The sequence below is a fragment of the Acinetobacter sp. ACNIH2 genome (genome assembly GCF_002934965.1).
GTDB lineage: Bacteria > Pseudomonadota > Gammaproteobacteria > Pseudomonadales > Moraxellaceae > Acinetobacter > Acinetobacter tandoii.
Genome location: NZ_CP026412.1, coordinates 1,322,045 through 1,379,715 on the forward strand (window position 1 = coordinate 1,322,045; position 57,671 = coordinate 1,379,715).

Sequence of the window (57,671 nt, forward strand, 5' to 3'; positions counted from 1 at the left end):
ATCTGTAATTTTTGACGCTCTTGCTGTAAGTCTGCAAGTTTTTTGGCAAAATCAGTTTCTATTAGACTTTGATCTTGTTGTTGTTGTGCCTGTTTAAGTTGCCCTTGTAATTGAATCGCATCAAGTAACTTTTGATGCTCTTTCCAACTATTTTCTAAATTTGTTAGAGGCAAAATTCGTTGTCTTATCCAATCTGAACTCAGTGAATCGGGTTGCTTTACATTTAAACTTCTACAAACATAATCCACTAAATTATAAAAATTTAAAATTTGAAAACTAGTATTTTTAAAAGCATGTAATTGTATAATTGTTTCATTAAGCCAAGCGGAGTTTGTATATAAAATGCTAACGTCTACAAAAGCTAATCCATCATCATTTAAATATTTATTCACTTCATCTAATACAGCTTTTATATTCGACTGATCATTATGATGAATAAATGTGTCCTCTCCTTTTATTGGTATAATAGACCAATCTATTTGATTCTGACTTTTATAGACCTGTATTTCATTTTCCAATAAACAAAGACTTAAGTTTGTATTTGACACGTTTCCCTCAATTTTTCCATTTACACAGCTAAAGTTATAAAATATATACAAAAAAAAGAGAATGAAAATATAAATATTTTCATTCTCTTAACTTTCTATTCAGATTTATGTTTATCAAGTTCTTGATAAATCTCTTCAACTGATTTTTCAGGACTCAGATTTTGCTCTGCTTTAACAAGATCTTGCTCAACTTCATTATTTTTATCAGGATTTAACTTGTTACTAAAATATTTGGCTACATCAGAAATGTCCTTTATTTTTCCAATGATATTTTGAACACGAGTTTCAGTAAAATACCCCTCGCCTTTTAATACATTAGGAGCATCTTTTAAAATATGAACCAATAAATCACTTGTACCTTGACCTATTTTTTCTTCTAAGCCCCAAGCCTGCACGGTAATACCTGCACTCACTTTTTCACCAAAGTTAAATTTCGCTGATTTCTCTGGATCAAGCTTAAAGTTACGTAGTGTCATTATATAATCATCATAAGATGAAAAATCTGCAGGTTTAATATCAGCCTCATACGCTTGTAAAGCCATATCACCGATATCTTCTGTTGTTTCATTTTCTTTCAACAATCCCAAAACTACCAAAGCACTATCAATCACTTTAACTGCTAAACGTAACTGAGGATGGGGAATCACAACACTTAATGCTGTGAGTATTGCACTTGCTGTCGTTAGAACACTCCCTAAATCATTAATTGTCTTATTAAAAGTATCTGTCACATTACCAAATGTATTTGAAATCGCATTTCCCACTGCACTGCATGCAGACGAAAATGCACCACTTATTGCACTACCCACTGAGCTCCAAAATCCCATACTATTTTCCTTTTTAGATTGAATTTAACTTTTGTAACATTGCTTGAAGAGCCCCTGCAATGAGTCTTCCTGTATCCTGACCAAAAATCGTATCAGATGTAATTTTTTCATTTAATTGATCATGCTCATATAATCCAAATAAAAAGATAAGATACTGTTCAACAGGATATTTTGTTGGTAATTTATCTTCTATATAAGCAATCGGTGCAATGTCTAAAAATAACTGTGCAAGTGCCAATTTAATATCACTTTTTGAATCACCCCATACTTGATTCAGTTTTTCCATTTCTTTAGATAAGCGCTGCGTAATAATTAATTTGTGCCCTTGTACCTCATTTTGTGATAAGGCATACCATTTCAACCATAAATTTAAAACAAAACTACCCTCTTGAATAAATTGATTAAATTGTTCAGCTGTAATTTCTGAATCAAATACGCTTGATAACCTAGGATATAACTGTGTTCTTTGGCTAAAAATTCTTCGTTGACTATGACTTGCAATAATTTGGATATCCAAAGGTTTCGAATTGGTATTATGAAGTTGTCCAACTTGTGTACGGACGGCTTCATGCCAACCTGCACTATAAACAACTGCTTCACCCGCTTTCAACATAGGTAAAAAATCAATTTGTTCTTCGGTCAAACCAACCGTTTCACCAATCGCTTGTCGATCATCAGCAGCAAATAGACGGTGAATAATCTTTGTATTGGTATTCTTTAATACTTCTGGAGCAAGTTTATTTGGAATTTGATCCGCAATAATCAACCCTTCACCATATTTACGAACTTCTGCAAGCAGATTTGCAAATAAACTAACACCCAACTTTTTAGCACCATCATCATGACCTTGTGGTTTTTCTAATAGACGATGTGCCTCTTCAATCAATGTTAAGTGCTGGAAAGTAGGATCTGAATAATGACGCTGCTTCATTGCTTCAGCTACACGGCCAATGAGCAATCCCATCATTAATGCCTTATCTTGTTCATCTTTCAGTTCATCTAACTCAATAACGACTTTCTGATCAAGTAATTTTGATACATCAATAGAAACACGCGTATTTAGCATCCTTCCCTTACTCCCAATCGTGAGATTATCTAATCTCGAAATGAGAGAGCCTTCATACTTTTGCTGTAAATCGTCACCAAACCCCTTGCTTTTAATTACAATTTTTAATTGTTCAAGCATTTCAGACATGATCGGAAAAGCTTGTCCTTGACAATTAAATGGATTTTCAAAAAGAAAATTCTTAGATGTATGAATATCCCAACCTTTTGACTCATAACTACGAACAATCGCTTCTTCAATCAGATAAGGCATAGAAGCTTCCATAGGGAATACTGCTGCGAAAGTCGCTTTTAAGGTATCTATATGTCCGACTAATTGCTCATTTGGTAAAAGTTCAAATGGATTTATACGAAATGGCGAAAGTTGTTCATTATTTAAAGTATAAAATTGAATATCTTCATCAAGTTCATATAGACCTCGATATTCTGTTTTAGCTGGTTCAATGACTAGAAATGGCAATTTAGATTGCAGTAAGATCTGCTGACAAGTCGTTGTTTTACCAGCACCAGTAACACCACTAATAAAAATATGCTGATTAAGCAACTTTTTATCTAATAAGACTTTGCTTTTTTCTAAGATTCGACCATTTTGAATAATCCGTCCTAGCTCAAATGATGCAGAGTCTTTGGAATTTAAAGGATTAACCGCAAAATCTACATTTTTTCTTAAACGAATGCCACAAACCTCACGACTTGGCAACCCTGCCAAAATTGACAACTCTGAAGCATTTAACCAAGTTGCAAGTGCTACATGTCTAGCGGCAGAAGGGGTACTTTGCAGTAATAAAGCATCTTTATTAATATCATTTTTTTCCCAGTGAATTTTAAATAACTGATTAATATCTTTCTTTTTCATGTGCAATTTTTGCACTTGTAGTGGGCTAAAAACTGACTGATTTCCTTGAAAAGTAGATCTAACTGCTAAAACTAGACTTTCATAAGTTCTTTTATTATATGCAGATAAATAAATCGCAGTCTTAAAAAGACCTTTACTTCGTCCTAGTTCGAAACGAGGAAGCTGCTTTTCTGTAATATATTTTTCTATTCTTTCGATTTTTTTGTCTATAAATTCTCTGCTTTCTGTTGTGTTTTTCCCTTCAGATCTACTAGAAGAATTTGAAGAACCTTTAGTGTCACTTTTACTCACAGATTTACTTTCACTTGTACCACTCGAATCTGATGTACCACTACTGGTTCCATTGGTTTTACTTTCACCCTTTGTCCAACCTTTATTCTTACTGTCACTAGTACTCGTTGAACTATTATTCTTAGAATTACTTGATGACTCCCCACCACTTTCTGAAGTTTGATTTGTTATCGAATCATTTAAACCATGTTGCTTTGTACGCGATTTATTTGAACCTGTTTGATCTGTTAAACCATGGCTTATAGAAGTACTCGAGCCCTCTGTGAGTGAAGTACCTGTGTTTGTACCAGATTGGATAGACTTTTTAATACCAGGATGTAAATCAGAAGATAAATTTAAAAATTCTTCAATGGTTTGATTTATTTCATGTAATTTGGCTGGTTGTGCAACGAGCAATAATTGCCATGTTTCCCCAGTTAAGCTGCGAGCTAAACGATCAATACCTTGATTAATGTTAGAACCTTTACTTTGAGCTTGCTGATCGATTGTCAAAGAGGGAACGCCTGTTAATAATCCAAAATGCTGAGAATTATTTAATGGCGATAAAATATGATCTTGTAAGTTTTTAGAAGATACATCTTCTAATAAAATTCCAGAAATATTACCTAGTAATTGACTTTCTAATAATTTTTTTTGATTAAAAACATCTCCCTGATCTAACAATAGTACGGTTCCAATATATATTTCAATACCTGTTTCAGTACCAGATAAATAATAGACCCAATTAAAATGAACATTATTCATACTTGCAATTACATTTTCTAAATCTTGCCGTAATATAAACTGCTCTTGCGCTGATAATTCCGTAATACGGAAAAACCTTGAATTCATATTATTAATTTCAAAATTTTCATCCGCACTTAATGAATCTATTTGTTTGATTTCTTTTTTGTTCAAAAAAACTGCATCTTTAAATGCATTAATATCAAATATGGATTTTGAATATTCATCAATTACTACTTTTTCCTTTAATAACGAATCCATAAAACCTATCATCCACTCAATTTATTGATTTTTAAAAAGTCTGTTATTTCTAAGATCATACTTTTAAAGCTTTTGCCAACTCAGGCATTTCATATAATTCAAGTAATGTACTTAATGTTTTTAAGTTCTTCTTCATCACTTGCTCTTCATTATTGAAGATATCTTGATAAACTCTTGTTACTTTATCGCTAATACTCAAAGCCAACTCCTGCATCAAGGAAGGCTGCACAAAACCAACACTTTTTCTTCGATCCTTAGTCAAAATATCAAGAAGAGCTGACTCATCTCCTGTATAAGCATTAGAGGTAATCAATCTTGCTTTTTGAAATAATGGTAATAGTTCTTGCTGTGTATGCTCAGGTAAAATATCACTTAATTGATCATCAACGAGTCTTAGAATCAAAGCTTGAGATAAACTCAAACCCTTTACTGACTGTTCTATCTTTTTCCAACGCCAATTATAAGGCATACAATCTCGACGACATTCCAATGGAAATAATGTTTCCAATAAATTTAAATCCCGTTGAATCGTACGTTGAGTAGTAATTATCCCTTTACTTTGTAAATGGTTTTCAATTTCTGCTGTACTGACATATTTACTATTTAATAAAAACTGAATAATCATCCATTGACGAGTGATGACCTGTGATGACCCTTGGCTCATTTCGATCTCTTGAGAGTTCCTATGACGTAAGTATATATTTTTTTTATTCATATTTATAAGTAGCTATTTATCAAGTGCGTCATAGTTTGACTAAGTCATTGTTTATGAGCTAGTACAGCTAATTGAATTTTCATCAGATAGACTCCTTTGAAAGAATCTGAATACATCCTCAACAATCCATTACTCCTCTAGATTAGACTCTTCTACTTTATAGTTAGACATTAAGATGAGAATAAGTTTACTAAATGGTAAAATAATATAAATGTATAAATATCTATGTTGGTAATTATTGTTGATTATCTAATTAAAATTAGTGACCACAAATCAAAGTACCCTACCCTATCTTAAATTACACCACACAAAATAATAACCCCATATATATGTTATATATAGGGTTTATTGAAATACCATTTATGTTATTTAGTGTATTTTATGTCGGTGAATCTTGCCAAGGTTGGGGTCGCGAGTTCGAGTCTCGTTTCCCGCTCCAGATTCAAAAAAGCCCTAGTCAAATGATTAGGGCTTTTTATTGCTAAAAATTTAAATCTGAATAATCCATCCATTTTCATTCAAGTAGCCCACCAAATTTTTACAGAATTGATCTGATTCACCAGCAATCTTCTAGAAAATTACCGATTCAAACGTTTACATCTAAATAGCCATTTCGAGACCTTTAAAATCACTTTTGCATCACCTCAAAGCTCTGGGGTATAACCATAATACATACAAAAAACAATCACCATTAAAAACAGCCTAACATCTTGATCACTAAAGGCATTGGATGTCCAATTATAGGAATGCGAGTTCAAAGCTTAAATGGGATTTATGAATTTGATGTGTTCCCCTTAAGGTAAAGACTCAACTGAGCATGAACGATCAATATTAAGCTGGATAGACAATCAATTGCCCCTCTACACAGCCATATAAAAATTACCCCACATCTGAAAATTCAGACGTGGGGTAGTCATTTACATTAATGAATTATTGTCAGTTTAGCGTACAGCAACTTTAGGATTAGAATTGCCCCACATCGTATATACATCTGCAAGCAGCGCACCATTGTATTCTTCTAAATCACTTTGCTTGACGCTTTCATTGCCTTGCTGACCAAACAACACCACTTCATCACTGGCACGAATATCAGGGAAATCAGTGACATCAACCATGGTGGTATTCATCGACGTCCGTCCAACGACAGGGACTTTATGTCCACGAATCAGTACATAGGCTTTATTACTAAAAGCACGGCGATAGCCATCTGAATAGCCCATCGGCAAGTTCGCCAATAAAGAATCACGTTTTAAAGTATAGGTTCGATCATACCCTACAGTTGTACCTTTTAAATAAGCATTCACTGTTGTCACTTGGGTTTTAAACGTCATCAACTTTTTATATTCCACACGGTCAGGAATACTGTCACCATAAATCACACCACCTGCACGAACCATATCTAAATGCGACTCTGGTACGGTTAAAGTGGCAAATGAATTGGCTGTGTGCAAGGTTAGCTCTTCACGTTTGAGTTTAGCTTTTTTAATGAGCCAGTTCGTTTGTTGGTTAAAGACTGCTAAACGTTCCCGCACATATTTTTCATCTTCTACTGCATAATGCGTCATGATGCCGACCAACTTTAAATTTGGCAGTTTGGTCATACGCAGGGCTTGCTGTTTGCCTTGCTCACTGTTTAACTCTAAACCATTACGATCCATACCGCCTGCATTCAAACCCAAATGATAGGCAACTGTAATGCCCTGCTGTTTCGCCCAAGTGGAAATACGCTGCGCTTGCTCATAGTTTCCGAATAATTCTTCCATCTTGAGTGAAGCTGCATTTTGAATTTCCTGATCGGTGGCTGCACGCAGTCTTAAGATACGACCTTGATAACCAGATTGGCGCACCATCGCGGCTTCGGCATTACTGGTAATGCCCACACAAGGTACATTTAACTTGATAATGCTCGGCATCAACAACTGAATTCCATGCCCATAAGCATCGGCTTTCATCACAGCACAAATTTGGCTCTTATCCTGCAATTGTTGCTGCAAGGTTTGAATATTTTGTTCAAAGGCTTGCACATTAATTTCAACCCACGCGTTGGCTTGAGGGGCCGCAGCCTGTGTTGCTGAAATCTGTGATGTCAACATCGGTGCCGCCATCGCACTGCTCATATTCAGCAGCCCCGCCCCCAACATACACGCCAATAATGTTACTTTTTTCAAGACAAATCCCTCTTCGTCGTTATAAAAAAGAGAGGGTAAATACCCTCTCTCACTCTTCATTAATTATTTTCTGATAGTTCATCATGATCAATGCAACGACCATGCTCTAAAATCCAAGTGCGCTCGCTATCTTGACGTTGACGACGCTTATAAGCAATCCATAAGCCGATAAACCAAAGTGGTGAAACAAACAGTGAAATACGCGTATCATGATCGAGACATAAAATCGCAACCACAAACACCATAAAGGCGATCCCAAACCAGCTCATAAAAATACCCGCAGGCATTTTATAAATAGATTTCGCGTGCAAATCAGGACGCTTTTTACGATAAGCCAAATACGATGCCAGAATCATACCAAAGGCAAATACAGTCAAAATTGAGGTCAATGCTGTCACAATATTAAATGCAGACATGACATTTGGTGTAACGAACAGAATCAACGTACCGATAAATACACAAATCATAGAACACAACAGTGCTTGTACAGGCACTTTACCTTTAGATAAGATTTTAAAGCGCTGCGGCGCATCTTTCTCAACCGCCAAACCATACAACATACGGCTGGTGGCGAAGATACCACTGTTTGCAGAAGACATTGCCGAAGTCACGACCACGAAGTTCACCACAGCAGCAGCAGCTGTAAGTCCGACCAATTGGAACATGGCCACAAATGGACTTTTACCTGGATCAACGTGCTGCCATGAGGTTACGGAAATGATGACCAACAAGGCACCCACATAAAACAACAGAATTCGCCACGGAATTGAATTAATGGCTTTAGGTAATGATTTTTCTGGGTTTTTGGTTTCTGCAGCAGTTGTACCGACCAACTCAATACCCAAGAAAGCAAACACTGCCATTTGGAAACCCGCCAAGAAACCTGTCACACCATGCGGTAAAAATGCATCAGGATCGGTAATATGTGAGAACGATGCCTTGACTCCATTTGGCGACACGAAGCCCATAACCACCAAGCTCACACCCAAAATTAAAAAGGCAACAATTGCCACAATCTTGATCATGGCAAACCAAAACTCGGTTTCACCAAACATTTTCACCGTAAGTAAGTTTAGTACCGTCAAAACAGTGATCGTGGCCAAAGCAGGCAACCATACGGGTAAATCGGGATACCAGAACTGCATATAACCGCCAATCGCAATAATATCGGCAATCGCAGTAATGATCCAACTGAGCCAGTAGGTCCAGCCCAAAAAGTAGCCTGCCCAAGGACCTAAATAATCCGTAGCAAAATCTACAAATGACTTATAATTGGTGTTGGAAAGCAGCAACTCTCCCATGGCACGCATGACAAAAAACAGGACAAAGCCAACGATCATATAAGTCAAAATGACTGAGGTTCCAGAATTGGCAATGGTTTGCCCCGAACCCATAAATAGACCTGTTCCGATAGCACCGCCAATCGCAATCATTTGAATATGGCGATTGCTGAGAGAACGATCGAGTTGTTCTTCTCCAGCTGAATCGTAATGATGTCCGCCCAGTAAATCACCCTCTAGGGTTTCTTTCGACTTATTGAACTTATTTCCATTCATCATGTTTATTACTCCAATTTACACCTAAAAGAGGTGCAAATACGGGACAGATATAAAATGTTTCCTTATTTAATATCTATCCAAAATTAAGCTAAATATTATCTTTCAACAATATTAATTTTATTATTTAATCGAATTTTTAAAATAAAAATAGCGACCAAACAATCACAACACAGATTGCAAAACCTATACCAATTTTATTAATTTAACATTAAAAAATAATAGCTTAATAAAAACATGACGCGAGTTTATCCACTGATTACAAGCGAACTCATAATCACTGGACGTAAATATTGCATTAATATTTTTTACAATATCCATATATTCAATTCCATTGAAAATCAATTTAACGATTTAAATTCTATAAATCACCATCATCACATTTAATAAATCGAGACGAATAATCACGAGCGAAGCTCAGTTAATATCAAGCCTGCTCTTAACCCTTTTTTCACTTGAGTATTTGGAAATAAAATCCAGACCTGTTCTGGTGCAATCACATAAGGTTTACCCTGTTGCAGGGCAATCACTGCATCTGATTGGAACATTGAGAAATTGGGCGCAGAATCGGCAAGGTTGAGCTGAAAGTCATCTTCAGTTTTGATAATCGAATCGACAACACGAAAGTTTTTAATTGCTGACTTTTGGCGTGCAGGTAAAGCTTGTTCTGTCACCACCGAACGTAACACTTGATTAATCGCGCTAAATGCCGATAAATCATTTTGACCAAAAGGTTTGGCATGTCCGAGTTCAAGGGTTGAACTCGCTGCCTGAAATCTTGAACTGGTATAGTGCGTGAAGGTGCGACCTGCTGCATTGTGGTATACCAAGGCATCCAGTTCCGCAGCACTTAAACACGCCAACATGACCGCATCATAGCCATGAGTTTGATAAGGGAACAAAGCAAAAGTCGGCAGCAAAGACGGACGGATCGCTGTGTGCAAATCATAGTGATAGCGTTTGACTTGTGCAGGGCAAGATTGAAAGAAATCTGCCACTAACTGCTCTAGTTCAGCCACTCGCTTTGCTTCAAAGGTTTCAGAAAATTGCTGATGTGCACCACAAAACATCCGATTCATATCATTTTCAACATAGCGTTGACCTAAACGAATCGCGACAGGGTTGCCCAAAATCAACATTAATTTGACCTTGAGCTGTAACGCACCTGCAAAAATATCCTGACTGAGCTGCGCCAATAACTCGATTGGCGCAGTTTCATTGCCATGTACACCCGCGGAAAGCACGATGGCTTTTTCATAAGCCTGCTTTGGAGTAAAAGATAAAACCCCTTCAGCTAACCATTCCCAACGAAAATCATGCTGTTCGCCCTGCGATACAGTTGGGATACGTTGTGCTAAAACATCACCTAGAAAATCTATCATTTGCTTTCCCTGCACGATTACTTAACGTTGGAAGTGATATACCGAACCCAAGCCTAAGATTTGCGTCAACTCATCTAACGCAGTACGGCTTTCAATCAATAATTGTGGATCTGCCAAATCTTGCTGTGCCAACTGATCACGGTAGTACTGATCTACCCATGTGTTTAAACGGGTAAACAAAGCATCATTCATAAATAGATTCGGATTAATCGCGTTCAGTTCTGCTTCATTCACGGCAACACGCAAACGTAAACATGCAGGACCGCCACCGTTACGCATACTTTCACGTAAATCGAAAACTTTGATGTCATCAATTGGGGTACCCATTTGAATCATGTCGTTCAAGTAGCTCCATACCGCTTGGTTTTGACGCGATTCTTCAGGTACTACAATGCTCATACCGCCATCGGCACGTGTGAGTAATTGACTATTGAATAAATAAGTATTCACCGCATCTTTCACTGAAACACGCTGATCAGGTACTTCAATAGCCACAAACTCTTGACCCAAACGCGCCATTTTTTCACGAATTTCTGACAATGCTTCTGATTGATTCAAAAATGCATGTTGATGATGGAACAGGACATTTTGGTTACTCACCGCAATCACATCGTTGTGGAAGACCCCTTGATCAATCACATCGGGATGCTGCTGCACAAAAACGGTTTGTTCAGCTTTCAATTGATGTAAACGTGCAACAGCTTCACTCGCCTCACGTGACTGACGCGCAGGATAATGTTTCGGACCAATACCACCGCCGAGGAACTGCTGACCATAAACAAACACTTGTACGCTGGCTTGATCATAAGCACCGCCTAAACGGTTATGGTTCGCCGCGCCTTCATCACCGAACAATGCCACGGGTGGTAGTGCTTCGTGATGCGCAAAGTGACGCTCATCGTTAAACATGGCTGCCATAACACGCGAGGTCGTTTCATGTTCAATCGAGCGGTGGAATTTGTTGTTCAAGTTTGCCGCTGTAAAATGCACACGACCATCTGCACTGTCTGCCGACGGTGAAACCGTTGCCGCATTGGCTGTCCACATGCACGATGCAGAACTCAAAGCGGATAACAATGCAGGCGAAGTACGCATCGCTTGTTCAATCACGCTATGGTCATCCCCACAGAAACCCAATTTGCGCAAAGTTGGCACATGTGGGCGTTCTTGCGGTGCAAATACACCTTGCTTTAAGCCCATGTCGGCCAAAGCTTTCATCTTTAACAAACCTTGCTTGGCAGCCAACTTCGGATTCGATAGATTATTACGGTTTTTGGTCGAAGCTTCGTTTCCAAAAGACAATCCAGCATAGTGATGCGTTGGACCGACTAAACCATCAAAATTAATTTCATAGCCTGACATTTCTAAACTCCCTTTTCTGTCGACTTACAGCACAATGCCTGGCGATAATTTTTCAGGTAGACTTACCTGCTGACTTTCTAGTGATGCCATTGGCCATGCGCAATAATCTGCCGCATAGAAGGCACTGGCACGATGATTCCCTGATGCACCAACACCACCAAATGGCGCTGCACTTGAAGCGCCTGTTAATGGTTTATTCCAGTTCACAATGCCTGCACGCGCTTCAATCAATAAACGCTCGAACAGTTCACGATCTGGTGAAACTAAACCTACTGACAAGCCAAAGCGTGTTGCATTGGCAAGCGCTAAAGCTTCATCAAAATGGTTATAACGATAGATACAGCTCAATGGACCAAAATATTCTTCATCTGGCACATTATTGACGTTTGTGACCTCTAAAAGACCTGGGCTTAACAAGCTACTATTTGGATCAGTTTGAGTCACAGGCAATAACACCTCTGCGCCCAAATCCACCAAACGTTGTTGCGCTTGTAAAATTTGCTGTGCAGCATGCAATGAAATCACACCACCCATGAATGGTTGTGGCTGTGCATCCCACTGACCCACCACCAAGTTACGGCTCACTTCAACCAAACGTTGAATGAAAGCATCACCTACAGCACCATTTTTGATAATCAAACGGCGCGCACAGGTACAGCGCTGACCTGCGGAAATAAAGGCAGATTGAATGGTTAAATTCACCACTGCATCAATATCAGTAATTTCATCGATAATTAATGCGTTGTTCCCCCCCATTTCTAGAGCGAGAATTTTTTCTGGCGCACCTGCTAATTGTTTATGCAAGTGGTAACCCGTATTGGCACTGCCCGTGAACAGCAAGCCGTCAATCTCATGTGATTGCGCCAAGGCTTCACCGGTACTGCGACCACCTTGTACCAAGTTCAAGACACCCGCAGGTAAGCCTGCTTCATGCCATAACTTCACGGTTTCTTCCGCAGTCCACGGCGTAAGTTCACTTGGTTTGAAGACAATGGTGTTCCCCGCAATCAGTGCTGGTACAATGTGACCATTCGGCAAGTGACCTGGGAAATTATATGGGCCAAATACAGCCAATACCCCATGTGGGCGGTGACGCAAAGAGGCTGCACCATCAGCCATTTCCGTTACGCTTTCGCCTGTACGCTCATGGTAAGCACGAATCGAAATGGCCACTTTAGCAATCATCGATTGAACTTCGGTTAAGGTTTCCCAAATCGGCTTGCTGGTTTCACGGCTAATGACTGTCGCTAACTGTTGTTTATTTTGTTCTAGCAAGCTTGCAAAGCGATGAATCACCTCAATACGCTCTGCAAGTGGACGACGTGCCCAAGCAGCAAAGGCAGCACGTGCTGACTGACATGCTTGTTCCACTTGTTCAGCCTTAGCTTCTGCACCTTGCCAAATCACTTCTTGAGAAACTGGATCAAGTTTGTTCCAAGCTGCACCCTGCGCTGGAGACCATGTCCCATTAATAAATAAATTCCCTTGTGACATTATTTTTACTCCATCTTGTCTAAAGGCAACATACGAATACTTTGCCCCGCTTGTACGCCAAGCGCATAGGCTTGTTCAGCCGTTAAACTTAAGTTGTCTGCATCCGCAGCATGTTGAATTAAAATTGCGCGATAATCGTGATAACGGTCATTCGCCACCAAATAACGACCTGTCGCTTCTGGCAAACTGCTCACGATTTTCACAGCACAGGTCTGGCTTTCCTTGACTGCACGTAAGTTTTTCACTTCAGCTTCGAGAGTTGGCCCTGCATCAAAAATATCGACATACCCTTGATAACGCAGACCTTCCGACTCTAAAACACGAGAAGCTGGAACCGTCTGGGGATGAACTTGCGCAATCACTTGCTGTGCTGCCAATGGCAATAAATCGGTATACACAGGGAAGCGTGGCATTAATTCCGCAATAAAGACTTTTTGCCCAATACCACTCAAGTAATCCGCCGTGGAGAAATCCATATTGAAAAAGTGATAACCCAAGGCATCCCAAAAGGGTGATCGACCATTTTCATCAGAATAACCACGCATTTCTGCAATCAGGGTATTTTGAAATGCCTGCTGAAATGCTGCGATAAACAGAAAACGGATTTTAGAGAGCAATTTACCATTTTGATCTTTACGGTATTCAGGATCTAAAAATAGCGTACACAGCTCACTACATCCTGTATGGTCATTGCTTAAAAACAGGGTGTTTAAGGCCTTATAAACATTCAGAGCTTGTGAAGCATGAACTTGTTTGCCCACATGAAAGTTATAAAATGGTTCCGTCAAACCCACTGCAACTTCAATCGCACTCACGCCAACCACGCGCTGCAACTGGGTATCTTCTAAAACAAATAAATAACCTTGCTCATTTGGCGCCGCCTGACCTTGTAAGGTCTTTTGTGTGCGGGCAATTCGAGCCAATAAGATGTCTTTATTTTGGGGTAAAGAAGTCAGACCTACGCCCGACTTCCCCGCCAGAATGAAGATATCATCTAAATCTCGATGCTCTGCATGTCTAACAATCATCATCAGCGGTGACCTATCACGCGCCAACAAAACGTGCGAGCGCACGCTCAAAACGTTGTAAACCTGCTTCAATATCCGCTTCTGGAATAATTAAAGATGGCGTGAAACGCACGACATTTGGACCTGCAACCAAGGCCAAGAGGCCTTCTTCACCAGCAAGGGTGACGATATCTTTGGCTTTACCTGCATATTCTGCTTTGAGTACACAGCCAATCAATAAACCTTGACCGCGAACTTCTTCAAACAAACCAAAACGTTCATTCAAACGCTTCAAACCTTCAGCAAAGATTTGCGCACGAGTACGTACACCATTCAATACTTCAGGGGTGTTGATAAAGCCAAACACTGCATTTGCCACAGCAGATGCCAATGGATTACCGCCATACGTCGTGCCGTGATCTCCCACTGCATACATATTCGCGTATTTATCTGTGGTAATCATGGCACCAATTGGGAAACCGCCACCGAGTGCTTTGGCTGTGGTTAAAATGTCTGGCGTCACTTCAGTGTTCATATAGGCATATAGCGCCCCTGTACGACCTACACCTGTTTGCACTTCATCAAAAATTAATACTGCACCGTGTTGATCACACAGCTCACGTAAACCTTTTAAAAATTCAGGATCAGCAGTAATGACCCCACCTTCACCTTGAATCGGTTCAACAATCACTGCGCAAGTGTCGGCATCAATCGCTGCACGGGCTGCGTCCAAATCATTAAATGGCAGATGCTGAATACCTTCTGGTAAAGGAGCAAAATCTTGCGAATATTTCGGTTGACCACCTGCCGAAACGGTAAATAAGGTACGACCGTGGAAGGCATTTTTAAATGCAATAATCTTGTTCTTGCGCGCAGAGCCTGAAAGTAGGCCCACTTTGCGTGCAAGTTTCAAAGCCGCTTCGTTGGCTTCTGCACCAGAGTTACAGAAGAACACTTTATCGGCGAAGGTACTTTCAACCAATTGTTTTGCTAGAGTAAGTACAGGTTCATTGGTATAACCATTACCGATATGCCATAACTTTTGACCTTGTTCGACTAAGGCTTTGACTGCAACTGGATGTGCATGTCCAAGCGCATTCACCGCAATACCACCTGCAAAATCAATATATTCTTTACCTTGCTGATCCCACAAACGAGAACCTTCGCCACGCACAGGAATAAATTGAGCCGGTGCAAAAACAGGCACCATATACTGATTAAAATCTTGGCGATTCGGTTGGCTATTCTGGTTCATGGTCTGTTCTTCCTTAATAAATCTGATATTTTTCTTACTTGAATGTGCCCCGAAGGGCACGAAACTCCCCCTTAACCTGGGAAAATTCCTCGTTCTTTACGTGCTTTCAAAATGCGTTCACAAGCCAAAATGTACGCTGCAGTACGCAAGCTACAATCTTTGTCATCTGCTGTATGCCAAACATCTTCAACCGCTTTAATCATGAGCTTATCTAAGCGTTCATTAATTTCTTCTTCGGTCCAGAAGTAACTTGCCATGTCTTGAACCCACTCGAAGTAACTCACGGTTACACCGCCAGCATTACAGAGCACATCTGGAACAATCATGATTTGACGTTGTAAAAGAATATCTTCTGCTTCTGGATAAGTTGGGCCGTTCGCACCTTCCAAGACCAATTTCGCAGTCAATTTTTGCGCACGCTCAGCAGTAATCTGACCTTCTAAAGCAGCAGGGATTAAAATATCCATCTCTACTGTCCAGAACGCTTCATCTTCAATTACGGTTGCATTAGGGAAGCCTGCAACACCTTTATGAATCGCAACGTAGTCTTGTAATTGCTTAACGTCAAAACCATCTGCGTTGAAAATTGTGCCTGTGTGGTCTTGTACACATACTACTTTTGCGTTGGCTTTATGGAATAAATATGCAGCTTCGCTACCTACGTTACCAAAGCCCTGAACTGCAATACGGCTGCCTTCAAGTGCTAAGTTAATTTTTTTGGCAACTTCTAAACCTGTAACGAATACACCACGACCTGTTGCACGGACACGACCTAATGAACCACCTAAATGTACAGGCTTACCTGTCACGACACCTGTGACGGTATGACCTTTAATCGTGGAATAGGTGTCCATCATCCAACCCATAATGTCTGCATTAGTGCCTACATCTGGCGCTGGAATATCAATTTGTGGACCAATGATTGGGCTAATTTCAGTGGTAAAACGACGCGTTAAGCGTTCAAGTTCACGTGGTGACAATTTACGCGGGTCTACTCGAATACCGCCTTTTGCACCACCATACGGTAAGTTCAATACCGCAGTTTTAATGGTCATCCATGCTGAGAGGGCCATGACCTCATTCAGTTCTACATCTGGATGGTAACGAATACCGCCCTTACCTGGTCCACGCGACAAATTGTGTTGTACACGGTAACCTTCGAAATGCTGAATAGAACCGTCGTCCATTACAATAGGCACATCAACAATGAGCGCACGCTTTGGACGCTTTAAAGTATTGATAAATGGGATTAAGTCTTCTTCAAGATAAGGGGCTACACGGTTAATCTGAGCAAGGTAGGTTTGCCATGCACCACTATTTTCCATTTCATATGACAAAGACATTATTTTATCCTCTGAGAATTTAATTGAGCTAATCCATTCAAAATAGGAAACACCCCATCTATTGGACACCGCCTCAGCTCGGTGTTGTTCCAACTGGAGTGTTACCTAATACGCATAGTATGAAAAATCAAAACGACTCTAAAAAGTTGTAATTTTGATAAAAATGCAATAAATTTTATCAAAATGATAATCATGGAAATCAAAATGAATGATACTGACAGCCAAATTCTAGGTTTGCTGCGTGACAACGCCCGTATGTCAATTACCGACATTGCCCAAAAAGTGCGCGTTTCCCGAAATACTGTGCAGAAACGAATCGAATATTTAGAATCGAGTGGCATCATTACGGGCTATACCGTTCGCTTAAAACCCGGCAGTGAGAAAAACACCATTCGTGCTTGGATGAATATTATGGTGGAAGGCACCAAAACCAGTGCGGTCGTAAAAGAGTTAAGAATCGACCCTTCTGTACATACGCTGCATACCACCAATGGTAAATGGGATTTATTGGTTGAGCTGAAATCGGACAGTTTGGAAAGTTTTGATAAAACCTTAGAGCGCATTCGAACCATTTCGGGCATTTATAACACCGAAACCAGTATTTTGCTTTCGACTTATAAAGCATAAGCAATTCACTTATCGTGATTTTAAGTAAGAAACCCGCATACTCTTAGAAATCAAACCATCCTGATCAATACAGCCTGATTTGACTAAAATGTACAGTTCGCCCCCGTTTTCTAGGAAATTTGAACCGATTTTGACCCCATGAGTTTAATCGATTGCTCATTTTTAAATAGTGCAACTCTTTTAAAGTCTTGCGTGGCTGTGTATAACAATCGACGTACAGAAAAGTAAAAGCATAGGCAAACTGTCTAAAAAAGCGTTAGACTATGCCACAATCAGAAATGCAAAGACTTTGGTCATTTGCAGACGAATAGAAAGGTGAAGATTGATGCCGCTCAATACCGTTGAAGAGCTCGTAGCAGATATCCGTGCAGGGAAAATGGTCATCCTGATGGATGATGAAGACCGTGAAAATGAAGGCGACTTGGTCATTGCGGCGACACACGTCCGCCCAGAAGACATCAACTTCATGATTACACATGCGCGTGGTTTGGTGTGCTTAACTTTAAGCCGTGAGCGTTGTCAGCAATTGAATTTACCATTAATGGTCGATGCCAATGGTGCGCAACATGCCACCAACTTCACCTTATCCATTGAAGCAGCCGAAGGGATTACCACAGGTATTTCCGCAGCTGAACGTGCTCATACCATTCAAACAGCGGTTGCGGCACATGCCAAGCCTAGCGATATCGTACAGCCTGGACATATCTTTCCATTGATGGCACAACCTGGTGGTGTACTGCACCGAGCAGGACATACTGAAGCAGGCTGTGACCTTGCACGCATTGCTGGCCTAGAACCTGCTTCTGTAATTTGTGAAATTATCAAAGAAGACGGCACCATGGCCCGTCGCCCAGATTTAGAAATTTTCGCTGAAAAGCATGGCCTGAAAATGGGAACCATTGCTGACCTGATCCATTACCGAATGACCAATGAACAAACAGTCGAGCGTTTAGGTCAAGAAAGCATCGACACTGAATACGGTACATTTGAACTGTTCCGTTACCGTGAGATTGGCAATCCAGATATTCATTTGGCTTTGGTGAAAGGTGAGCCAAAAGATGGCATCACTACGGTTCGCGTACATGGTTTTAATCCGACACGTGACTTGCTCAAATTGAACAAGCAAGACGGCGAGCCCGCTTGGAACTTAGACCGTGCCTTAAAAGAAATTGCACAAAGTGATCGTGGCGTACTGGTCTGGATTGGTCAACGTCATCTACAAGATTTAGGCCCTGCCCTAGACAGCCTAACTGCACCAAAGAAAACCAAATCTAGTGCAGCTCTGTCTCAGCAATATCAAACGATTGGTGTGGGCGCACAAATTTTACGTGATTTAGGCGTCGAAAAAATGAAGCTGCTTAGTTCGCCGCTACGTTTCAACGCATTATCAGGTTTTAATCTTGAAGTGGTGGAATATGTCACCGCTCAACAAACATTAACGAAATAATCGAGGTTGCTATGGCGATTCGCCGAATTGAAGGTTTATTACATCTCGCGAGCGAAGGCCGTTACGCGATTTTAGTTGGTCGTTTCAATAGCTTTGTGGTTGAACACTTGCTAGAAGGTGCAATTGATACATTGAAACGTCATGGTGTATCAGAGGATAATATCACTGTTGTTCATGCACCAGGCGCTTGGGAACTTCCAGTGGTTGCAAAAAAACTGGCTGCTTCTGATCGCTTTGATGCCATCATCGCTCTTGGCGCTGTGATTCGTGGTAGTACGCCTCACTTTGACTTTGTTGCAGGTGAATGTGCCAAAGGTTTAGGCGTAGTTGGCTTAGACACTGGTTTACCAGTGATTAACGGTGTATTGACTACGGACAGCATTGAACAAGCGATTGAACGCTCTGGAACAAAAGCAGGTAATAAAGGTAGCGAAGCTGCTCTTACTGCAATTGAAATGGTTAACTTGTTAAAGGCTATTTAAAGCATGTCGCAAACACTTCAAGCCGCTTATGCTGCAAAACGTAAAGCACGTCGTTTTGCTGTACAAGGCATTTATGAATGGCAAATGAGCCGCAACCCAGTGCATGAAATTGAAGCACGTACGCGTGTTGAAAATGCCATGCATAAAGTGGACCTAAGCTATTATCATGAATTGCTGACTCAAGTGGTTGCCAATCATGAAGCTTTGGATGCGCTTCTTATTCCTGTGCTAGATCGCCAAATCGAAGCACTAGACGGTGTTGAACTTGCAACATTACGTTTAGGCGCTTACGAATTGAAAGAACATCTTGAAATCCCGTATCGCGTGGTTTTAGATGAAGCGATTGAACTTGCCAAACACTTTGGTGGTGCTGACAGTCATAAATACATCAATGGTGTATTAGACCGTTTAGCCAACAGCCTTCGTGCAGCAGAAAAGCAACAAGCACAATAAGACGTGTAGTAAGTAATATGGCTGAGTTTTCTATCATTGAAACCTATTTTAATCGACAGAAGCATACTTCAGTCGACTTAGGGGTCGGAGATGACTCAGCCGTACTTACCCCGCCTCCGCAGCAACAATTGGTGATCTGCACAGACACCTTGATTGCAGGACGACATTTTCCTCTCGATACTCCTCCCCATGCCATTGGCTGGAAATCTGTTGCCGTGAATCTTTCCGATATTGCAGCGATGGGCGCCAAACCGCAGAGTATCTTATTGGCATTGAGCCTACCCCAAATTGATCATGACTGGCTGAAAGAATTTAGTCGGGGACTTTACGATTGTTGCGATCAATTTGGCGTGAGTTTAATTGGTGGTGATACGACCCAAAGCCCTCACCTCACCATTTCCGTCACCGCCCTCGGTTGGGTAGATACGGGGCAAGCGGTAAAACGCTCAGGTGCTCAAGTCGGTGATTACGTTTGCGTCAGCGGTCAGGTCGGTGATGCGGCCTTTGGTCTTCAACATCCAAATCATACCTTAAAGCACCGTTTAGATTACCCAACACCACGTTGCCAGCTTGGACAGCAGTTGAAAGGCTTAGCTTCTGCCATGATTGATGTGTCGGATGGACTGGCACAGGATCTTGGACATATTCTTAAGGCATCACAGGTCGGTGCTCGACTACAATTGGAACAGCTCCCTATCGATGTCAGTCTGCAACATTTAACACAAGTACAACAATGGCAATACGCACTCGCAGGTGGTGATGACTACGAGTTATGCTTTACAATAAGCCCGCAAAATTACCAACAACTTTTGCAACAACAATTAGATGTAAAAATTACGGTGATTGGAACTATTACAACATCTACTGGGCTTACATTTGAAAAAGATGGCAAAGATCATCCGCTTCAATTTCAAGGGTATCAACACTTTGCATAAACCTCCAATTCAGTTTAACCATATGTCTTGGTCGAACCGCTGTATTGTATTTTGCGGTGTCGGTTTTGGCTCTGGTTTATTACCCAAAGCACCAGGCACATTTGGTTCAGCTTTTGCCCTGCTTTTTATTCCATTGTGGTTGAATTTAGGCTTTATCAACTCCATATACGCCATCATCTTCATGTCACTGATTGGCATCTATATTTGCGGTCAAACCGCCAAAGTGATGGGTGTACATGACGATGGACGCATTGTCTGGGATGAGTTTGCAGGCCAATCCATTACCTTGTTACCGTTGATTTATTTCGGACAAATGAGTGTCTTCTCTGCATTGATTGGTTTTTTGCTGTTTCGCCTGTTTGATGTATGGAAGCCATGGCCCATTCGCGTCATTGACCGCCAAGTCCACGGCGGATTTGGCATTATGCTCGATGACATTATTGCGGGGCTTTGGGCAGCGCTCTGTATTTTTATATACCTCAATATTTCTCTGGCTTAGCGCCAGCTTGTAAGGTGTGTTATGACAACTTCTGTGATTATTCTTGCTGCAGGTAAGGGAACCCGAATGCGTTCCCAACTCCCCAAAGTGTTACAACCCTTAGCAGGACGCCCCTTACTTGGACATGTGATTGATACAGCAAAGCAACTCCATGCTGAGCACATCATCACCATTTATGGACATGGTGGTGAACAAGTGCAACAGCACTTTAACCATGAACAAATACAATGGGTCGAACAAGCAGAACAACTGGGTACTGGCCATGCTGTTCAGATGACTTTACCTGTACTACCTCAAGATGGCATCTCACTGATTTTGTCTGGTGATGTACCCTGTATTACCCCCGCAACATTACAAAAACTACTTGATGCTTCACGTGGAACAGGGATTGGTCTCGTGACCTTAACCCTTGAGGATGCCACAGGCTATGGTCGCATTGTGCGTGAAAATGGGAAAATTCAAGCGATCGTTGAGCATAAAGATGCCAACGAACAGCAACGTCAGATTCGTGAAATCAATACAGGCATCTATTGCGTGAGTAATGCCAAGTTACATCAATGGCTACCACAGCTCACCAACAACAATGCTCAGGGCGAATACTACCTAACTGACATCGTGGCGATGGCACTGGCCGATGGTCTTGAGGTCGCTTCAGTTGAACCTGAGATGAACTTTGAAGTCGAAGGTGTGAATGACCGTATTCAACTTGCAGCATTAGAACGTCAATTTCAAAACTTCCAAGCTAAACAATTGATGCAACAAGGCGTGCATTTGCTTGACCCGAGTCGTTTTGATTTACGTGGCAAGCTTAAAGTTGGCCAAGATGTACGTATTGATATTAACGTGATCATTGAAGGCGATTGCGAACTGGGTGATGGTGTCGAAATTGGCGCAGGTTGCGTCATCAAAAACACCAAAATTGCTGCAGGTACCAAAGTGCAGCCGTATAGCATTTTCGATCAAGCCATTGTCGGTGAAGATACCCAGATTGGCCCTTTTGCACGTTTACGTCCAGGTGCAAAACTCGCCAATGAAGTCCATATTGGGAATTTTGTTGAAGTGAAAAACTCAAGCATCGGTCTGGGTTCTAAAGCCAATCATTTTACTTATTTAGGCGATGCCGAAATTGGTGAAAATTCAAATATTGGTGCAGGAACCATTACCTGCAACTATGACGGTGCCAACAAATTCAAAACCATTATTGGTGACGCGGCCTTTATTGGCTCGAACAGCTCACTGGTCGCCCCTTTACGCATTGGTCATGGTGCCACTGTCGGGGCAGGTTCGGTAATTACCCGTGATGTTGAAGATCATAACTTGGCCTTTGAACGTTCAAAGCAGATAGTCAAAGAAAACTATCAACGTCCACAAAAATTGAAGAAATAAGAGGATATTCCTATGTGTGGTATTGTCGGTGGCGTTGCAGAACGTAGTATTACCAATATTTTAATTGAAGGTTTAAAGCGACTGGAATATCGTGGCTATGATTCGGCAGGCCTAGCGCTAGTGAATCATGATGATATTTTACGTGAACGTCGTGTCGGTAAAGTTGCCAATCTTGAACAAGCCGTGAATGAATCACTGGTCACAGGTTCACTTGGGATTGCACATACTCGTTGGGCAACCCATGGTAAACCAACCGAAAATAATGCTCATCCACATGTCTCGGGTCATGTTGCTGTCGTACATAACGGGATTATCGAGAACTATCAAGAGCTGAAAGATGATCTTGAAGCCCTGGGTTATGTATTCACCTCACAAACCGATACTGAGGTTGTCGCGCATCTGGTACATGATGCCTTGAAATCAACCTCTAGCCTGTTAGAAGCGGTACAAAGCGTAGTACCACAGCTTAAAGGTGCCTATGCACTGGGCATTATTCACACAGATTATCCTGATGAACTGATTACAGTACGTGAAGGCTCACCACTTGTGATTGGCGTGGGTATTGGTGAAAACTTTATTAGCTCGGATCAGTTGGCTTTATTGCCAATTACCAACCGTTTTATTTACCTTGAAGAAGGTGACATTGCTCGCTTAACACGTGACAAGATTGAAGTCTTTGTGAATGGGCAATTGGTCAATCGCCCAGTGAAAGAACTGGATGCAACGGTCAGCAATGCATCGAAAGGTGAATTTAAGCATTACATGCTGAAAGAAATTTACGAACAGCCTGAAGCATTACAACAAACTATTTCTCAAGCTTTAGATGGTAATGCTTTACGCGCAGATTTCTTAAAGCATGCAGAAGCGGATTTTGCAAACATTCAACAAGTGCAAATTCTAGCTTGTGGGACCAGCTACCACGCCGGCATGATTGCCAAATACTGGTTTGAACAACTCATTGATGTACCATGTCAGGTTGAAATTGCCAGCGAATTCCGCTATCGCACTCCAGTCATTGTGAATAACACGCTTTACTTATGTATTTCACAATCGGGTGAAACTGCGGATACCTTAGCCGCACTGCGTGATACCCAAAAGCGTGCTGTATCAAAGAATATCAATATTGTGACTATGGCAATTTGTAATGTGGCCACTTCATCGATGATTCGTGAAACCAACCACAGCTTATTGACCTTGGCAGGCCCTGAAATTGGCGTAGCATCAACCAAAGCCTTTACCACGCAATTGGCCGCATTGATGTTACTGATTTTAAAAATTGGTCAAATCAAACAAACCATTTCAGAACATCAAATTCAAAGCATTGCAGCAGAGTTATGGCACTTACCTAAGGTTATTTTAGATACTTTGCAAAATAACGCAGCTATTTTGCGACTTTCAGAATTGTTTGTGGAAAAACAACACTGCTTATTCCTTGGTCGTGGCACACATTTCCCTATCGCCTTGGAAGGTGCATTGAAACTGAAGGAAATTTCCTATATTCATGCTGAAGGTTATGCTGCGGGCGAACTCAAACATGGGCCGTTGGCTTTGGTCGATAATGACATGCCTGTGGTTATTCTTGCTCCACAAGATGACATGCTAGATAAACTCAAATCGAACATGGAAGAAGTTCAAGCACGTGGTGGTGAATTGTTTGTCTTTGCGGATGAACATAGTGGCATTCACAATAAAGATCGCCAACACGTAGTGAGTGTACCAAGTATCAGTGCGACTTTAGCACCAATCGTGTATAGCGTCCCTGTACAGCTACTGTCTTATCATGTCGCAGTATTGCGTGGTACCGATGTAGACCAGCCTCGAAACTTGGCCAAGAGTGTTACTGTCGAATAAGAATAAAGGCTCGAATTTCGAGCCTTGTATTTAGGTAATAAAGTATCATCCTAGGTAATATAGTTTCATCTTTAGAAATAAAGTATCATCCTATATTGATTAAATAATAATCGCCCGCTATTCTAAATAAATGAAGAATAGCGGGCGATTTGTTATGGTTACAGAGCATCAGCAGAAACGCTGGATCAAAGAAGGACGAGGCCAAGGCTATTTAAAAGATTATAAGCCATGGATCACTGTACGAGATGTTAGTTCAAAAGGTCGTTCTCACCGAGTATTTGGCCATACAACAAAACGCACCCATCATTTATTATCTGATTTAGAACTTGCAATTTTTCTACTTTTAGACTGGAATCCGTTAATTACTGATATCAGAGAGCAATTTCCCTTGCCTCTCAACACTACTCTCGAAATTTCAGAAGAAGCTCAGATCTCTCACCCTAAAGTTAAAGACGCTCTACAAACTATAACTTCAAGTTTTTATGTAAATAGTCAAAGTACAAACCAACCAAGTTTTGTCATCCGAACTAAATACACAAATAGCTTACAGGATGAAAGAATCGTTGAAAAACTAGAACTTGAGCGTAGATATTGGAAAAGTACAGATACACCTTGGTATATCCTTACAGAAAAAGAAATTCCTTCAGTTGTTTTGAATAACATCAAATGGCTTTATCCAGCCATGAGACAATCTAATACTGAAATGTACGACCGCTTAAACGATTATATCCATATATTTACACAATATCCTGAACTTGACTTAATAACTTTAAGTAAAAAAATGGATCAAGCATATAATTTAACGATTGGTACGTCTTTAGCTGAGCTCCGAGAACTGCTTGCACAACGTTATTTCATTTTCGATATAACCAAGGACTATAAAAAGATTAAAGCCTCTGAGATCAAGTTAGGCAATTTTGAAATATGGGAGGAAATTCGCCATGTTTCGAATCAATAGTGTATATAAGTTTCAAGGTAAAGATTACCGACTTCTTAAAATTATTCCTTCTTATATTATCTGGATTGATTTAAATCACCCCAATGCCAATCCCTCTATAATTAAAAAAGAAGAATTGATTACAGCTATAGAAGCCGGCGAAGCAGAAATAATTAAAGATCCTTTCGCTGATATTTCCTTAATTAATGTGACAGAAGGTTCTGTACAGCAAAAAAAACGTGATATGGGAATGAACATTATAGATTTACTCATATCTAATGAACATTTCTATGATCCATCTGTTCGTTTTAGCCTTGTTAAAAGAATTATTGAGCAGCATAAAACAACTCATCAAACTATTTATAGATTAGCACGTCGATACTGGCAACGAGGTCAAACACCAAATGCACTTATTCCTAGTTATAACAATTCTGGTGCTAAAGGTGTTAAACGTATTGCAAAAAATAAAAAACTGGGTAGACCAAGAAAATATAGCGAAGGTGTTGGTGCATTAGTTGATCAGAATATCGAGCGACTCTTCAGAATTAATATCAATAAATATATGTTAACGAAGGATAAACATTCTTTGAGTTATGCCTATCGTAAATTTTCTACGATGTATCATTCATTATTTCCAGATACACCTGATAGCGAAATTCCGACCATCTGGCAGTTTAAATATTTTTATGAACGTGAGTTCCCAAAAGTAGCTCAACTTACTGCTCGAACCAATCCAATTATCTATGCAAAAGACATCAGAGGGCTCCATTCAACTGTCAACACCCAAGTCCTAGGGCCGGGTTCTCGCTATGAAATTGATGCAACCATTGCTGATGTTTATCTTGTCTCAGATTCCGATCGTGCCTGTATTGTTGGACGGCCAACTATTTATCTAGTTGCTGATGTATTTAGTAGAATGGTGGTTGGTTTCTATATTGGCTTTGAAAATGCTTCCTATGTAACCGCAATGCAAGCTTTACAAGTTGCCATGACGGATAAAGTTGAGTTATGCAAACAATATGGTTATGAAATTACACATGATGACTGGCCATGTATTGGATTACCTGATGCTATTTTGGCAGATCGGGGGGAATTATTAGGACATCAGATTGAAGCTTTAGAATATAACTTTTCTATTCGTATCGAAAATACAGCACCTTACCGCGGAGATTTAAAACCAATTGTTGAACGTTATTTCAGAACTGTTCAGGCAAAATTTAAGCCTTTTGCTTCGGGTGTAGTACAACAGGTTAAAGAAAAAAAACGTGGGGGCGCTGACTACCGATTAGATGCAACACTTAACATAACTGAATTTAAGCAGATCATTATTGGTTCAATCCTCACACATAATTTGTCACATCAATTGACAACTTATGATCGTGATATAGATATGCCTAGCGATTTGCCGTTGGTTCCTATTCATTTATGGAATTGGGGAATACAACATCGTGTAGGTCGGTTAAAACAGGTTTCAGAAAAAGCATTACGTATTGCTTTATTACCTAAAGTTAAAGCAACCTTGTCTGATCTTGGGTTGAAAATTTTTGGAGTGTTTTATCACTGTACTGAAATAAATGAACAAGGTTGGATGCATCGCAAAAAAACTATTTCTCGTCCACAATTTTTTCAAGTAGCTTATGACCCAAGTAATGCAGAAATGATTTATGTGTTTTATGAGGAGCATAGTTTAAATTATTGGGAAGCTACACTTTCTCCAAGATCGAGAGAGTTTTTAGGGTGTAGTTTTTGGGAAGTCTGGCAGGTTCAACACGAACAAAAGAAAATAAAAGCGGCTCAAGATCTAAAAACCAATAAATCTCAAGCATATCTTGAAGAACATATTGAATCAATTATTGCTCGGGCAGATGCCAAAAAACCTTCCACATCTAGCAAAAAACAACGTTTGACTGATCTTCGTAAAAATAAACAAGCTGAAAAAGATAGTGAACGATTGAAACAGAGAAACAACAGCCAAAAATCGTCAAAAGGTGCATTGACGGTTTTAGAACAATCTTCAGAAACTCAAAGTAATATTATTCAGATGCCTAAGTCTAGGCAATTTATAGATTTAGAAAATGATGAAGATTACAGACTACGTTTTGGTATTTATCAAGATTTGCTAGATGATCTTGATGATCCTAACGATGAAAGTTGATAGTCACGATATTTAGATAAGATAGGATAAAATTATGACTAATAAAAATTACCAAGCAGTGTATAAAGCAAGCCCTGTTTCTGATTATCAGGGAAATCCTTTTATCGAGGCATTACCCGAAATTTTTGAGGCAAATGATACTATACAAGCCATTAAAGGTACTGTCGAATTCAGATTATCGGATCGGCAACTTCCTAACAATACTCGTGCTCATATTATATCGCAGTTATTAAATAATTTTTTTCACCCTATTAAACGACATTTAACATTAGAACAAAAAATTTCTATTATGCTGAGAAAAGGGTATGTAGGGCGAAATATTACCACAGGGGATTTAAATCGGCATTTACAGAATAGTTTTGAACATATTAGAAGCAATGATTTTAATGCTTCTCGCCATACAGATTTAATATCAACAGCACAAAGTCTGGTTTTTATTGGGTTCTCTGGTAGTGGCAAAACAACCACATTAAATCGTATTCTTAAAAATTACAAACAAAAAATTTACCATCCTGAACATAATTTCACACAACTGGTCTATCTAAAAATTGACTGTCCATATAATGGATCACTCAAATCACTATATTTAAATTTCTTTAGTGCCGTTGATCGTGCTTTAGGAACTAACTATGAACAGCAATACACCCAAAAGCGACATAATGAACAAAAGCTATTGCAACTTATGGGACACATTGCTCATCTTCATGCAATCGGTCTTTTGGTGATTGATGAAATTCAACATCTCATAGCAAACAGATCGAAAAATTCTGATGAAATGTTAAATTTCTTTGTAACTTTAGTGAATGTTTATAGCTTGCCAATTATTATGGTAGGAACGCCAAAAGCCAGTAACATATTTGAACGTGATTTGCGTTCATCACGTAGAGCTGTAGGTTTTGGTTCAATTCATTGGGAACCTATAAAAAATGAACCTGCAATAAAAACCCCGGATGGAAAAGTACGAAAATCAGAGTGGATGACTTTTACAGATGCTCTTTGGAAATATCAATGGTTAAGGAAAAGTGATTCTCTATTGTCCGATGAGTTACGGCAATGTTGGTTTGATCTAACTCAAGGTATTTTAGATATAACTGTTAAGCTTTTTGTCCTTGCACAAATACGGGCAATTGAGTCTGGTTTAGAACGAATCACTGTTAAATTGCTCAAAACTACATATCAAGAAGATTTTAAACCCATTCATCACATTATAGATGCTTTACGTTCAGGTGATGCTCGACGGATTGCACAATATCCTGATTTAATTACACCTGAAATTGACAGACAATTGTTAAAACTTTTTTCTAAAATCGAAGAAAGTGCTGTTGATCAAGGAGATGAGCTTGCTGAATATCAGGGGCATGCAGAATCCATCCGTTTGCATAATCTGTTGCTTGAATTAGGTTATGACACCAATCTTTTAGTACCACTGGTCAAAAAAGTATTTGTTAAGCATCCCGATAAACACTTGACTGAGCTACTACCCATTATTATGGATTGGTTAAATCAGGATGTAGATTCAACAAAAAATTCCTCATTATCCAAACCAAAATTATCAAAAACCAAACTGCTTAAATATGATCAATGGCAAACATTGGATTCGGTTGACTTACGTTTTCAATTTTCACAAAAAGAGAATGATCAAAGCTTTTATGATCATTTAAAAACTCAAACTGATTTGATCTTTGATATATCTAATTGGATAAAACAGGTGAGTTAGTTATGCTAAATTTTCCTATGCCTTATGAACAAGAGTTGATTTACAGTACAGTGGCTCGAGCTGGAGTTCGTTTAGCATTTGAAAGTCCAAAGCAGTTACTTGACGCAGTGTTTCAAAATAGAAAGGTTATTGCTACGGTTGATTTACCCTGTCATCTGAATTCGATTGTTAATCAGTATACTGAGGGACAATTAAGTCTAGAAAATATAATATATAAACACACATTATTTCCTATATATGCACCTTTTGTACCTGAAGCAAGGCGACAACAATGTTTCAAATGGATGGCCAATATTTCACAAGGCTCGGTACATCTTTCTTTGGGAATTAATGCTTCACGAGTCCCTATTATTGATAGACTACGTTACTGCCCACAATGTTTGAAAGAGCAAGCACTTCAAAAAGGCGAATTCTACTGGGTACGATTATGGCAAATACAGGGAGCTTGCTGCCCGCAACACGGTAAGCTTGTAGAATCAACCCTAGATTTAAGATCATTACACAGACATGACTTCATGGTACCTTCAGATATTTTTTGTATTGAATGGAATCAGATACCAGCAACAAGTGATGAACTTTTCATTAGTTCTAAATTAATAGAATTGTTATCTATACCACCTTTTGTATCACCAAGTTATGAACAGTGGACGATGTTCTATAATGAATTAGCCAAGAGGAATAACTGTACTCGCGGGCAAAACCAAATTGCTTTTGATCAAATTTTAGAAAAAATATCGTTACGGTGGTCACAAAAATTTCTTAGTCAATATCATTTGGATGACTTAGCTTCTGAAAGCAGCTGGCTACATAATATTTTCAGAAAGCATCGCAAAAGCTTTAGTTATCTTGAGCATATTCTTGTAATCGAAGCGTTTCTAAATGCTGACTGGTCTTTTGCAGAGATATTCAATCAAGTTAAGTCTTTCAAGAAAGTAATTACTCAACAGAATAGTCGAATAAAATACCAGGATACTAATTTTGAAATAACTAGAGCTGAAAATCGTAAAAAATGGTTAGATTTAGTACAAGACCATGGGGTTAAACCGGCTCGTCACCTGCAGGCAGCTCTTTATGCATGGTTATATCGAAACGATAAAACCTGGCTATTGCAGACGAACCAAAATTTCCATCAGAAGTTTATTCCTCAAGGGACTAAAATTGATTGGCAAAAACGCGATCTTTTTTATGTCCGGCAACTTATCCAGCTCAATAATGCTTTAATTTGGGATTTAGAGGGATCAAGACGCTCCGCAAAATGGTGGTTAAAACAGACTTTAATGTCAAATACATTAGAGAAAAATTTACATAAATTACCTCTGATTCAACTTTTTCTAGAACGATATAGTGAAGATATCAGCTGTTATCAAATCAGGCGCCTAACAAAAGTGTTTATAGATATTAAAATCAATAAACAACCAATTCCTCAGTGGCGTATTCTACGAAAAGCTGGATTAAGTGAAGAACGAATGACATCTGAAACGAAAAAATTTCTAGAATACATCGTTCATGAGTTCTCTAACATTATGCAAAATTAATTTTATTAAATCGCTGGCTTTATAAAATTAAGTTTTGAGATTTCAATAAAATAAGCTTTAATATATGTAGTCATTTTTTGTCAATTCACCAAAGTTTAAAATGGTAAAATCCTGATGATAAAAATTAAAAATTTTCCTGAAAATGCGAGAATTACTTTTTTAGGTTCTATTTTCAAAGATATAAAGAATGAAGAATGAAATATCACTATTGGATTAGAAAATGATGAATATTCAACTAAAGATCAGAGATATTTGCTTAACCATGCTCGTTTTTCTAATATGCCATTATTAGCAAGAAATCGGAGATTCAATCAGAATAAAAAATTCACTCCTTTTAATGAGTCTATTATCACTATTAAAATAGATGACTTGCAAAAATGGGATGTTATAATTAATCAATCAAAGCAGTACCAATTTAGTCATATTGTTAGCGATATTCATGCAACACTAACAGACATCGAAATTGTTTTACCTCAAATAGAACTCGCTAGAGTATTATTCTTGCATACTGCCTATCTATCTCGTGCTGCATTGGATCAAAGGCGTTTTTTTCGGGAATTTGATATCATAAAAGAAGAGAATCAAACTCTGATCAATATTCTTGACTTCTGTAACTTCCCACCATCCCAATATGATAATATTGGGATGCGCCGCTTGCTCGCATGGATATTACTCGATACAGAGGCACGAGCATCCTTTGAAAGCATCTCCAAAAATTTTTTGAGTGAGAAAGTGCAGACAAAATTCCGAGAATTCTGGAACTTTAATTTTATCCCACCATCATTAAAAGGCGCTGAGCTCACATTAAAAGTATATTTTAGTCCAAAGACAAACAAATATTATGTAAATGAAATTCTGGCAATATCAAACTTACCCAGTGAAATTAATCATACTGTCATTTTTTGTAGTCCAAATTTTACTGTAAAAAATACTCAGGTAAGCTCTGAGCGCTCTTCTAGAGGTAGTAAGCACACACGAAATGAAGATCCTATAATTGATGATAAAAAAGAAGCCAATAGTGATAAACAAATAACAATCATTGATTCACCCAAAATTACACTATCACTCTCATCTCCTTTTGAAACGAAAAAAGCAGCAATTAAACATTCTGGTAAAAAGGGTAAATTTAATAACGATGATGTAACTATATTACCGGAACCTAACGTAGGTACAGGTGAATCCACTATTTTTGGAGAAATTGGTCGAGGGGAGTTTGAAAATTGTCAAGATGAAAGTGATGACCTTGAGCTATTCATGAAACGATTTGAAGCATTTAAAGCCATGATTGAGCAATTTACATTACAGCATAATATTCTATCAAAAATTAAATTTACCATTTCCAAGCTTCCCGCTGTCAATCGATCCAAGCTACATAAGACCGATGATGGCAACTTTCGGAGTATTGCGGAAGTCCAGCTAGAATTTCAAGATAAAAAATTTTCCATTGTAGAAATTGATACAAGTGACAATCACAAACCACTTTCAACATTAATTGTTAAGGTCGAAAGTTTTGAAGCGTGGGATCAAAATTTTCCAAGTTTTAAAGAACAAATTATTAGACGTTCTTTGCGTTGGCCTACTGCAGAACTATTAAAAAATATTGGTATTCCCAAAGGCGTTAACCATCCAAAAAACAAATTTGAGATAACTACGTCTGATAAAGAGTTTAAAGATTGGGTAAAGCGATTTACAGAAGTTTTAAAATCTATTTAATGGATTTTTCTGTAGCATGAGCTATTGAGGAAAATATGTTCTGTTATTTGGATATTTCTTAATTTTATGGTAATTAGTCTTTTAACTGTACCTCAATGACATCCGTGTTTTGGCTTTCGAATTGCATTTAGGATGATACTTTATTACTAATTTTTCTATAGGATTAAGAGTATACTATGGTTTAAGATGATACTTTATTTTTAATAAGGCAAATCATGAACCATGAAAATCAATTAGTTAGAAGAAATTTAAGATGAAACTTTATTACCATCTTACAGAGCCTTTTTTATCAAATAATATGAGTTAAAAATATGACCAGCCTTACCTGTTTTAAAGCTTATGATATTCGTGGCAAACTCGGCTCAGAATTGAATGAAGAGATTGCCTATAAAATTGGGCGTGCCTATGGGCAAATCTATCAACCTAAAACCGTGGTGATTGGTTGCGATATCCGTCTGAGCAGCGAAGGCCTAAAACAAGCCACCATCCAAGGGCTCATCGATGCTGGTGTCAATGTTCTTGATTTGGGTATGACAGGAACTGAAGAAGTGTATTTCGGTGCCTTCCATCTTGACGTACAAGGGGGTATCGAAATCACGGCCAGTCACAATCCAATGGATTATAACGGCATGAAACTGGTGCGTGAAAATGCACGCCCAATCAGTGCTGACACCGGTTTAAAAGATATTCAAGCACTGGCGGAATCAGGCGCATTTACCACAGTTGAGCGTAGAGGTACAGTTGAAAGTTACAATATTCTGCCTGAATTCATCGATCACCTCCTCACCTACATTCGCCCTGAAAAAATTCGCCCACTCAAACTGGTGGTCAATGCGGGCAATGGTTCAGCAGGACATGTGATTGATGCACTGGAGCAAAAGTTCAAGCAACTGCAAGTTCCAGTCGAGTTTATCAAAATTCATCATGAAGCCGATGGCACATTCCCGAATGGTATTCCAAATCCGATTTTAGTTGAAAATCGTGATAGTACCCGTCATGCAGTACTAGAACATCAGGCGGATATGGGCATTGCTTGGGATGGCGATTTTGACCGCTGTTTCCTCTTTGATGAAAAAGGGCAATTTATTGAAGGTTATTACATTGTCGGCTTATTGGCTCAAGCCTTCTTGTTAAAACAAAGCAATGAAAAAATTGTACATGACCCACGGTTGGTCTGGAACACCTTAGATATTGTCGATCAATATCAAGGGATTACTGTACAGTCTAAATCTGGTCACGCCTTTATTAAAGATGTCATGCGTGAGCATAATGCAGTCTATGGTGGAGAAATGAGTGCACACCACTATTTCCGTGATTTTGCTTATTGCGATAGTGGCATGATTCCATGGTTACTGGCGATTAGCGTTTTATCTGAAACACAGCAATCTTTATCTAGCTTGGTTGAAGATATGATTACCAAGTTTCCATGTAGTGGTGAAATCAACTTTAAGGTTGCAGATACGCAAGCTACAATTCAAAAACTGTTTGACCATTTTGCAGATCAAAATCCTGAGATTGATCGTACCGATGGGGTAAGCTTAGATTTCGGCACTTGGCGTTTTAACGTACGTGCATCCAATACAGAACCTTTGCTTCGCTTGAATATTGAAAGCCGTTTGGATCAAAATCCAAAGCCGATGCAAGCTTATGTAAATGAATTAACACAATTGATTCAAAGTTAAAAAAGGGAGCACTTTGCTCCCTTTTTAAAGTCTATTTTAAGCATATCCTTGCGGGTTCTGTTTTTGCCAATTCCAACTGTCGGCCAACATATCTTCCAAACCATATTGCGGCTGCCAGTTCAATTCTGTCACTGCACGAGTATTATCTGCGAATGAGGTGGCAACATCCCCCTCACGTCGTGGTGCAAATTCAAATGCAATCGCGATCCCATTGACTTGCTCAAAGGTATTTTTAATTTGCAAAACTGAGGCACCTTGCCCCGTACCGATATTCCATGCACGACAGCCTGTAGCCGCTAAACGATTATTCAATGCACATAAATGCGCATTAGCTAAATCCACTACATGGATATAATCACGAACGCCTGTACCATCTATTGTATCGTAATCTTGACCAAAAATAGCCAGTTTTTCACGACGACCCACAGCGACTTGCGTTACATAAGGCATCAAATTATTTGGAATTCCTTGGGGATCTTCACCAATTCGACCACTTTTATGCGCGCCTACAGGGTTAAAGTAACGCAACAAAGCAATCGACCAACGCTTATCTGCAACACTGAGCTTTTGTAGCATTTGTTCAACAATCAGCTTGGTATAGCCATAATTGTTAGATGGCATACCCGTCGGCATTTCTTCATTCAATGGCGAAGTATTTGCCTCATCATAAACAGTCGCAGAAGAACTAAACACCAACTTAAATACGCCAGCCCGCTCCATAGCTTTGACCAAATTCAGACTGCCCGTAATATTATTATCAAAATAAGTCAAAGGAATCTGCTGGCTTTCACCTACTGCTTTTAAGCCTGCGAAATGAATCACCGCATCAATTGTATACTGTGCAAAAAGTTGATCTAGTGTTTCACCATCTCGAATATCCCCCTCGACAAAATCGAGAGATTTTCCAGACAATTGTTGTACCCGCATTAAGGATTCAACCGAACTATTTGAGAGATTATCTAAAACCACAACGTCATGACCTGCGGTTAATAACTCAACACAGGTATGTGAGCCAATATAACCGGCTCCACCTGTGACTAAAATCTTAGCCATGCTTATTTCCTAACAAAACCTTCAGTAAACCCTGAGTCGAAGCATCAAACTGTGCAATATCCGTTTGCTGACCATTCAGTACGGGCAATAATTGATTGGCTATTTCTTTGCCTTTTTCCACGCCCCATTGATCAAAAGGATTAATATTCCAAATCACCGATTGCACAAACACTTTATGTTCATAGAGGGCAATGAGCATACCTAAAGTTTTTGGATTCAACTCATTCACCAATATTGTCGTGCTTGGCTGATTTCCCACATATTTTTTATATTCAGGCAGATTTTCTACCTCATTCTCGCACAATGCTTGATTGCCAAAGGCCAATAATCTAGATTGCGCTAAACAGTTGGAAAGTGCCAAATGATGTTGCTCAATTAAGGCTTCTGCATTTTCAACATAAGTAAATTGCTTGGCATTATAGCGCTGTACGGGTGCGATAAAATCACAACTGACCGCATGTGTACCTTGATGTAACAACTGATAAAATGCATGTTGTGCGTTTGGACCTACCTCTCCCCACACAATCGGACAAGTCGAAGATTCAACTTTTTGATGATCACGTTGTAAAGACTTACCGTTAGATTCCATCTCAAGCTGTTGTAAATACGCAGCAAAATATTTTAATCGACCATCATAAGGAAGAACGGCATGGGTTTGCATGTTCAGATAGTTGGTATTCCATACCCCCAATAACCCCATCAGCACAGGAATATTTTGCTCAAATGGTGCATTTTGAAAATGCTGATCGATCAAATGCGCACCTGACAACAATGCTTTAAAGCCTTCAACCCCAATTTGCAAAGCAATCGGTAGCCCAATACAAGACCAAAGCGAATAACGCCCCCCGACCCAGTCCCATAATAAAAACTGGTGATCTGGATGAATTCCCCAAGCCGTCATTTTGTCAGGTTTAGTCGATACACCAATAAAATGACTTTTTAGAACACAATCACGTTGCCCTAAAGTTTTCTCTAACCATAGGCGAACTGTTTCAGCATTCGATAAGGTATCAACAGTGCCGAAAGATTTGGAAGAGATAATAAATAAGGTGGTTTCAGGTCTTAGCTGATGCAAGAGCTCTGAAAGCTGACTGCCATCCATCGTCGAAACAAAATGTACATTTAAGGGTTTCGCTGTTTGGACTTTAAAATCCGATAAGGCATGAGAAACCATCAAAGGACCCAAATCTGAGCCACCTACCCCAATGTTTACCACATCTTGAATGACTTCACCTGTCACGCCACGATATTGCCCCGCATGAATTTTTTCGACCAAATTAAACATCCGATCTAATTGTTCATGCACTTGCTGAGATAATTCTGGGAAAACTTCGGAATCTTGAGGCAAGCGCAAAGCCCAATGCATGGCTGCACGTTGCTCTGTGTAATTAATAGCCTCAACGGAGAATAACCGACTGATCCAAGCTTTTAATTGTTTTGCTTCTGCTAATAAGAGCAATGCCTTTATCACAGGCAAATTGACACGGTGCTTACTAAAATCGAAAAGTAAATCTTCACAATACAGACTGAAGTTTTCAAAGCGTTGTGCTTGTTCTGCAAAAAGCTGGTTCAAATGAATCGACTGCATTTCTTCCGCTAACTGATGTAGTTTTTGTTCAGTAGAAGGAAATGCTTGCTTAGGAAAATTTTCGATATTTTCTCTCATATTCGACCAACTCCCTCATATGCAAAACCCTGCACTTTGACATATAGAGGATCATAAATATTACGTCCATCTAGAATAAGTGGATGACGCATCAATTGCTGTAGTTTTTTATAATCAGGACTAAAGTATTCTTTCCATGCGGTGATCACACATAAGGCATCCGCATCCTGAACTGCATCATAAACATCTGTACACAAAATTAAATCTTCACGATGACCATACTGTTGATATATTTCTTTCAGCGCTTGTGGATCATGCAGTTTCACCTTGGCACCTTGCGCCCATAGTGCATTCAGCATGGCATGAATTGGGGAATTATGAATACTCGAGGTATTTTCTTTGAATGATGCTCCCCAAATTGCAACAATTTTATTTTTTAAATCCGAATGGTAATAATTCCAGAGTTTACGAAATAAAATTTCTTTTTGCTGCTCATTGATATCCAAAACTTGCTGCAACAGACGGCTTTTTGCACCACTTTTCGAAACTTCACTGGATAATGTCAAAATATCGTGAGAAAAATTTTCGCCACCAAAACCGGCTCCAGGTGCTAAATAAGCCGAGCCTATTCGCGTATCTGCCCCCATCCCCTGTTTAACATTGGCAATATCAATACCTAATTTTTCAGCCACCATCGCCAAATCATTGATATAACTTATCCGAGTCGCCAACATGCCTGAAATACTCAGTTTAGTAAATTCTGCATCTAGAATCGGCATGAACAAATATTGATTAGTTGTACTAAACATTGGTCGTAATAATTCTTCAACCAAAGTTTTAGCCTGTTCTTCTTCCACCCCCACAATAATCTGCTTCAGATAAAGTACACTATTGATGGCATTACCTTCCTGAATCACATCTGGTAAGTAGACCCAGTAATCTTGAGGTGAAATCTCGCTAAGCTTGTTTGTACCATTTAATCCAAAAGTTGCAGCATTAATCATCAATCTTGGATGAATAATCGGTTTCATAGCCAATGCTTTAAGGGCCTGAACCGCTAATCCAATCTCAGTTGGGCTATAACAAAAGAAATAAACATCGACGTCTAAAGGAAGTTCAACGACAGAACAATAAAGAAGATGCCCAAGTTTATGCTGTCGGTTAAGACGAAAATTGACTTCTTCGTCTAAATACTGAACCCTTTTCTGATGGGAATGCTCATTATTTTTATGACTGCACCAATACACTTGATTGCCATATTCGGATAACAATACTGCCATGACACCAGCATTCAGTGTCGCACCTAATATCGCAACTTTCATGATTCACCTACAAAGCTTATTTTTATTCGACATTCAATTCGGCAATCAACTGCTTAAACTCATGTCCTAATTTTGGATGAGCAATACCATAATGTAAAACAGCCTTTAAGTAGCCAAGTTTACTGCCACAGTCAAACGTTTCACCTTTCATGCGATAGGCTTCAACAACATCAGTGGTCTGCAACATTGCAATGGCATCTGTTAACTGGATTTCATTGCCTGCCCCTTTGGGAGTCTGCTCTAAGAGCTGCATAATTTTTGCAGGCAGAATATAACGTCCCACCACTGATAAATTCGATGGCGCAGTTCCAACCGCAGGTTTTTCTACAATGCCCTGCATGGCAATACTTTCACCTTCTGCAGGAGATTTAGCTACATCCACAATACCATATTGATCTACCATATGCTCAGGAACTGCTTCAACCATGATTTGTGCTGCTTGCACAGCTTCATATCGCTGAATCATGCAGGCAAGATCATTTTGATCCGATTTTTCTTTGACCAAAACGTCTGGCAATAAAACTGCAAAATCATCACTACCAATAATACTTTTGGCACAAAGCACAGCATGACCTAAACCTAATGGTTGTGGCTGACGTACACTCACAACACTCACATGCGCAGGTAAAATTTCAGTAATTTCTTTTAGAAGATCGGTTTTATTTTTCTGTGCCAATGTCGTTTCAAGTTCAAAATTTCGATCAAAATAGTTTTCGATAGATGCTTTGGATGAATGTGTGACTAAAATAATTTGTTCAATTCCAGCCTGAACCGCTTCACGCACAACGTATTCAATTGCTGGACGGTCAACCACCGTGACCATTTCTTTAGGAATTGACTTACTTGCAGGTAAAAAACGCGTACCTAAACCAGCAACAGGTAAGATTGCTTTTTTAATCATGAAATTGAACTCGAATCATTACTAAATTTAAGACTTAACTTGATCTTCAGATTTTTTTGGTGCGTTACCTTGAAATAAAGATGGGCCCACATGACCAGGGGCATTAATCCCTTCACGCTTTGCCATCACTGCAACCGTTCTAAACATAATTTTAAAATCGACTAAGGTATTGTGATTGTCTACATACCAGACATCACACTTAAATCGTTCTTCATAATCTAACTCATTACGACCACTGACTTGTGCAAGGCCAGTCATGCCTGGTCGAACTTCTAAGCGACGTGCTTGTTCTGGTGAATAAAGCTCTACAAAGTCTTTCAACATTGGTCGTGGACCAACAACGCTCATGTCACCCTTTAATACATTAATGAGTTGTGGCATTTCATCTAAAGACGTTGAACGTAATTTTTGCCCAAATGGTGTAATACGTTTTTCATCAGGTAAAGGATTGCCATGCTGATCAAAAGCATCCTTCATAGAGCGAAATTTAATCATTTTGAAAAGTTTGCCATTTTTACCAGGACGTTCTTGGCAAAAAAAGATTGGCGACCCCAAATTTTTTCGTACTTTATAACAAACAATGAGGAAAATTGGAGACAATAATGTTAGTGCAATTAATGATATAACGATATCAACCAGTCTTTTCATTGCTATCTTACTCTGTTTTTTCAACTTTCTTACGTAAAAACGTATTATAAATTTTACCTAGCAGATTCGCTGGCATAAGTCTAAATGTAGACCGTACAATGAAGTAGATAGTAGCATAAAACGGAGACTGAATTTTGAGTTGTTTTTTTAAATCTAGTAACTGTTTTTCACTTTTAATATATTTGAAACCTTTACGTCGTCCATGCATACCATTATCTATTCGTGCATAAACAAGTACATCTGGCAAATTACTAATTTGGTAGCCTTTTGCAATAATTCTTAAGAACAAGTTGTAATCTTCCATCCATAAATGATGTTGATAACCTCCTACACCCAGAATTTTAGATTTACGATAAGCAATCGTCATATTATTAAATGGACTTTGTCTTTGAGCATAATTTATTAAATCATCATTGCTTAAAGGCACTTCACGTTTCCCTGAAGGGTTCGAAATGTCTTCTGCAAACTCTAAAATTTGGCCACCGACAATGACTACATCTTGATACTGTTCTAGGAAGTTAACTTGTTTTTCGAATCGATTTGATACATAAATATCATCTGTATCAACAATACAGACCACTTCATAATTACATGCTTGTAAACCGATGTTTTTTGCCTTACCTGTACCAACATTTTCAGGCAATTTAATGATATGTAACACATCACCTAATTTAGCTTTCCACATTGCAATAATGCTGTCTAAATCTGATGTCAAAGGGCCATCTTCTACTAAAATGATTTCAGTCGGTTTAAGTGTTTGCTTGTCCCAGATACTTTGCATACATGCGTCAAAATGAGCAGGATTTTCTTTATGATAAATAGAACTTAGGGCTGAAAACATAAACTTATCCTTTAAATACCTTATCAATCCACATTTGCAATATTTGCTCAGGTTGGTAGTTTGCGGCATTTAATAAAGAATTTTGCGAAAATTTCTGTAATAAATCTGGGGATGATGCCAATTTCAAGATTGCATCAGCAAGCTTTTGGACATTTTGATCTTCAACCAAAAGCCCATTTTCATTTGATGAAATGACATCACTTGGTCCATAGGGGCAATTATACGAAACTATTGGTAATCCAAAGCTCTGTGCTTCAATTAAGACCATCGGCAGTCCCTCATACTTAGAGGACATCACAAAAAATGCAGACTGCTCATAAACTTTTTGTATGTTTGAAGTAACACCCTTTAGCAAAACATTTTGAAGTGAGTTTTGTTTAATATAATCAGTTAAAAGCTGTAAGTGTTCACCTTCACCATAAATGATCAATTTCCAATCTGGAATTAAGTTATAAATTTCTTTCCAAGCTTTTAACAAATGAATATAGTTTTTTTGATCAGTTAAACGTCCAATCGTTACGATTTCTTTACTATCATTATTTCTAGTTTTAGCTACTGGAAATGGTGAAAAGTTTGGTATGACCATCACATTAGAATGAAACTTATCAAATTGAACTTTATCATTTCTAGTTAAAGTAACAACTTGATCAATTCTCTTATAGAAAATTTTACTTAAAAGTTGAATATTTTTAGGTCTGCTTACAAAAGATACGTGTTCTAATATTACCAAGTTTTTTAACTTTGGCAAAAAAGCACATAATAGTGATAATTTACCCATATTATGCACAACAACATGGTCGTAATTATTCACAGCGATATGTTTTTTAAGTTTATTATAAAAATCGAATAAATTTCCATTTAGAGAAATAATATTAACATTATTTGAAATTGGATATGCAGCATCGTTCCTATTAGTATCACGACTTAATAATGTAACTTTAAAATTATCTAATGTACCAAGTTTATTTGCCAATTCAATAGCGACACGCTCAGATCCAGATTTGTTTTTCAAAGAGTTTATTATAAAAAGTAAATTCATATTAAGTGAGCCTCAAAAAGAAAATACAAATCAGCATAAAAGCTAAGGTTCCAATTGAAAATACATCAGGAATTGATCCCACCAGTAAAATAGCTTGAATTTTGTATAAAAATTTGAAAGAAATGAAGCTAAATAATATATTTCTACACTGTATTCCCAATAGCAAGAAATAACATAAAAGTCCAAAAAATAAGCCCCATAAAAAATTTATTAATGCACCTAAAAAATATCCAAAAAAATATACATTATTAAAAAAACCTGACATCGTAAATTTACTTTTGGTTTCATATCTTGCATCTACTAATGACTTACTCGTTACTTGATCCATCAAGTAATAAGTACCCGAAACCCTGTCACTCACAAAGAAACCATAATATCTATCAAAAATTGTTCCTAAATCTCTTGGATAAGCTCCAGATTGCTCATCTAAAGCCCACCACATTTGTGGTTGTAATGCTGCACGCATAACTACATTCTCAACAGGGTTTGTATTTTGATCAATTGCTGAGAAACTTTTCAACACTGTAATCCCAAGTATAAATAATGCACATATTAAAAAAACTGTTTTTTTAAATGCACTAATTTTGATATTGATTTTTGTATTATTTACTAATATTGGTATAAAGAAAAAGAAGAAGGAGTAAAGAATCCCTGTAAATCGCTCTCCCATAAGAATAATTGTTAAAATCACAGTTCCATATAAAAACACATCAATTTTCGATTTTATTTTAGAATAATTTAAACCCAAAATAAAATTAAACTGAATCAAGAAGTATACTAAAGCGGCCCCCCATGATGGAGCAACAAATGTCCAGTAATCATTTCTATGAAGACCATGACTTATTGGTGTGCCATATTTAATCGCTATTAAATACAGTATAGAAATAATAATAATAACAAGGGATCTACATGACCATATTATTATTTGATTCAATGATTCATTTAAATTTATTACTCTTAATGAGCTCCTACTCAAGAAACTAAATAATAGAAATGCTCCCAATAAAAATGATGATAATTGAATCGTAGCTTTTACTGGTAAATCAATAGAATAAGATACTTGACCTATTTCAATCAAAAAAACTCCATTTTCAAGCAAGATACTAATAAACAATGTTGAAACCATTGCTAGTAAAGCATAAGCACTCACATATATAAAGTTTGGATTGTGTTTATATAAACACCATATTAATAAAATAAATGACAAAAAACTAATTACATATACCGCATTACTTAGTTGAAAAAAATACGACACTCCAATAAATATGAAATTAACAATGAAAGTTAAAATAAATACAAAAAAACCTTATTCATTAATTTCACCAATATTTACAAAATCTATATAAGATTTAAAATCAAAAACATGATACACGCTCTTATATTTTTTCATTAAATAATCATTAAATAAAACATAAGACTTCAAGTTTTCATCCATCATTCCAATATTTATAATTGCTGTGCTAAAAAATGTATAAAAATGCACTTCATAATTTCTAGAAATTTCCACATAATAATCTTCTAAAATTAAATTTGATTCTATGTAATTAAAATTACCATTTAAGCTCTCTCGAGGATGTGGAAAATAATAATCCACACCAATTTCACTCAACACTTTTATTAAAAATTCCTGTGTAAAGCAATCATCAACCTCATACAATGGTTGACCTATATAAATTTTTAAAACTTCTTTTTTACCCTTATAATCCAATATATTCGATGAGGTTTGTAAATTTATATAAGTTACCTCATTAATAATGTTATCCTTATCTTTATAGATAGAATAATGCATTTGGCTACTACTTTTAATTAATTTCAAAGACCAACTAACACCCAATATTCTTTTAATAAATTTCTGGATCTTTACTTCTTTATCAATATAATAGCCACTATCTTTATATAAATTTGCCAATCCATCATCAAATGTAAAGATCCGATAAAAACTCAATTCCTGCAATGCAGTATGTATTAATGCATTATTAATACTGGACACATATATATCTTCAAATTTTCTATTCTTAATTTTATTTATAAATTTTTTAATCTTAAATAATTCAAGCAGTCTCCCTGCTTTAGTTTTTGATTTTATTTCATAGAAATCATAATCAAAACCTTTCTTTTTCAATAAATTAATATAGTATTTATATTTAGTATTATCATTATAATAAAAAATTAGAAAACTACAATTTTCAATTTTTTTATCAGAAATAATACTTTTTGCTATCAGTATTTGAAGTGGTGTCATACATATAAATAATGCCTTACCCTTTAACATACTTTACACTCCACCACAAACCAAAAATTAGTACTAAATTACTTAAAATCAATGCAAAAGGGATATAAGAAATATTTATTGAGCATAAAATCCAAAGCAATATTAAATAAATACAAGATGATATTGCACTTAATGTTGATATGAGCTTATTCCTTGCATAGTAGAAATAATAATTAACTATCGTAAGGTAAGTTATGTTCATGCCAAATCCAAGCAAATACATTACTACATAGTACTTTGCTCCAATATAATTCCCACCCAAAAACCAAAGATAGAAATTTTCAGGAAATAGCCATGCTATACCAGCAGGTAATAAACCTATTGGCATCGAGAGCAATGCATATTCTTTAATTTTTTCAATCGTTAATCTATTATCTTTTAGTCCTTGATAATAGTAAGGGACAATAGCCTTATTTAATGCCATCAGTACAATAGGTAAGACTGCCGCAACTTGTATACCTGCAGAATACACACCTAGTTCTGTTTTTGAATACTGTTGATAAATAAGAATTCTATCTAGCTGACCTTTAACAAAAAAACTAGACTGATGCAGAATGAGTGGCAAACCAAATGAAAAAATATAAAATAAACCTAATTTTAGTCTCTGCCATGTGAAACGTTGGTTATCTCTAAACAAATTACCTAGCACTAAACTTGCTATCAAGAAAGTAATTAAGTTTGCAGCAACAATTGCTAATATTCGATAAGCTACTAACTCCTGACTAAAGTATTCAAGAGCAGCAATAGTAAAGAATACATTGGTTAAGGACAATATAATTTGGATTGTAATATATTTGAATGGTTGCTTCTGGCACTGCCGTAAAGCAAGCTGGACATTAACAAAAGACTGAAACATGGTTGCTAACACAACGTATGCCATAATCTCTGCTTTAAACCACCAACAACCAAGCAGAAATACAATAGAAATAGCAATATTAAATAAATACCCTGCTTTTACAACTGTATTTAAAGCTTTTTTCCCGTAAAAATAAAAGTAACGTGTAACTGCACCCTCTTGGCTTAAACCCACAAAAATACCAAATAGTGCTAGCATGGTTAAATAATATGAGAGTTCGCCAAAACCATCAGGTCCTAATTTTCTTGTTAGATAAGGTAACATGAGAAAAGGGAGACTTTTCGCAAAAAGCTCCCCAATCAAATAAATAAAGCTATCTTTTAATACACGCATAGTTAGCTGATAAATTCCAACTTTACTGGCATATTTACGCTTACATCAACAGTTACTTTTTTCCCTAAAATTTCATCATAAAATTTAGGCGGTATGCCATAACCTGGACGTACACTGCGAATACAAGACTCATCAATCACATCACCTGTTTTCAAGTCTTTTACAAAGTAAAGCGAACGTCTAAATTTGGCATTTCCTTGTTCACTTGACTTTCTTCCATAGTCTACTTGTCCAAGTGCCTGCCATGCAGTTTTAGCAGATTGACACAAATGTTTTAACTCTTTAGGTTCAAGTGAAAAACTATCATCAGGGCCCCCTCCACTTCGATCTAATGTGAAATGTTTTTCAATGATACATGCACCCAATGCCACAGCAGTTATTGCAGTAGTATTATCCAATGTATGATCTGACAAGCCCACTGGCACATTAAATGATTTTGCCATATCAACCATAGTAAGCAGATTGTAATCTTCTGCTGGAGCAGGGTAACCACTCACACAATGCAAAACAACCAACTCTTTACAACCACCATCATAAGCAGCTTGAATGGCTTCTCCAATTTCTTCTTTGTCAGCCATACCCGTCGAAATAATCATTGGTTTACCAGTTGCAGCCACATATTTAATCAATGGCAAATCAACCGCTTCAAAAGATGCAATCTTATATGCTGGAGCATTAAGGTCTTCAAGTAAATCAACTGCGGTACGGTCAAACGGTGAACTAAAAATTGTAATGTCTAAAGCGCGAGCATGGTCAAAAAGTGGTTTATGCCATTCCCACGGCATTTGTGCTTTTTGGTAAAGCTCATATAAAGACTGACCATCCCATAAACCGCCACGAATCATAAACTCTTCATTTTGGCTATTAAGCGTAATTGTGTCAGCACTATATGTTTGCAATTTGATGGCATCTGCACCACAACGTTTAGCCTCTTCAATTATTTTGAGTGCTGTTTCCAAACTCCCATTATGATTTGCAGAAAGCTCAGCAATCACATAAGGTGGGTATTGGATACCAATATTTCTCTGATTTATTTGCATTTACTTTACCTACTTATGTATGTTAGCTTAACAAAAACTCGGACTCACCTTGAGCAACAAGCCTATCTTCTTGGTAAACACCATACTCTATAGCAACATAACGCCCTATTTGTGTTTTTAATTTTGCCTTTCCTGTAAGCTCTACATTTGGATAAACGGGCGCTTTAAACTCTAAGTTTTGTCCCAAATAAATTGCATTTTTACTTGGATAGTCCATAGCCGCAACTTTTGATATCTCTGCGGCAAGTAAAGCACCATGTGCAATCCTATTTTCAAAGCCTAATGAAATCGCAACATTCTTATCTAAATGAACTGGATTTTTATCACCAGATAAAGTGGCAAATTGATCAATTTTCTCTTCTGAAATAGAAAAATTCCACACATAGCTTTTTTCTATCGGACTATAAGCTTGTGCCTTTATTTTTTGATAATCTTTTTTGAACAGGGCTAACTGATAGATATCATAGAATTTACCATCTCTATAGTAATCCTGTTTCTTAACGCCTTCCATTTTAAAACCAAATTTACGATGGAAATTAACAACAGTAAAATTAAACTCTAAAACTTCACAACATAATTTATTTAAGTTTAATTCATTAAAAGCGTAATCTAACGCTAATTGCTCCATCTCAGATCCAATACCTCTTACAGCGGTATCCCCAGAGTAAAAAGCCCAAGATGCTTTCTGATTTTTTAAATCTATATCATTAAAAGAAAGTACGCCGAGTGGCGTATTATTTTGTTCGTAAATAAAATACCGGCAAGAATCATTGACTAAAATAGAATTAAACCATTTCAGATGAGCATCCAACTCAATAACATCATGGTTATACATATTCATACGGACAGAATCTTGATTACGCCACGTTAAAATCATTTCTGCATCTGTCAATTGAACAGGTCTTATTATTCCTTTAAACATTACTTAACTCCAAGATTTTTTCACATGTTCTCACAGCACCAAGACCATCAACATGTTCCATTATTTTGATTCTTCTTTGGTGGTAATAAGTACTAGTGATGTCTAATTTATTTAAAAAATTGAATAATTGATCTTCAGATAAGTCATTCCAATCACCTAAATTATCAATCAAATCTTCCTCAGCCAAATATCCTAATAAGACACGTTGGTTATCTGCGACTTGTACCAGAGCGGCATTTAGCCCTAAACAAAAACGCTCCCAAACCGTTGAACCGCAAGCACCTATCGCAAAACTTGCACTGTTCATTAATTCAGCCATCTTTGATGACGACTGCATAATTCTGATATTCGCCTTATTGGCAACCAAACTTTCCAAATACTGAAATCGATCTTTCTCTAACATTCCCGTAATTAAAATATAATCATACTTATCTACATGTGTGATAACAGTGATAACTTTTTGTAAAAGTACAAAGTTTCCTACACCACCAAAATTAATCAAAATCCTATTACTATTAATTTTTTCTTTATTTTTCGACGATCTAAAGTAACTAAATTCTTTTTTAAGAAGACAGTACTCCGGCCCCAACAGTTTGATAGTTGTTGAAGGGGTAATAAAGTCATAGCGTTGTTTATAGTTCGGAAAAAAATTCTGGTCCAATAAGATGTCACATTCATGTTCACGAGCTAAATCGTCTATAACGACTAACTTCGAAACATGCTTACGAATAATCCGCTCCCAGTAAATATCCAATGCATAATGATCAACAATACAGATATTTATTGTTTTCTCATTTAGTTTTTCTATAAATTCTTGACTGTCTTGTTCTATAGTTACACCCAACCAGTCTTTTTCAGATTTTGGCAAACTGCCAATTTTTGTTTGACCCAAAATTTCTAGTTGGAAACCTGCATCCAATACTAAGTAATAAAAACCTTGTCCATAATCTCTACAATAGAAAATACATTCATGCCCTTTAGCCTTTAAGTAATAAGCCAAAGTTAAACACCGATGCAAGTGACCAGTTCCAATATGTTTAGCAGCATCAACCCTAAAACCTATCCGCATTACCATAATTTCAAGGCACCAAATAACAGCTCTGCCAATTGCCAATCTTCTAAAGTATCAATATCCTGCACATGTGTTCTAGGAAGCTCTACAATTCGGGACTTGCTTGAGAAAACTGGACATTTATCCAACCAAGCCTGAGTAATTCCCCAATAAAATTGTCCAGCATCATGCCAAGCTTCTTCCAAATCTTGAGAGCGAACGTTGAAATTTTCAGGACTAAACATTTCAACTGTCCCTTCTTTATTCAACTTTATTGCTCTTTGAATTGGAAACGGAAATGTTGTAGCACTAAATGCATAATCAATCGAATCATTCTTAAGTAACTGCAATCCCTTTTTTAAATCATTAACTTGAACAAAAGGAGCTGTGGCGTAAAGACAGCAAACATGTTCTGGACGCCGACCTGTTAAATGCTCAAATTCCTGAGTTGCATGCTGCATCACATCTGCGGTAGTTGCATAATCATCAGACAAATGTGCGGGACGCATAAATGGTACTTTCGCCCCATACTCTACTGCAATATCTGCGATTTCTTTATCGTCGGTCGAAACCCACACCTCATCAAAACAATTACTCTTAAGCGCTGCCTCAATTGACCACGCAATCATGGGCTTACCATAAAAGTGTTTAATGTTTTTCCGAGGAATTCTTTTACTTCCACCCCGCGCAGGAATAACCGCCAGTTGCATTGTTATACCAACACCTCTTTTAAAGTTTGGTAAACATACTGGATTTGCTCATCAGTCAAATCAGGAAACATTGGTAAGCTAATAGCCGCTTCGTAATAAGCCTCAGCTTCAGGGAAGTCCCCTTGCTTAAAACCAAGCTGCTCATAATAAGGTTGAGTATGTACTGGAATGTAATGTACGTTGACACCAATCCCTTTCTCTCGCAACGTTTCAAAGATTTCTTTACGCCCTTTGCTCAATTCATTTAGCTTCAAACGAATGACATAAAGATGTAATCCAGAGTATGTTTCTGGCAATTGATATGGTGTGATTAAAGGTAAATCTTTTAATAACTCATTATATTTATTAGCAATCTCATGTCGCTTAGCAACAAAAGCTTCTAGACGAGTCAATTGTGTAACACCCAGAGCTGCTTGTAACTCAGTCATACGGTAATTATAACCCAACTCTACCTGCTGGTAATACCATGGGCCTTCTGAAGGTTTAGTCATAAACTCAGGGTTACGAGTTACACCATGACTACGTAATAAATCGATTTTCTTTGCAAGCTCTTCATTATTGGTAAGCGCCATTCCACCTTCAGCAGTCGTAATAATTTTGACTGGATGAAAACTAAAAATTGTAATATCAGAATACTGATTGGAGCCGATATAATGGTCTTTATACTTCCCACCAATTGCATGAGATGCGTCTTCAATAATGCTAAAACCATATTCTTGAGAAAGCGCATAGATTTTTTCCATATCACAGGACTGACCACACAAGTGCACTGGCACCACAATTTTGGGTAATTTATTATTTTGTTTTGCAAATTCTAGTTTAGCTTTTAAAGCATTGACTGAAAGGTTGTAAGTATCTGGATCAATATCAACAAAATCAACATCCGCTTCACAGTACAATGCACAGTTTGCTGATGCTACAAAAGTGATAGGAGATGTCCAAAGGACATCTCCTTTCTTTAATCCCAATGCCAAACAAGCTACATGCAAAGCTGAAGTCGCACTATTCATGGCAAAGGCATACTCCGCACCTACCAATTCTGCGACCGATTTTTCAAACAGAGGAACTTGTGGTCCTTGTGTCAAAAAATCAGATTGAAGAACCTGAACAACCGCATCAACATCAGCCTGATTTATATTTTGTCTACCATAAGGAATAAACATATTAAATATTACCTACTTTCTCTGCATTTTTTACTAACCAAGCTTGTAAGTCTTCAGCGCTCATCCACTCAGCATTGTTATCACTTGAATAATGGAAGCCTTCTGGCACTTTTGTACCATCTTTAATACGTTCTTGAGTTTCCGCCCAATCATTGATTACAGGTAAAATTTTATAATGTTCTGGATACTCGTAAGTATAGTAAGCATCTTCAACACTAATCATTTGCTCATGCAACTTTTCACCTGGACGAATACCTACTACTTCTTGTTTAGCTTCTGGTGCTACAACTGTTGCTAAATCGGTAACTTTCATTGAAGGGATTTTTTTCACATAAATCTCTCCACCGACCATATCTTCAAATGCGTGCCAAACCAATTCCACACCTTGTTCCAAAGAAATCATGAAACGGGTCATACGATCATCTGTAATTGGTAAAATACCTTTATCTTTAATTGACATGAAGAAAGGAATAACTGAACCACGAGAACCCATTACGTTACCGTAGCGAACAACGGAGAATTTCGTACCGTGCTCGCCAGAATAGGCATTACCAGCAACAAATAATTTGTCAGATGCAAGTTTTGTTGCACCATATAAATTAATTGGGCTACTAGCCTTGTCTGTTGATAGTGCAACTACACCTTTTACTTTTTTATCAATACATGCATCAATTAAATTCATTGCACCATTGATGTTTGTTTTAATGCATTCAAAAGGATTATATTCAGCAGTCGGTACAATTTTTGTTGCAGCCGCGTGAACAACGTAATCCACACCATCTAAAGCACGATATAGACGCTCTTTGTCTCTTACATCACCAATAAAGAAACGTACACGTTTATCATCTTTAAATTTTTTCGCCATTTCCCATTGTTTCATTTCATCACGAGAAAAAATGATTATTTTTTTAGGATTATATTTTTCTAGCGTCATTGGAATAAATGTATTCCCAAAAGAACCTGTACCGCCTGTTACTAATATTGTAGAGCCTTGTAGCATTATTTCCTCGAACTTTTTTAAGCTAGATATAAAATTTCGTTAATTATAACCGAATATTAGATTCTTCTTTATCTAATATATATTTCAAGTCATATAAGACGTGATTCTGTTTACCTAATGCATGCATTTCTTGTGAAGTCATCGCCTTAAATTGATCATGTGCAACTGCGAGAATAATGGCGTCATATTGCCCTGATTCCAAATTTTTAACAGGCGCCAAACCATATTCGTGTTTCACTTCTTCAGGATCCACCCATGGGTCATAAATATCCAAATCGAGATCATAATCTTTTAGGGCATTGACCATATCAATGATTTTACTGTTTCGAATATCTGGGCAGTTTTCCTTAAAACTTAAGCCCATCACCAATATTTTTGAGCCGACAACCTGAATGCGTTTCTTCACCATTTCCTTAATCAGTTGTGTCGCCACATATTCACCCATGCGATCATTTAGTCGACGTGCAGCTAAAATAATTTCGGGATGTAACCCAATCGATTGAGCTTTATGCGTTAAATAATACGGATCTACGCCAATACAATGGCCTCCCACCAAACCTGGACGGAATGGTAAAAAGTTCCATTTGGTACCCGCAGCTTTGAGCACATCTTCAGTGTCAATTCCTAATTTATTAAAAATCAGCGCCAACTCATTAATTAACGCAATATTGACATCACGTTGGGTATTTTCAATCACCTTGGCTGCTTCAGCCACTTTAATGCTTGGTGCTTTATGTGTACCTGCCTCAACAATTAAATTATAAACCTGATCCACATAGTCAGCAGTTTCAGGCGTAGAGCCTGAAGTAATTTTTAAAATGTTGGTTACACGGTGCTGTTTATCACCAGGATTAATACGCTCTGGGCTATAACCTGCAAAGAAATCCTGATTAAATTGGAGTCCAGAAACTCTTTCTAATACAGGAATACAAACTTCTTCTGTTGCACCTGGATAAACAGTTGATTCGTAGACAACGACGTCACCTTTTTTTAATACTTTTCCAATGCTTTCAGATGCTTTAATTAATGGTGTTAAATCTGGTTGCTTAAAATCATCAATTGGGGTCGGAACAGTCACAATAAAAAAATTGCAGTCCTGTAAATCCAGTAATTCTGAGGAATAGCTTAATTGCGTTGCAGCCAACAGCTCATCAGGCGTGACTTCTAACGTATGGTCTTGCATACTTTTTAATTCATCAATCCGTTTTTGATGAATATCGAATCCCACAACAGGAACACTTTTCCCAAACTCTACCGCCAACGGCAACCCCACATACCCCAGACCAATAATGGCTATTTTTAACTCTGAATTCTGCAACATGTGTTTGCCTTGATGCCCGTGCTCATTGACTTTGGAATAAATTAAATGCCATTTTATCGGCTATTCGCTAATATAACAGAAATACATTTTGTCTTAACGTAAATGCGTATAAATAAATTATACAATTTGTTATAGTTAGCTAAATTTTGAATAGATACACTCAATCGCATCAAAAGATTGAAATATTTTTATAATAGGGTTCAGAGTGAAATTTCTACAATATATTGGCCTTTTAGGGTTCACACTTAGCACTGTCGGTTGTGCTTTAGCGCCCGGCCTACAAACATATGATTTACCTGAACAAGGAGTCTATCAAACCGAGCTTGGAAGCTCTGTGAATGTTATCCAGTTAAATCAAAACACCCTACGCCATTTACAGCAAAATCAAAATACTGATATACAAGATATTTCTAGCTTATTTCGTCACTCGCAACTGAACTATAAACTTAGCCCTGGCGATATTTTATCTATCTATTTATGGGCTTATCCTGAAATTACTCCGCCTATTAATACAGCAGTCAGTAATGATCAATCCATTCAAGCCAATGGCTTCCAAATTGATCAAGCAGGCTATATTCAATTCCCAATTATTGGACGCTACAAAGCAGCGGGGAAATCACTTAACCAAGTCAATCAGGAACTACGTAATCAACTTTCACGCTATTTAAAAACCCCTGACGTAATTGCCCGTGTCCTGTCTTATCAAGGACAGCGTTACTCTGTCCAAGGCAACGTGATGAAAGGTGGACAATTCTTCCTGAGTGACCAACCTGTAAGTGTTTATACTGCACTTGGTTTAGCTGGCGGGGTAAACACCCAGTATGGGGATAATACCTCCATCACATTAGTGCGTCAGGGGCGTACTTATCAGTTAAATAGCATTGATTTAGAAAAAGCAGGTTATTCGCTGCATAATCTTTTAATTCAACCCAATGATACGCTTTATGTAAATTCAAAAGAAAATCAAAAAATTTACGTAATGGGTGAGTCTGGCAAGAACCAATCCTTATTAATGCGTGATCAGGGTATGAGCTTAAGTGATGTCTTAGGTGAAAGTCTTGGTTTAAACCCCAATACTGCCAGTGCAAGTCGTATTTATGTGTTGCGTAGTGATCCGCAAACGCAGCAAACCGAACTTTATCATATGAATTTGTTAAGTTTAGGGGATTTTGGTTTAGCTAATCAGTTTAAAATGCGCCGCAATGATATTGTTTATGTTGACTCCACTGGCTTAGCGCGTTGGCAACGTATTGTGACCCAAATTCTACCTTTCTCTAATGCTTTATATAATATTGATCGCTTGGGGAACTAATGCACATTCAAAATATTCTCGTGGTCTGTATTGGAAATATTTGTCGTAGTCCGATGGCTGAATATTTTTTAAAACAGGAATTCCCTCAACTTCATGTTGAATCGGCTGGAATCTCTGGTTTAATTGGTCATAATGCCGATGATAAAGCCATCTTATGTATGCAAAGACATGGTATTGATATGCAGGCACATGTCGCCAAAAAACTAAATGCAGAATTAATAAAAAAATCCGACTTAATTTTAGTCATGAGTCAAAATCAGCAAAAACATATTGAGCAGACATGGCCATTTTCCAAAGGAAAAACCTTTCGACTTGGCCATTGGCAAGGTAAAAATGTCCCTGACCCTTACCAGCATGAGCAAGCCGTTTTTGATGATACCTGTCAGCTTATACAAAACTGTATAAGTGACTGGAAGAAACATATTTAACCCATTGATAGCACAATTATGAGCCAAAATACCAATACAGAAGACACAATTGATTTAAAAGAGCTGTTCTTTTCGTTAATTGCTCAATGGAAACTGATTGCATTATGTACCATCTTAAGTTTGGTGTGTGCATTACTTTATTTAAGAACAACTCAAGATATTTATGCGGTTGATGCACTGATACAAGTTGAAGATAGCAAAGGGGCAGGCACTGCAGCATTACTGGGTGATTTATCGTCAATGGTCGATCAGAAGTCCCCTGCTCAAGCTGAAATAGAAATTCTAAGATCGCGTTTGGTTTTAGGACAAGTTATCCAACAATTGCATTTAGATTTTAGTATTTCATCAACAGATGACACTGCCTTTCATCGTTTGTTGAATCAAGATACCTTCCAGACTGAGTATTTACCGCAGGCTGTTACTTTTTACAATAATGAACAGTCATTTCAGGTTCGAAAATTTGATGTCCCTGCTGAATATCTCGACAAACCACTACTTTTGAGTTTTGAGAATAAGCAATTTACCCTTACAGATCAAAAAACAGATGAAGTCGTTTTTAAAGGGACATTGAATCAGATCAACCAAAGTCGTTCATCTATTGGAACTTGGAATATTGGCATTTTTAGTCGTGATCCATTGAGTTCAAGTTACAATGTTCAGAAAATGTCTTTACCAGCCGCTGTGGATACGGTTCTGCAGAATTATTCTGTGGCAGAAAAAGGAAAACTTACGGGCGTACTTGGGCTTAATTATCAGGGAGCTGATAAAGAGCACATTACCAAAGTTCTGAATTCTATTTTGGTTGCTTATAGCAAACAAAACATTGAACGCCGCTCTGCTGAAACCGCACAAACTTTAAAGTTCTTAGATGAACAATTACCAGAGTTAAAACAGCAACTTGATGTTGCCGAACGTGAGTTTAACAAGTTCCGTGAACAGTACAACACCGTTGATGTCACGAAGGAATCTGAACTTTATCTCACTCAAAGCATTAGCCTTGAAACTCAAAAAATTGAACTGGAACAGAAGCAGGCTGAACTTTCAGAAAAATACACTGCTGAACACCCAGCAATGCAACAAATCGGTGCTCAACTGGCTGCAATTAACAGTAAAATTAAAGAGCTGAATGCAACGCTGAAACAATTACCCGACCTACAACGTCGTTATTTACAGTTATATCGTGAAGTTGAAGTTAAACAGCAACTCTACACTACATTGTTAAACTCTTATCAACAGTTACGTATTGCCAAAGCTGGTGAAATTGGTAATGTGCGTATTGTTGATACCGCAGTCTTGCCAATTGAGCCAATTAAACCTAAAAAATTGTTAGTACTCTTGCTATCGATTTTTGTCGGCGGGTTTATTGGTGTATTAGTCGCATTAATACGAAATATGCTGCGCACAGGAATTAAAGATTCTGGTCAAATTGAGACTGAACTTGATCTGCCTGTCTATGCGACTGTGCCACGCTCACCTGTGCAAGAAAGTCGTATTAATATTATCAAGAAGAAGAAAAGTATCCCGATTCTTGCTGTCAAAAATAGTGATGATATTGCGATTGAAAGCTTACGTAGTATGCGTACTGCAATTCATTTCGCCCTCAATAATGCGCGTAATAACATTATTATGATTTCAGGTCCTGCACCAGAACTTGGTAAATCATTTGTCTCAACCAACCTCGCGGTTATTTTGGCGCAAAGCAATAAACGTGTACTATTAATTGATGCAGACTTACGCCGTGGTTATTTACATAAGTACTTCCATCAAGATAACCAAGCAGGGCTCGCTGAATATCTCAATGGTCAACATCCGTTAGAGAAAATTCTCAAAATAACAGAAGTTGAAAATTTATCGGTGATTACTCGAGGCAAGAGTCCCGCAAATCCATCTGAGTTGCTCAGCACTGAACGCTTTAAAAGTTTATTGGAAAACTTGTCTACTCAATTTGACCATATCATTATCGATACGCCACCTATTTTGGCGGTTACCGATGGTATTATCATTTCTCAATATGCCGGTGTTAATCTTGTTATTGCGCGTTATGGTAAGACACAAATTAAAGAGCTTGAATTGGTTGTTAACCGCTTTGAACAGGCAAGCGTTAAAGTGACAGGTATTATCTTGAATGATATTCAACGTACAGCTGGCACAAGTTATGGCTATAACTATGCCTATGCCTATAAAAATGCGAAAGATGATTAATACTTAACAATCATTTTTTATTTAAAAGGATCAGCATCATGTTGGTCCTTTTTTTATTTGTATAAAAAATGTTTTAGGTAATCAGCCTGTTATAGCTTCTTGACCTATACAGGCATATAGTAATATCCGAATATAGAATCGGTTGAAATACCATCTAAGCATTAAAAAGTTTGCTAAAATAGCGGCAAATTTTTGATTACTACAATGAATTTTGGAAAACCCTATGAGTAAAGCCTTACCCATCGCTGTTGCTGTAATTTTAGGCGGTGCTGCACTTGTTCCAGTTTATTATGCAACCAAACACCCTGAAGCCATCACATCAAAAGCCTCTAAAAATGCTTCTGCTGTTGAAAAAATTAGTTATGCTTTAGGTTATGAAGTCGCACATCAAACACCTCCTGAACTTGATATCAACAGCTTTGTAACAGGCGTACGTGAAGGTCATGCTCGTACACAACCTGCATACACGGAACAAGAATTGCAGCAAGCTTATCAGCAATTCCAACAAGAAATGCAAAAGAAACAAGCAGATCAAGCCAAAAATGCACAGAGCGCAAGTGACAGCTTCCTGACAGAGAATGCCAAAAAGCCAGGGGTAAAAACGACCGCTTCTGGATTGCAATATATTATTACTCAAGAAGGTACAGGCAAGCAGCCATCGGCTGACTCTGTCGTGACAGTTCACTACACTGGTAAATTGGTTGATGGCAAAGTATTTGATAGCTCCATTCAACGTGGAGAGCCAATTGAGTTCCCACTTAATCAAGTGATTCCAGGTTGGACTGAAGGCTTACAATTGATGAAGGAAGGTGGTAAAGCCACTTTATTTATTCCTGCTAAATTGGGCTACGGCGAACAAGGTGTGCCAGGCACGATTCCAGCCAATAGCACACTAATTTTTGATGTTGAATTAATTAAAGTAAAGTAAGAAATTAAGGAGAGCTGAGCTCTCCTTCTTTGACTTTAGAGATTAAATTTTGCATAAAACGCGGGCATTAAATCGAATAGATTCGATCTACTCCATATGATTTTTAATCCTCACCCCATTCAAATTTAACGCAGAAAAAATAAAAAGTACTGTCGTCAATATTCCTTGGAGTTTTGAATATTCCGACACGAAAAAAACTTTAGGACGATTGAATGAAAATACACATGCTTTTGGCATCAACACTGTTATTCAGTGCAACAACTTTCGCGAAACCTATTACCACCAGCAGTCCAAGCGCAGAACAGATTGGGTATAGCTTTGGCTATTTAATGGGTCGCACCAATGCCGAATCGTTGAAAGATTTAAATCTTGAAGCCTTCATTCAAGGGCTCAGAGAAGCCGCTCAAGGCAAAGAAGCTTCATTGACTGATGAAGAAATGGCACGTGTCTT

Annotated in this window: 48 protein-coding genes (2 of these 48 running past the window's edge); 19 read left to right on the forward strand and 29 right to left on the reverse strand. The window is 38.0% G+C overall.

Features of this window, described 5'->3' with window-relative positions; all coding sequences use genetic code 11:
* The 12 genes from C3F34_RS06205 to C3F34_RS06260 form a co-directional block, all read right to left on the reverse strand.
* Positions 1-548, reverse strand: the 5' portion of a protein-coding gene (locus C3F34_RS06205) for a hypothetical protein (RefSeq protein ID WP_104441263.1). Its footprint begins 331 nt before the window's first position; only the first 548 of its 879 coding nucleotides appear in the window; its start codon is at positions 546-548; its stop codon lies beyond the left edge, outside the window.
* 95 nt (positions 549-643) lie between these two features.
* Positions 644-1,375: a hypothetical protein gene (locus tag C3F34_RS06210; RefSeq protein ID WP_104441264.1), complete on the reverse strand. Its 732-nt coding sequence runs from the start codon at positions 1,373-1,375 to the stop codon at positions 644-646.
* A gap of 13 nt (positions 1,376-1,388) precedes the next feature.
* Complete coding sequence (locus C3F34_RS06215) at positions 1,389-4,571, reverse strand: ATP-binding protein (RefSeq protein ID WP_158654337.1); 3,183 nt, start codon at positions 4,569-4,571, stop codon at positions 1,389-1,391.
* A 55-nt stretch (positions 4,572-4,626) separates the two neighbouring features.
* Complete coding sequence (locus C3F34_RS06220; protein ID WP_104441266.1) at positions 4,627-5,235, reverse strand: hypothetical protein; 609 nt, start codon at positions 5,233-5,235, stop codon at positions 4,627-4,629.
* Between the two features lie 992 nt (positions 5,236-6,227).
* Complete coding sequence (gene alr, locus C3F34_RS06225) at positions 6,228-7,427, reverse strand: alanine racemase (RefSeq protein ID WP_265735188.1); 1,200 nt, start codon at positions 7,425-7,427, stop codon at positions 6,228-6,230.
* 86 nt (positions 7,428-7,513) lie between these two features.
* Entirely contained in the window at positions 7,514-9,013 is a 1,500-nt protein-coding gene (locus C3F34_RS06230; RefSeq protein ID WP_171284953.1) for an amino acid permease, read from the reverse strand.
* Between the two features lie 401 nt (positions 9,014-9,414).
* Complete coding sequence (gene astE, locus C3F34_RS06235; protein ID WP_104441268.1) at positions 9,415-10,392, reverse strand: succinylglutamate desuccinylase; 978 nt, start codon at positions 10,390-10,392, stop codon at positions 9,415-9,417.
* 21 nt (positions 10,393-10,413) lie between these two features.
* Complete coding sequence (astB, locus tag C3F34_RS06240) at positions 10,414-11,754, reverse strand: N-succinylarginine dihydrolase (RefSeq protein ID WP_104441269.1); 1,341 nt, start codon at positions 11,752-11,754, stop codon at positions 10,414-10,416.
* Positions 11,755-11,778: 24 nt separating this feature from the next.
* Positions 11,779-13,248: a succinylglutamate-semialdehyde dehydrogenase gene (gene astD, locus C3F34_RS06245; protein WP_104441270.1), complete on the reverse strand. Its 1,470-nt coding sequence runs from the start codon at positions 13,246-13,248 to the stop codon at positions 11,779-11,781.
* A gap of 5 nt (positions 13,249-13,253) precedes the next feature.
* A complete protein-coding gene (astA, locus tag C3F34_RS06250; protein ID WP_016165648.1) occupies positions 13,254-14,279 on the reverse strand; it encodes an arginine N-succinyltransferase in 1,026 nt (341 codons plus the stop codon).
* A gap of 13 nt (positions 14,280-14,292) precedes the next feature.
* On the reverse strand, positions 14,293-15,510 hold the full coding sequence (locus tag C3F34_RS06255; protein WP_016165649.1) for a bifunctional succinylornithine transaminase/acetylornithine transaminase: 1,218 nt from the start codon (positions 15,508-15,510) through the stop codon (positions 14,293-14,295).
* A 71-nt stretch (positions 15,511-15,581) separates the two neighbouring features.
* Complete coding sequence (locus C3F34_RS06260) at positions 15,582-16,856, reverse strand: Glu/Leu/Phe/Val family dehydrogenase (protein ID WP_171284991.1); 1,275 nt, start codon at positions 16,854-16,856, stop codon at positions 15,582-15,584.
* Between the two features lie 201 nt (positions 16,857-17,057).
* Between C3F34_RS06260 and C3F34_RS06265 the strand changes: the two genes are divergently transcribed.
* The 14 genes from C3F34_RS06265 to C3F34_RS06330 all read left to right on the forward strand — a co-directional run bounded on the left by C3F34_RS06265 (position 17,058) and on the right by C3F34_RS06330 (position 34,272).
* Positions 17,058-17,480 (forward strand): Lrp/AsnC family transcriptional regulator, encoded by a 423-nt coding sequence (locus C3F34_RS06265; RefSeq protein WP_044739723.1) that lies wholly within the window; start codon positions 17,058-17,060, stop codon positions 17,478-17,480.
* Between the two features lie 325 nt (positions 17,481-17,805).
* The gene (gene ribBA, locus C3F34_RS06270) at positions 17,806-18,927 is read left to right on the forward strand and encodes a bifunctional 3,4-dihydroxy-2-butanone-4-phosphate synthase/GTP cyclohydrolase II (protein ID WP_044739724.1); all 1,122 of its coding nucleotides are present in this window, start codon (positions 17,806-17,808) and stop codon (positions 18,925-18,927) included.
* An 11-nt stretch (positions 18,928-18,938) separates the two neighbouring features.
* Positions 18,939-19,409 carry a 6,7-dimethyl-8-ribityllumazine synthase gene (ribE, locus tag C3F34_RS06275; RefSeq protein ID WP_016165653.1) on the forward strand — a complete coding sequence of 157 codons (471 nt, stop codon included), beginning with the start codon at positions 18,939-18,941 and terminating at the stop codon, positions 19,407-19,409.
* A 3-nt stretch (positions 19,410-19,412) separates the two neighbouring features.
* Complete coding sequence (gene nusB / locus C3F34_RS06280) at positions 19,413-19,862, forward strand: transcription antitermination factor NusB (protein ID WP_016165654.1); 450 nt, start codon at positions 19,413-19,415, stop codon at positions 19,860-19,862.
* Between the two features lie 17 nt (positions 19,863-19,879).
* Positions 19,880-20,797 carry a thiamine-phosphate kinase gene (gene thiL, locus C3F34_RS06285; RefSeq protein ID WP_044739725.1) on the forward strand — a complete coding sequence of 306 codons (918 nt, stop codon included), beginning with the start codon at positions 19,880-19,882 and terminating at the stop codon, positions 20,795-20,797.
* Positions 20,748-21,296: a phosphatidylglycerophosphatase A gene (locus C3F34_RS06290; protein ID WP_044739726.1), complete on the forward strand. Its 549-nt coding sequence runs from the start codon at positions 20,748-20,750 to the stop codon at positions 21,294-21,296. Before thiL ends, C3F34_RS06290 begins: the two co-directional genes overlap by 50 nt.
* Before the next feature lie 21 nt (positions 21,297-21,317).
* On the forward strand, positions 21,318-22,682 hold the full coding sequence (gene glmU / locus C3F34_RS06295; protein WP_104441271.1) for a bifunctional UDP-N-acetylglucosamine diphosphorylase/glucosamine-1-phosphate N-acetyltransferase GlmU: 1,365 nt from the start codon (positions 21,318-21,320) through the stop codon (positions 22,680-22,682).
* A gap of 12 nt (positions 22,683-22,694) precedes the next feature.
* Positions 22,695-24,533: a glutamine--fructose-6-phosphate transaminase (isomerizing) gene (gene glmS / locus C3F34_RS06300; RefSeq protein WP_044739728.1), complete on the forward strand. Its 1,839-nt coding sequence runs from the start codon at positions 22,695-22,697 to the stop codon at positions 24,531-24,533.
* Positions 24,534-24,687: 154 nt separating this feature from the next.
* Positions 24,688-25,491 (forward strand): heteromeric transposase endonuclease subunit TnsA, encoded by an 804-nt coding sequence (locus C3F34_RS06305; RefSeq protein ID WP_016165659.1) that lies wholly within the window; start codon positions 24,688-24,690, stop codon positions 25,489-25,491.
* Entirely contained in the window at positions 25,475-27,625 is a 2,151-nt protein-coding gene (locus C3F34_RS06310; protein WP_016165660.1) for a DDE-type integrase/transposase/recombinase, read from the forward strand. Before C3F34_RS06305 ends, C3F34_RS06310 begins: the two co-directional genes overlap by 17 nt.
* 34 nt (positions 27,626-27,659) lie before the next feature.
* Complete coding sequence (locus C3F34_RS06315) at positions 27,660-29,342, forward strand: AAA family ATPase (RefSeq protein WP_016165661.1); 1,683 nt, start codon at positions 27,660-27,662, stop codon at positions 29,340-29,342.
* 2 nt (positions 29,343-29,344) lie between these two features.
* Entirely contained in the window at positions 29,345-30,877 is a 1,533-nt protein-coding gene (locus C3F34_RS06320) for a TnsD family Tn7-like transposition protein (RefSeq protein ID WP_016165662.1), read from the forward strand.
* A 279-nt stretch (positions 30,878-31,156) separates the two neighbouring features.
* Positions 31,157-32,590 carry a Tn7-like element transposition protein TnsE gene (locus C3F34_RS06325; RefSeq protein ID WP_228155338.1) on the forward strand — a complete coding sequence of 478 codons (1,434 nt, stop codon included), beginning with the start codon at positions 31,157-31,159 and terminating at the stop codon, positions 32,588-32,590.
* 311 nt (positions 32,591-32,901) lie between these two features.
* The gene (locus C3F34_RS06330) at positions 32,902-34,272 is read left to right on the forward strand and encodes a phosphomannomutase/phosphoglucomutase (RefSeq protein WP_016165664.1); all 1,371 of its coding nucleotides are present in this window, start codon (positions 32,902-32,904) and stop codon (positions 34,270-34,272) included.
* A gap of 36 nt (positions 34,273-34,308) precedes the next feature.
* On the opposite strand, the gene galE is transcribed toward C3F34_RS06330, so the two are convergent.
* The 17 genes from galE to tviB all read right to left on the reverse strand — a co-directional run bounded on the left by galE (position 34,309) and on the right by tviB (position 52,350).
* Positions 34,309-35,325 carry a UDP-glucose 4-epimerase GalE gene (gene galE, locus C3F34_RS06335; protein ID WP_016165665.1) on the reverse strand — a complete coding sequence of 339 codons (1,017 nt, stop codon included), beginning with the start codon at positions 35,323-35,325 and terminating at the stop codon, positions 34,309-34,311.
* Positions 35,318-36,991 (reverse strand): glucose-6-phosphate isomerase, encoded by a 1,674-nt coding sequence (gene pgi, locus C3F34_RS06340; protein WP_016165666.1) that lies wholly within the window; start codon positions 36,989-36,991, stop codon positions 35,318-35,320. The genes galE and pgi overlap by 8 nt, the downstream gene beginning before the upstream one ends.
* Positions 36,988-38,253 (reverse strand): nucleotide sugar dehydrogenase, encoded by a 1,266-nt coding sequence (locus C3F34_RS06345; RefSeq protein WP_104441272.1) that lies wholly within the window; start codon positions 38,251-38,253, stop codon positions 36,988-36,990. The genes pgi and C3F34_RS06345 overlap by 4 nt, the downstream gene beginning before the upstream one ends.
* Positions 38,254-38,275: 22 nt before the next feature.
* Positions 38,276-39,154: a UTP--glucose-1-phosphate uridylyltransferase GalU gene (gene galU, locus C3F34_RS06350; protein WP_016165668.1), complete on the reverse strand. Its 879-nt coding sequence runs from the start codon at positions 39,152-39,154 to the stop codon at positions 38,276-38,278.
* Positions 39,155-39,181: 27 nt separating this feature from the next.
* The gene (locus C3F34_RS06355; protein ID WP_016165669.1) at positions 39,182-39,802 is read right to left on the reverse strand and encodes a sugar transferase; all 621 of its coding nucleotides are present in this window, start codon (positions 39,800-39,802) and stop codon (positions 39,182-39,184) included.
* Between the two features lie 7 nt (positions 39,803-39,809).
* Positions 39,810-40,643, reverse strand: coding sequence for a glycosyltransferase (locus tag C3F34_RS06360; protein WP_016165670.1), 834 nt, complete (start codon positions 40,641-40,643; stop codon positions 39,810-39,812).
* Between the two features lie 4 nt (positions 40,644-40,647).
* Positions 40,648-41,682, reverse strand: a complete 1,035-nt coding sequence (locus tag C3F34_RS06365; RefSeq protein ID WP_016165671.1) for a glycosyltransferase family 4 protein — start codon at positions 41,680-41,682, stop codon at positions 40,648-40,650.
* A gap of 1 nt (position 41,683) precedes the next feature.
* Positions 41,684-42,832, reverse strand: a complete 1,149-nt coding sequence (locus C3F34_RS06370; protein ID WP_104441273.1) for a DUF6418 domain-containing protein — start codon at positions 42,830-42,832, stop codon at positions 41,684-41,686.
* Positions 42,833-42,988: 156 nt separating this feature from the next.
* A complete protein-coding gene (locus tag C3F34_RS06375; RefSeq protein WP_016165673.1) occupies positions 42,989-43,954 on the reverse strand; it encodes a glycosyltransferase family 52 in 966 nt (321 codons plus the stop codon).
* Complete coding sequence (locus C3F34_RS06380) at positions 43,941-45,143, reverse strand: oligosaccharide flippase family protein (protein ID WP_104441274.1); 1,203 nt, start codon at positions 45,141-45,143, stop codon at positions 43,941-43,943. The genes C3F34_RS06375 and C3F34_RS06380 overlap by 14 nt, the downstream gene beginning before the upstream one ends.
* Positions 45,144-45,145: 2 nt before the next feature.
* Positions 45,146-46,183, reverse strand: coding sequence for a pseudaminic acid synthase (pseI, locus tag C3F34_RS06385; protein ID WP_016165675.1), 1,038 nt, complete (start codon positions 46,181-46,183; stop codon positions 45,146-45,148).
* A gap of 22 nt (positions 46,184-46,205) precedes the next feature.
* Positions 46,206-47,105, reverse strand: coding sequence for a UDP-4-amino-4,6-dideoxy-N-acetyl-beta-L-altrosamine N-acetyltransferase (gene pseH, locus C3F34_RS06390; protein ID WP_016165676.1), 900 nt, complete (start codon positions 47,103-47,105; stop codon positions 46,206-46,208).
* Positions 47,098-48,180: a UDP-2,4-diacetamido-2,4,6-trideoxy-beta-L-altropyranose hydrolase gene (pseG, locus tag C3F34_RS06395; protein ID WP_026441148.1), complete on the reverse strand. Its 1,083-nt coding sequence runs from the start codon at positions 48,178-48,180 to the stop codon at positions 47,098-47,100. The genes pseH and pseG overlap by 8 nt, the downstream gene beginning before the upstream one ends.
* Positions 48,174-48,866, reverse strand: coding sequence for a pseudaminic acid cytidylyltransferase (gene pseF / locus C3F34_RS06400; protein WP_016165678.1), 693 nt, complete (start codon positions 48,864-48,866; stop codon positions 48,174-48,176). The genes pseG and pseF overlap by 7 nt, the downstream gene beginning before the upstream one ends.
* Positions 48,867-48,868: 2 nt before the next feature.
* Positions 48,869-50,029 (reverse strand): UDP-4-amino-4,6-dideoxy-N-acetyl-beta-L-altrosamine transaminase, encoded by a 1,161-nt coding sequence (gene pseC / locus C3F34_RS06405; RefSeq protein ID WP_016165679.1) that lies wholly within the window; start codon positions 50,027-50,029, stop codon positions 48,869-48,871.
* A gap of 1 nt (position 50,030) precedes the next feature.
* Positions 50,031-51,029, reverse strand: coding sequence for a UDP-N-acetylglucosamine 4,6-dehydratase (inverting) (gene pseB / locus C3F34_RS06410; RefSeq protein ID WP_016165680.1), 999 nt, complete (start codon positions 51,027-51,029; stop codon positions 50,031-50,033).
* 43 nt (positions 51,030-51,072) lie between these two features.
* On the reverse strand, positions 51,073-52,350 hold the full coding sequence (tviB, locus tag C3F34_RS06415; RefSeq protein WP_016165681.1) for a Vi polysaccharide biosynthesis UDP-N-acetylglucosamine C-6 dehydrogenase TviB: 1,278 nt from the start codon (positions 52,348-52,350) through the stop codon (positions 51,073-51,075).
* Between the two features lie 205 nt (positions 52,351-52,555).
* Here tviB and C3F34_RS06420 point away from each other — a divergent pair, with 205 nt between their 5' ends.
* The 5 genes from C3F34_RS06420 to C3F34_RS06440 all read left to right on the forward strand — a co-directional run.
* Positions 52,556-53,662, forward strand: a complete 1,107-nt coding sequence (locus C3F34_RS06420) for a polysaccharide biosynthesis/export family protein (RefSeq protein ID WP_016165682.1) — start codon at positions 52,556-52,558, stop codon at positions 53,660-53,662.
* A complete protein-coding gene (locus C3F34_RS06425) occupies positions 53,662-54,090 on the forward strand; it encodes a low molecular weight protein-tyrosine-phosphatase (RefSeq protein WP_016165683.1) in 429 nt (142 codons plus the stop codon). Before C3F34_RS06420 ends, C3F34_RS06425 begins: the two co-directional genes overlap by 1 nt.
* 18 nt (positions 54,091-54,108) lie before the next feature.
* Complete coding sequence (locus C3F34_RS06430; protein ID WP_104441275.1) at positions 54,109-56,292, forward strand: polysaccharide biosynthesis tyrosine autokinase; 2,184 nt, start codon at positions 54,109-54,111, stop codon at positions 56,290-56,292.
* 223 nt (positions 56,293-56,515) lie between these two features.
* Positions 56,516-57,220, forward strand: coding sequence for an FKBP-type peptidyl-prolyl cis-trans isomerase (locus C3F34_RS06435; protein WP_104441276.1), 705 nt, complete (start codon positions 56,516-56,518; stop codon positions 57,218-57,220).
* Between the two features lie 212 nt (positions 57,221-57,432).
* Positions 57,433-57,671, forward strand: partial view of an FKBP-type peptidyl-prolyl cis-trans isomerase gene (locus C3F34_RS06440; RefSeq protein ID WP_104441277.1) — the beginning only. Its footprint extends 451 nt past the window's final position; the window shows 239 of its 690 coding nt (coding positions 1-239); it begins with the start codon at positions 57,433-57,435; its stop codon lies off the right edge, out of view.

Coding starts and splice junctions, on each gene's coding strand:
- galE (WP_016165665.1), bottom strand. CDS start 35,325: ATGGCTAAGATTTTAGTCACAGGTGGAGCCGGTTATATTGGCTCACAT.
- glmU (WP_104441271.1), top strand. CDS start 21,318: ATGACAACTTCTGTGATTATTCTTGCTGCAGGTAAGGGAACCCGAATG.
- pgi (WP_016165666.1), bottom strand. CDS start 36,991: ATGAGAGAAAATATCGAAAATTTTCCTAAGCAAGCATTTCCTTCTACT.
- C3F34_RS06360 (WP_016165670.1), bottom strand. CDS start 40,643: ATGTTTTCAGCCCTAAGTTCTATTTATCATAAAGAAAATCCTGCTCAT.
- astD (WP_104441270.1), bottom strand. CDS start 13,248: ATGTCACAAGGGAATTTATTTATTAATGGGACATGGTCTCCAGCGCAG.
- pseC (WP_016165679.1), bottom strand. CDS start 50,029: ATGTTTATTCCTTATGGTAGACAAAATATAAATCAGGCTGATGTTGAT.
- ribE (WP_016165653.1), top strand. CDS start 18,939: ATGGCGATTCGCCGAATTGAAGGTTTATTACATCTCGCGAGCGAAGGC.
- astA (WP_016165648.1), bottom strand. CDS start 14,279: ATGATGATTGTTAGACATGCAGAGCATCGAGATTTAGATGATATCTTC.
- astB (WP_104441269.1), bottom strand. CDS start 11,754: ATGTCAGGCTATGAAATTAATTTTGATGGTTTAGTCGGTCCAACGCAT.
- C3F34_RS06310 (WP_016165660.1), top strand. CDS start 25,475: ATGTTTCGAATCAATAGTGTATATAAGTTTCAAGGTAAAGATTACCGA.
- C3F34_RS06325 (WP_228155338.1), top strand. CDS start 31,157: ATGCCATTATTAGCAAGAAATCGGAGATTCAATCAGAATAAAAAATTC.
- C3F34_RS06265 (WP_044739723.1), top strand. CDS start 17,058: ATGAATGATACTGACAGCCAAATTCTAGGTTTGCTGCGTGACAACGCC.
- C3F34_RS06305 (WP_016165659.1), top strand. CDS start 24,688: ATGGTTACAGAGCATCAGCAGAAACGCTGGATCAAAGAAGGACGAGGC.
- nusB (WP_016165654.1), top strand. CDS start 19,413: ATGTCGCAAACACTTCAAGCCGCTTATGCTGCAAAACGTAAAGCACGT.
- pseI (WP_016165675.1), bottom strand. CDS start 46,183: ATGCAAATAAATCAGAGAAATATTGGTATCCAATACCCACCTTATGTG.
- C3F34_RS06290 (WP_044739726.1), top strand. CDS start 20,748: ATGGCAAAGATCATCCGCTTCAATTTCAAGGGTATCAACACTTTGCAT.
- C3F34_RS06255 (WP_016165649.1), bottom strand. CDS start 15,510: ATGAACCAGAATAGCCAACCGAATCGCCAAGATTTTAATCAGTATATG.
- galU (WP_016165668.1), bottom strand. CDS start 39,154: ATGATTAAAAAAGCAATCTTACCTGTTGCTGGTTTAGGTACGCGTTTT.
- C3F34_RS06320 (WP_016165662.1), top strand. CDS start 29,345: ATGCTAAATTTTCCTATGCCTTATGAACAAGAGTTGATTTACAGTACA.
- C3F34_RS06435 (WP_104441276.1), top strand. CDS start 56,516: ATGAGTAAAGCCTTACCCATCGCTGTTGCTGTAATTTTAGGCGGTGCT.
- C3F34_RS06230 (WP_171284953.1), bottom strand. CDS start 9,013: ATGATGAATGGAAATAAGTTCAATAAGTCGAAAGAAACCCTAGAGGGT.
- C3F34_RS06215 (WP_158654337.1), bottom strand. CDS start 4,571: ATGGATTCGTTATTAAAGGAAAAAGTAGTAATTGATGAATATTCAAAA.
- C3F34_RS06220 (WP_104441266.1), bottom strand. CDS start 5,235: ATGAGCCAAGGGTCATCACAGGTCATCACTCGTCAATGGATGATTATT.
- alr (WP_265735188.1), bottom strand. CDS start 7,427: ATGTTGGGGGCGGGGCTGCTGAATATGAGCAGTGCGATGGCGGCACCG.
- C3F34_RS06430 (WP_104441275.1), top strand. CDS start 54,109: ATGAGCCAAAATACCAATACAGAAGACACAATTGATTTAAAAGAGCTG.
- C3F34_RS06210 (WP_104441264.1), bottom strand. CDS start 1,375: ATGGGATTTTGGAGCTCAGTGGGTAGTGCAATAAGTGGTGCATTTTCG.
- C3F34_RS06380 (WP_104441274.1), bottom strand. CDS start 45,143: ATGCGTGTATTAAAAGATAGCTTTATTTATTTGATTGGGGAGCTTTTT.
- thiL (WP_044739725.1), top strand. CDS start 19,880: ATGGCTGAGTTTTCTATCATTGAAACCTATTTTAATCGACAGAAGCAT.
- glmS (WP_044739728.1), top strand. CDS start 22,695: ATGTGTGGTATTGTCGGTGGCGTTGCAGAACGTAGTATTACCAATATT.
- C3F34_RS06345 (WP_104441272.1), bottom strand. CDS start 38,253: ATGAAAGTTGCGATATTAGGTGCGACACTGAATGCTGGTGTCATGGCA.
- C3F34_RS06365 (WP_016165671.1), bottom strand. CDS start 41,682: ATGAATTTACTTTTTATAATAAACTCTTTGAAAAACAAATCTGGATCT.
- C3F34_RS06330 (WP_016165664.1), top strand. CDS start 32,902: ATGACCAGCCTTACCTGTTTTAAAGCTTATGATATTCGTGGCAAACTC.
- C3F34_RS06425 (WP_016165683.1), top strand. CDS start 53,662: ATGCACATTCAAAATATTCTCGTGGTCTGTATTGGAAATATTTGTCGT.
- astE (WP_104441268.1), bottom strand. CDS start 10,392: ATGATAGATTTTCTAGGTGATGTTTTAGCACAACGTATCCCAACTGTA.
- C3F34_RS06315 (WP_016165661.1), top strand. CDS start 27,660: ATGACTAATAAAAATTACCAAGCAGTGTATAAAGCAAGCCCTGTTTCT.
- C3F34_RS06355 (WP_016165669.1), bottom strand. CDS start 39,802: ATGAAAAGACTGGTTGATATCGTTATATCATTAATTGCACTAACATTA.
- ribBA (WP_044739724.1), top strand. CDS start 17,806: ATGCCGCTCAATACCGTTGAAGAGCTCGTAGCAGATATCCGTGCAGGG.
- pseF (WP_016165678.1), bottom strand. CDS start 48,866: ATGCAACTGGCGGTTATTCCTGCGCGGGGTGGAAGTAAAAGAATTCCT.
- C3F34_RS06375 (WP_016165673.1), bottom strand. CDS start 43,954: ATGTTAAAGGGTAAGGCATTATTTATATGTATGACACCACTTCAAATA.
- pseB (WP_016165680.1), bottom strand. CDS start 51,029: ATGCTACAAGGCTCTACAATATTAGTAACAGGCGGTACAGGTTCTTTT.
- pseG (WP_026441148.1), bottom strand. CDS start 48,180: ATGGTAATGCGGATAGGTTTTAGGGTTGATGCTGCTAAACATATTGGA.
- tviB (WP_016165681.1), bottom strand. CDS start 52,350: ATGTTGCAGAATTCAGAGTTAAAAATAGCCATTATTGGTCTGGGGTAT.
- pseH (WP_016165676.1), bottom strand. CDS start 47,105: ATGTTTAAAGGAATAATAAGACCTGTTCAATTGACAGATGCAGAAATG.